The organism is Halorientalis marina, assembly GCF_023028345.1.
GTDB lineage: Archaea > Halobacteriota > Halobacteria > Halobacteriales > Haloarculaceae > Halorientalis > Halorientalis marina.
Genome location: NZ_CP095487.1, coordinates 438656 through 492276, shown reverse-complemented (window position 1 = coordinate 492276; position 53621 = coordinate 438656). Strand labels below are relative to the sequence as shown.

At 67.9% G+C, this 53621-nt stretch carries 62 protein-coding genes, 1 tRNA gene, 1 other RNA gene and 1 pseudogene (2 of these 65 running past the window's edge); 26 read left to right on the top strand and 39 right to left on the bottom strand.

Annotation, left to right across the window (positions count from 1 at the left end; all coding sequences use genetic code 11):
- From hisE to MUG96_RS24090, 4 genes are all read right to left on the bottom strand, one after another.
- Window positions 1-191, bottom strand: the 5' portion of a protein-coding gene (gene hisE / locus MUG96_RS02650; protein ID WP_246986240.1) for a phosphoribosyl-ATP diphosphatase. 103 nt of this gene lie to the left of the window's left edge; 191 of the gene's 294 nt are visible here — the first part of the coding sequence; it begins with the start codon at window positions 189-191; its stop codon lies off the left edge, out of view.
- A gap of 311 nt (window positions 192-502) precedes the next feature.
- Window positions 503-952, bottom strand: a complete 450-nt coding sequence (locus tag MUG96_RS02645) for a bifunctional nuclease family protein (RefSeq protein ID WP_246986238.1) — start codon at window positions 950-952, stop codon at window positions 503-505.
- Window positions 953-984: 32 nt separating this feature from the next.
- Entirely contained in the window at window positions 985-1569 is a 585-nt protein-coding gene (gene pdxT / locus MUG96_RS02640) for a pyridoxal 5'-phosphate synthase glutaminase subunit PdxT (protein WP_246986236.1), read from the bottom strand.
- Between the two features lie 82 nt (window positions 1570-1651).
- The gene (locus tag MUG96_RS24090; RefSeq protein WP_256465421.1) at window positions 1652-1783 is read right to left on the bottom strand and encodes a hypothetical protein; all 132 of its coding nucleotides are present in this window, start codon (window positions 1781-1783) and stop codon (window positions 1652-1654) included.
- 165 nt (window positions 1784-1948) lie between these two features.
- Here MUG96_RS24090 and MUG96_RS02635 point away from each other — a divergent pair, with 165 nt between their 5' ends.
- Window positions 1949-2971 (top strand): PrsW family intramembrane metalloprotease, encoded by a 1023-nt coding sequence (locus MUG96_RS02635; protein ID WP_246986234.1) that lies wholly within the window; start codon window positions 1949-1951, stop codon window positions 2969-2971.
- Here the strand turns inward: MUG96_RS02635 and MUG96_RS02630 are convergent, their stop codons facing one another.
- Window positions 2972-3640 carry a riboflavin synthase gene (locus MUG96_RS02630; RefSeq protein ID WP_246986232.1) on the bottom strand — a complete coding sequence of 223 codons (669 nt, stop codon included), beginning with the start codon at window positions 3638-3640 and terminating at the stop codon, window positions 2972-2974. It lies immediately after the preceding gene.
- Between the two features lie 42 nt (window positions 3641-3682).
- On the bottom strand, window positions 3683-4036 hold the full coding sequence (locus tag MUG96_RS02625) for a DUF7987 family protein (protein WP_246986230.1): 354 nt from the start codon (window positions 4034-4036) through the stop codon (window positions 3683-3685).
- 87 nt (window positions 4037-4123) lie between these two features.
- Between MUG96_RS02625 and MUG96_RS02620 the strand changes: the two genes are divergently transcribed.
- Window positions 4124-4414 (top strand): DUF7533 family protein, encoded by a 291-nt coding sequence (locus MUG96_RS02620; protein WP_246986228.1) that lies wholly within the window; start codon window positions 4124-4126, stop codon window positions 4412-4414.
- A gap of 25 nt (window positions 4415-4439) precedes the next feature.
- On the opposite strand, the gene MUG96_RS02615 is transcribed toward MUG96_RS02620, so the two are convergent.
- From MUG96_RS02615 to MUG96_RS02605, 3 genes are all read right to left on the bottom strand, one after another.
- A complete protein-coding gene (locus MUG96_RS02615; RefSeq protein WP_246986226.1) occupies window positions 4440-6284 on the bottom strand; it encodes a UvrD-helicase domain-containing protein in 1845 nt (614 codons plus the stop codon).
- 90 nt (window positions 6285-6374) lie between these two features.
- Window positions 6375-6677 carry a DUF7521 family protein gene (locus tag MUG96_RS02610; protein ID WP_246986224.1) on the bottom strand — a complete coding sequence of 101 codons (303 nt, stop codon included), beginning with the start codon at window positions 6675-6677 and terminating at the stop codon, window positions 6375-6377.
- Window positions 6678-6750: 73 nt separating this feature from the next.
- Window positions 6751-7104: an ArsR/SmtB family transcription factor gene (locus tag MUG96_RS02605; protein WP_246986222.1), complete on the bottom strand. Its 354-nt coding sequence runs from the start codon at window positions 7102-7104 to the stop codon at window positions 6751-6753.
- A 235-nt stretch (window positions 7105-7339) separates the two neighbouring features.
- Here MUG96_RS02605 and MUG96_RS02600 point away from each other — a divergent pair, with 235 nt between their 5' ends.
- Window positions 7340-7813, top strand: coding sequence for a helix-turn-helix domain-containing protein (locus MUG96_RS02600; RefSeq protein WP_246986220.1), 474 nt, complete (start codon window positions 7340-7342; stop codon window positions 7811-7813).
- Window positions 7814-7977: 164 nt separating this feature from the next.
- Here the strand turns inward: MUG96_RS02600 and MUG96_RS02595 are convergent, their stop codons facing one another.
- On the bottom strand, window positions 7978-8157 hold the full coding sequence (locus MUG96_RS02595; RefSeq protein WP_246986218.1) for an HVO_0416 family zinc finger protein: 180 nt from the start codon (window positions 8155-8157) through the stop codon (window positions 7978-7980).
- A gap of 139 nt (window positions 8158-8296) precedes the next feature.
- On the opposite strand from MUG96_RS02595, the gene MUG96_RS02590 reads away from it, so the two are divergent.
- The gene (locus MUG96_RS02590; protein WP_246986217.1) at window positions 8297-8614 is read left to right on the top strand and encodes a rhodanese-like domain-containing protein; all 318 of its coding nucleotides are present in this window, start codon (window positions 8297-8299) and stop codon (window positions 8612-8614) included.
- On the opposite strand, the gene MUG96_RS02585 is transcribed toward MUG96_RS02590, so the two are convergent.
- From MUG96_RS02585 to MUG96_RS02555, 7 genes are all read right to left on the bottom strand, one after another.
- On the bottom strand, window positions 8615-8920 hold the full coding sequence (locus tag MUG96_RS02585; protein WP_246986216.1) for a hypothetical protein: 306 nt from the start codon (window positions 8918-8920) through the stop codon (window positions 8615-8617).
- A 45-nt stretch (window positions 8921-8965) separates the two neighbouring features.
- Window positions 8966-9274, bottom strand: coding sequence for a hypothetical protein (locus MUG96_RS02580; protein WP_246986215.1), 309 nt, complete (start codon window positions 9272-9274; stop codon window positions 8966-8968).
- A complete protein-coding gene (locus MUG96_RS02575) occupies window positions 9267-9602 on the bottom strand; it encodes a hypothetical protein (protein ID WP_246986214.1) in 336 nt (111 codons plus the stop codon). Before MUG96_RS02575 ends, MUG96_RS02580 begins: the two co-directional genes overlap by 8 nt.
- Before the next feature lie 201 nt (window positions 9603-9803).
- Complete coding sequence (locus tag MUG96_RS02570) at window positions 9804-11651, bottom strand: hypothetical protein (RefSeq protein ID WP_246986212.1); 1848 nt, start codon at window positions 11649-11651, stop codon at window positions 9804-9806.
- Window positions 11652-11701: 50 nt separating this feature from the next.
- A complete protein-coding gene (locus MUG96_RS02565) occupies window positions 11702-12595 on the bottom strand; it encodes a DUF4352 domain-containing protein (RefSeq protein WP_246986211.1) in 894 nt (297 codons plus the stop codon).
- A gap of 257 nt (window positions 12596-12852) precedes the next feature.
- Window positions 12853-13758: an alpha/beta fold hydrolase gene (locus tag MUG96_RS02560; RefSeq protein WP_246986209.1), complete on the bottom strand. Its 906-nt coding sequence runs from the start codon at window positions 13756-13758 to the stop codon at window positions 12853-12855.
- Between the two features lie 58 nt (window positions 13759-13816).
- Window positions 13817-13966, bottom strand: coding sequence for a hypothetical protein (locus MUG96_RS02555; protein WP_246986207.1), 150 nt, complete (start codon window positions 13964-13966; stop codon window positions 13817-13819).
- 162 nt (window positions 13967-14128) lie between these two features.
- Here MUG96_RS02555 and MUG96_RS02550 point away from each other — a divergent pair, with 162 nt between their 5' ends.
- The gene (locus MUG96_RS02550) at window positions 14129-14530 is read left to right on the top strand and encodes a DUF2267 domain-containing protein (protein WP_246986205.1); all 402 of its coding nucleotides are present in this window, start codon (window positions 14129-14131) and stop codon (window positions 14528-14530) included.
- A gap of 85 nt (window positions 14531-14615) precedes the next feature.
- On the top strand, window positions 14616-16487 hold the full coding sequence (locus MUG96_RS02545) for a cation:proton antiporter domain-containing protein (protein WP_246986203.1): 1872 nt from the start codon (window positions 14616-14618) through the stop codon (window positions 16485-16487).
- A 28-nt stretch (window positions 16488-16515) separates the two neighbouring features.
- On the opposite strand, the gene MUG96_RS02540 is transcribed toward MUG96_RS02545, so the two are convergent.
- Complete coding sequence (locus MUG96_RS02540; protein ID WP_246986201.1) at window positions 16516-17859, bottom strand: RNase J family beta-CASP ribonuclease; 1344 nt, start codon at window positions 17857-17859, stop codon at window positions 16516-16518.
- Window positions 17860-18430: 571 nt separating this feature from the next.
- On the opposite strand from MUG96_RS02540, the gene MUG96_RS02535 reads away from it, so the two are divergent.
- Window positions 18431-18934, top strand: a complete 504-nt coding sequence (locus MUG96_RS02535) for a macro domain-containing protein (RefSeq protein WP_246986199.1) — start codon at window positions 18431-18433, stop codon at window positions 18932-18934.
- Here MUG96_RS02535 and MUG96_RS02530 read toward each other — a convergent pair whose 3' ends face one another.
- Together MUG96_RS02530 and MUG96_RS02525 are read right to left on the bottom strand one after the other, a co-directional pair.
- Window positions 18935-20848: a beta-CASP ribonuclease aCPSF1 gene (locus tag MUG96_RS02530; protein ID WP_246986197.1), complete on the bottom strand. Its 1914-nt coding sequence runs from the start codon at window positions 20846-20848 to the stop codon at window positions 18935-18937. It lies immediately after the preceding gene.
- Between the two features lie 461 nt (window positions 20849-21309).
- On the bottom strand, window positions 21310-22200 hold the full coding sequence (locus MUG96_RS02525; protein WP_246986195.1) for a mechanosensitive ion channel family protein: 891 nt from the start codon (window positions 22198-22200) through the stop codon (window positions 21310-21312).
- Window positions 22201-22429: 229 nt separating this feature from the next.
- Between MUG96_RS02525 and MUG96_RS02520 the strand changes: the two genes are divergently transcribed.
- Complete coding sequence (locus MUG96_RS02520) at window positions 22430-22849, top strand: universal stress protein (protein WP_246986192.1); 420 nt, start codon at window positions 22430-22432, stop codon at window positions 22847-22849.
- 247 nt (window positions 22850-23096) lie between these two features.
- Window positions 23097-24428, top strand: coding sequence for a hemolysin family protein (locus tag MUG96_RS02515; protein WP_246986190.1), 1332 nt, complete (start codon window positions 23097-23099; stop codon window positions 24426-24428).
- Between the two features lie 388 nt (window positions 24429-24816).
- Here the strand turns inward: MUG96_RS02515 and MUG96_RS02510 are convergent.
- Window positions 24817-25704, bottom strand: a pseudogene (locus tag MUG96_RS02510) (DUF8172 family protein).
- Window positions 25705-26055: 351 nt separating this feature from the next.
- Here MUG96_RS02510 and MUG96_RS02505 point away from each other — a divergent pair.
- A complete protein-coding gene (locus tag MUG96_RS02505; protein ID WP_246986186.1) occupies window positions 26056-26430 on the top strand; it encodes a MarR family transcriptional regulator in 375 nt (124 codons plus the stop codon).
- On the top strand, window positions 26427-26777 hold the full coding sequence (locus tag MUG96_RS02500) for a type II toxin-antitoxin system PemK/MazF family toxin (protein ID WP_246986184.1): 351 nt from the start codon (window positions 26427-26429) through the stop codon (window positions 26775-26777). The genes MUG96_RS02505 and MUG96_RS02500 overlap by 4 nt, the downstream gene beginning before the upstream one ends.
- A 223-nt stretch (window positions 26778-27000) precedes the next feature.
- Here the strand turns inward: MUG96_RS02500 and MUG96_RS02495 are convergent.
- The 3 genes from MUG96_RS02495 to MUG96_RS02485 all read right to left on the bottom strand — a co-directional run bounded on the left by MUG96_RS02495 (window position 27001) and on the right by MUG96_RS02485 (window position 28717).
- Window positions 27001-27073: transfer RNA gene (locus MUG96_RS02495), tRNA-Arg, on the bottom strand.
- Between the two features lie 51 nt (window positions 27074-27124).
- Window positions 27125-27709, bottom strand: a complete 585-nt coding sequence (locus MUG96_RS02490) for a 2Fe-2S iron-sulfur cluster-binding protein (RefSeq protein WP_246986183.1) — start codon at window positions 27707-27709, stop codon at window positions 27125-27127.
- Window positions 27710-27805: 96 nt separating this feature from the next.
- Window positions 27806-28717 (bottom strand): decarboxylating 6-phosphogluconate dehydrogenase, encoded by a 912-nt coding sequence (locus MUG96_RS02485; protein ID WP_246986181.1) that lies wholly within the window; start codon window positions 28715-28717, stop codon window positions 27806-27808.
- A gap of 137 nt (window positions 28718-28854) precedes the next feature.
- On the opposite strand from MUG96_RS02485, the gene MUG96_RS02480 reads away from it, so the two are divergent.
- The 6 genes from MUG96_RS02480 to MUG96_RS02455 all read left to right on the top strand — a co-directional run bounded on the left by MUG96_RS02480 (window position 28855) and on the right by MUG96_RS02455 (window position 34723).
- Window positions 28855-29289: an OB-like fold-containing membrane protein gene (locus tag MUG96_RS02480; protein ID WP_246986178.1), complete on the top strand. Its 435-nt coding sequence runs from the start codon at window positions 28855-28857 to the stop codon at window positions 29287-29289.
- Window positions 29289-29780: a hypothetical protein gene (locus MUG96_RS02475; protein ID WP_246986177.1), complete on the top strand. Its 492-nt coding sequence runs from the start codon at window positions 29289-29291 to the stop codon at window positions 29778-29780. Before MUG96_RS02480 ends, MUG96_RS02475 begins: the two co-directional genes overlap by 1 nt.
- A 135-nt stretch (window positions 29781-29915) precedes the next feature.
- A complete protein-coding gene (locus MUG96_RS02470; RefSeq protein ID WP_246986176.1) occupies window positions 29916-32552 on the top strand; it encodes a valine--tRNA ligase in 2637 nt (878 codons plus the stop codon).
- Between the two features lie 36 nt (window positions 32553-32588).
- Complete coding sequence (locus MUG96_RS02465; protein WP_246986175.1) at window positions 32589-33110, top strand: GNAT family N-acetyltransferase; 522 nt, start codon at window positions 32589-32591, stop codon at window positions 33108-33110.
- Between the two features lie 37 nt (window positions 33111-33147).
- On the top strand, window positions 33148-34242 hold the full coding sequence (locus MUG96_RS02460; protein ID WP_246986174.1) for an aminopeptidase: 1095 nt from the start codon (window positions 33148-33150) through the stop codon (window positions 34240-34242).
- A 43-nt stretch (window positions 34243-34285) separates the two neighbouring features.
- Complete coding sequence (locus MUG96_RS02455) at window positions 34286-34723, top strand: dCTP deaminase/dUTPase family protein (RefSeq protein WP_246986172.1); 438 nt, start codon at window positions 34286-34288, stop codon at window positions 34721-34723.
- A 36-nt stretch (window positions 34724-34759) separates the two neighbouring features.
- Here MUG96_RS02455 and MUG96_RS02450 read toward each other — a convergent pair whose 3' ends face one another.
- From MUG96_RS02450 to rnpB, 3 genes are all read right to left on the bottom strand, one after another.
- Window positions 34760-35326: a DoxX family protein gene (locus MUG96_RS02450; protein WP_246986170.1), complete on the bottom strand. Its 567-nt coding sequence runs from the start codon at window positions 35324-35326 to the stop codon at window positions 34760-34762.
- A 136-nt stretch (window positions 35327-35462) separates the two neighbouring features.
- Window positions 35463-36446, bottom strand: coding sequence for a zinc metalloprotease (locus MUG96_RS02445; RefSeq protein ID WP_246986168.1), 984 nt, complete (start codon window positions 36444-36446; stop codon window positions 35463-35465).
- Window positions 36447-36500: 54 nt separating this feature from the next.
- Window positions 36501-36933: RNase P RNA component (gene rnpB, locus MUG96_RS02440), an RNA gene on the bottom strand.
- A gap of 117 nt (window positions 36934-37050) precedes the next feature.
- Here rnpB and MUG96_RS02435 point away from each other — a divergent pair.
- On the top strand, window positions 37051-37653 hold the full coding sequence (locus tag MUG96_RS02435; protein ID WP_246986167.1) for a TIGR00296 family protein: 603 nt from the start codon (window positions 37051-37053) through the stop codon (window positions 37651-37653).
- A gap of 151 nt (window positions 37654-37804) precedes the next feature.
- Here the strand turns inward: MUG96_RS02435 and MUG96_RS02430 are convergent, their stop codons facing one another.
- The 4 genes from MUG96_RS02430 to MUG96_RS02415 form a co-directional block, all read right to left on the bottom strand.
- A complete protein-coding gene (locus MUG96_RS02430) occupies window positions 37805-38383 on the bottom strand; it encodes a hypothetical protein (protein WP_246986164.1) in 579 nt (192 codons plus the stop codon).
- 253 nt (window positions 38384-38636) lie between these two features.
- Window positions 38637-39785: a nicotinate phosphoribosyltransferase gene (locus MUG96_RS02425; RefSeq protein ID WP_246986162.1), complete on the bottom strand. Its 1149-nt coding sequence runs from the start codon at window positions 39783-39785 to the stop codon at window positions 38637-38639.
- Between the two features lie 98 nt (window positions 39786-39883).
- Window positions 39884-41191 (bottom strand): Hvo_1808 family surface protein, encoded by a 1308-nt coding sequence (locus MUG96_RS02420; RefSeq protein WP_246986160.1) that lies wholly within the window; start codon window positions 41189-41191, stop codon window positions 39884-39886.
- 6 nt (window positions 41192-41197) lie between these two features.
- Window positions 41198-42877, bottom strand: coding sequence for an Hvo_1808 family surface protein (locus MUG96_RS02415; protein WP_246986159.1), 1680 nt, complete (start codon window positions 42875-42877; stop codon window positions 41198-41200).
- Window positions 42878-42982: 105 nt separating this feature from the next.
- On the opposite strand from MUG96_RS02415, the gene MUG96_RS02410 reads away from it, so the two are divergent.
- Window positions 42983-43552: a cysteine hydrolase family protein gene (locus MUG96_RS02410; RefSeq protein WP_246986158.1), complete on the top strand. Its 570-nt coding sequence runs from the start codon at window positions 42983-42985 to the stop codon at window positions 43550-43552.
- On the opposite strand, the gene MUG96_RS02405 is transcribed toward MUG96_RS02410, so the two are convergent.
- Entirely contained in the window at window positions 43549-43995 is a 447-nt protein-coding gene (locus MUG96_RS02405) for a PaaI family thioesterase (RefSeq protein WP_246986157.1), read from the bottom strand. The two genes, MUG96_RS02410 and MUG96_RS02405, sit on opposite strands and share 4 nt — an antisense overlap.
- Before the next feature lie 151 nt (window positions 43996-44146).
- Here MUG96_RS02405 and MUG96_RS02400 point away from each other — a divergent pair, with 151 nt between their 5' ends.
- Window positions 44147-44719 (top strand): protein-tyrosine phosphatase family protein, encoded by a 573-nt coding sequence (locus tag MUG96_RS02400; RefSeq protein ID WP_246986156.1) that lies wholly within the window; start codon window positions 44147-44149, stop codon window positions 44717-44719.
- Window positions 44720-44738: 19 nt separating this feature from the next.
- Here the strand turns inward: MUG96_RS02400 and MUG96_RS02395 are convergent, their stop codons facing one another.
- Entirely contained in the window at window positions 44739-45668 is a 930-nt protein-coding gene (locus MUG96_RS02395; RefSeq protein ID WP_246986155.1) for a DUF8155 domain-containing protein, read from the bottom strand.
- A gap of 66 nt (window positions 45669-45734) precedes the next feature.
- Between MUG96_RS02395 and MUG96_RS02390 the strand changes: the two genes are divergently transcribed.
- On the top strand, window positions 45735-46418 hold the full coding sequence (locus MUG96_RS02390) for a lipoyl protein ligase domain-containing protein (RefSeq protein ID WP_246988599.1): 684 nt from the start codon (window positions 45735-45737) through the stop codon (window positions 46416-46418).
- Window positions 46419-46481: 63 nt separating this feature from the next.
- Window positions 46482-47912 carry a dihydroorotase gene (locus MUG96_RS02385; protein WP_246986154.1) on the top strand — a complete coding sequence of 477 codons (1431 nt, stop codon included), beginning with the start codon at window positions 46482-46484 and terminating at the stop codon, window positions 47910-47912.
- A 1-nt stretch (window position 47913) separates the two neighbouring features.
- Here the strand turns inward: MUG96_RS02385 and MUG96_RS02380 are convergent, their stop codons facing one another.
- Both MUG96_RS02380 and MUG96_RS02375 read right to left on the bottom strand, forming a co-directional pair.
- Window positions 47914-48306 (bottom strand): hypothetical protein, encoded by a 393-nt coding sequence (locus MUG96_RS02380; protein ID WP_246986152.1) that lies wholly within the window; start codon window positions 48304-48306, stop codon window positions 47914-47916.
- Window positions 48307-48598: 292 nt separating this feature from the next.
- On the bottom strand, window positions 48599-49324 hold the full coding sequence (locus MUG96_RS02375; RefSeq protein WP_246986151.1) for a DUF5806 family protein: 726 nt from the start codon (window positions 49322-49324) through the stop codon (window positions 48599-48601).
- Window positions 49325-49486: 162 nt separating this feature from the next.
- Here MUG96_RS02375 and MUG96_RS02370 point away from each other — a divergent pair, with 162 nt between their 5' ends.
- Window positions 49487-49855, top strand: a complete 369-nt coding sequence (locus tag MUG96_RS02370) for a universal stress protein (RefSeq protein WP_246986150.1) — start codon at window positions 49487-49489, stop codon at window positions 49853-49855.
- Window positions 49852-50373: a GNAT family N-acetyltransferase gene (locus MUG96_RS02365; protein WP_246986149.1), complete on the top strand. Its 522-nt coding sequence runs from the start codon at window positions 49852-49854 to the stop codon at window positions 50371-50373. Before MUG96_RS02370 ends, MUG96_RS02365 begins: the two co-directional genes overlap by 4 nt.
- Before the next feature lie 6 nt (window positions 50374-50379).
- Here MUG96_RS02365 and MUG96_RS02360 read toward each other — a convergent pair whose 3' ends face one another.
- Window positions 50380-50829: a universal stress protein gene (locus MUG96_RS02360; protein WP_246986148.1), complete on the bottom strand. Its 450-nt coding sequence runs from the start codon at window positions 50827-50829 to the stop codon at window positions 50380-50382.
- 81 nt (window positions 50830-50910) lie between these two features.
- Between MUG96_RS02360 and MUG96_RS02355 the strand changes: the two genes are divergently transcribed.
- Window positions 50911-51363: a universal stress protein gene (locus MUG96_RS02355; protein ID WP_246986147.1), complete on the top strand. Its 453-nt coding sequence runs from the start codon at window positions 50911-50913 to the stop codon at window positions 51361-51363.
- An 85-nt stretch (window positions 51364-51448) separates the two neighbouring features.
- The gene (locus MUG96_RS02350; protein WP_246986146.1) at window positions 51449-52558 is read left to right on the top strand and encodes a DHH family phosphoesterase; all 1110 of its coding nucleotides are present in this window, start codon (window positions 51449-51451) and stop codon (window positions 52556-52558) included.
- 132 nt (window positions 52559-52690) lie between these two features.
- On the opposite strand, the gene MUG96_RS02345 is transcribed toward MUG96_RS02350, so the two are convergent.
- The 3 genes from MUG96_RS02345 to arlJ form a co-directional block, all read right to left on the bottom strand.
- Complete coding sequence (locus MUG96_RS02345; protein WP_246986145.1) at window positions 52691-52891, bottom strand: hypothetical protein; 201 nt, start codon at window positions 52889-52891, stop codon at window positions 52691-52693.
- Between the two features lie 41 nt (window positions 52892-52932).
- Entirely contained in the window at window positions 52933-53367 is a 435-nt protein-coding gene (locus MUG96_RS02340; protein ID WP_246986143.1) for a DUF5807 family protein, read from the bottom strand.
- A gap of 101 nt (window positions 53368-53468) precedes the next feature.
- Window positions 53469-53621, bottom strand: partial view of an archaellar assembly protein ArlJ/FlaJ gene (gene arlJ, locus MUG96_RS02335; protein WP_246986141.1) — the final stretch only. 1605 nt of this gene lie beyond the right edge of the window; only the last 153 of its 1758 coding nucleotides appear in the window; its start codon lies beyond the right edge, outside the window; it ends in the stop codon at window positions 53469-53471.

Below are 53621 nucleotides of genomic sequence, written 5' to 3'. Positions count from 1 at the left end.
ATCTCCTCGCGGTCGTCGTCTTTGGCGGCCAGGAGCAGTTCGGTCGTCTCCTCGCCGAGTTTCTCCAGCACCGCGTTCTCGCCTTTCTCGTGGGTGAACAGGGAAGCAGTGTAGGAGTCCTCCGGGAGGTTCGCTTTCCGGTCTTCGATGACGGCAAAGAGGTCGTCGAGAATCTCGTCGGTGTCGTCCATGGTCGCCCTCCTCGCCACACGGCCATGATTCCTTCGGGGTGCGGTGGCGGTGCGAGGCGAGGTTGTGGGGAAGCGGTGGCGGTGCGAGGCGGTGGCGGTGTGGGGGCAGTGGCGGTGGCGGTTGCGGTTGCGGTGTGGGGGCAGTGGCGGTGCGAGGCGGTGGCGGTGTGGGGGCAGTGGCGGTGGCGGTTGCGGTTGCGGTCTGGCACTCGGTCGTCGTACCGGCCGCGAGGCGGAGCCGAGCGGCCGGCCTTTTTCCCCAAGTTTTTGCGGAGGGGGGTCACCCAGCGACCCCCCTCCGTAAAAAGTGGTTAGACCACATCCATCACGTCGCGGATGTCGTCGAGGTCGTCGAACTCGTCGGGGTCGCGGCGGCCGTCCTCGAAGACGGCCTCGGCGACTTCGATGAGGGCGTTGGTGCGGGCCGCGAGCGCGAGCGAGTCGCTGGGGCGGGCGTCGACGACGACGGACTCCCGCGGGGTCGCGACGTGGAGGTCGGCGATGTAGGTGCCGTCCTCGACGTCGCTGACGACGACACGCTCGACACGGCCGCCGAGTTCCTCCACGATGTCGAGCGTGAGGTCGTGGGTCAGCGGCCGGCCGACGTCGCTTGCGTCGAGGCCGCGGGCGATGCTGGCGGCCTCGTCGAAGCCGATGAAGATGGGCAGGAAGTCCTGCTCGCCGTCGGGCGCGAGCAACACGACCGGGACGGGGCCGGTCGGTGTGCCGGCGACCCGGACCCCCTGGATGGTGGCGTCCATACCGCCTCGTGGGGGCCCGGACTCAAAACGCTTCAGGCCGGAAAGAAGGCGAGGTCGTGGAGCCGGGAGTCGGCGGTCAGTTCCGGGTGAAAGGAGGTGCCGACGACCGGGCCCTGCCGGACCGCGACCGGGCGGTCGTCCCACGACGCCAGCACCTCGACGCCGTCGCCGACAGAGTCGATGACCGGCGCGCGGATGAACACGGCGTGGAAGGGGTCGTCGAGGCCAGTCACGTCCAACGGCGCCTCGAAACTGTCCTTCTGTCGGCCGAAGGCGTTGCGTTCGACGGAGACGTCGACGAGGTCGAGCGCCTCGACGCGGTCGTCGTTGGCGTCCGTCGACGCGACGATCAGGCCCGCACACGTCGCCAGCACGGGCTTGCCGGCCTCGACGTGGGCCCTGATTTCGGGAGCGATGCCCTCGCTGTGGACCAGCCGCGAGATGGTCGTCGACTCGCCACCGGGCATGAGCAGGAGGTCACAGTCGGGGACTGTCCCCGACGTGCGTATCTCGTGGACCGTGGCGGTCTCGTCGTGGGTGCGAGCGGCCGTCCTGATGGCGTCGGCGTGCTCGCTCACGTCGCCCTGGACGGCGACGACCCCAGCCGTCACTGTCATTACCAGCCGTAGGACGTACAGCCGAAAAACCGCATCGCTTCACGCAGGGAGGAACGCGTCGTCCGAACCGTTCGAGCGCGTCTCAGTCGTCCGCGGCCGCCGGCTCCGCGTCGGCCTCGGCGGACGCATCCGTCTCGATGTCCGCCGTCCGGTCGCTCTCGGGCCCCGGCGGCGCCGAGTACATCATTCCGCGGCTCGCGCTGTGTCGTGTCATTACCCCCACTCTCCGACGCGCACGGAAAAGCCTGCACCTAAAGGAGGATTATCCTGTTTAATGATGAATGCCACGACCCGATGCACAACGGTAATCACGAGAGAGGTGAGGGCGGGCTGGCCGGCGTGCCAAAGGGTTAGGTGGCGGCCAGTCGATGTGCCGGGTATGACTGACCGCCGTGACCCGGTCGAAGCGAAAAGCGACGGGTCGGTCGACCTCTACGAGATTTCGGACTGGGAGGTTCGGTCGGGGCTGGACCGGTTCGCGGTGTGGCTCTACGGCGGGCTGGTTTCGACCCTGCGCTGGACGGTGGTCGGAGCGGCGGTCCTGATCGTGCTCGCGGAGTTCGCGCTCGGCGGCCTCGGGCTGGTGACCGACCCCGTGGTGGGAACGTTCGTCGTCCTGTCGGTCGTGCCCGCGCTGGGGCTGGCGGCCTACCTCTGGTACGCGGACGTGACGACACAGGAGCCGCTCGGGCTGTTGATCGCGACGTTCGTGCTCGGGGTCTTGCTCGCGAGTTTCGCTGGGGTGTTGAACCCGATCCTCGGCGGCTACGCGTCGGCCATCGGCTCCGGTTTCGGCCTCGTCCCGGTCTTCGGGACGCTCGCGTTCTTCTTTTTCGTCGTCGGTCCCATCGAGGAGACGGTGAAAATCCTCGCCGTCAGGCTCCACGCCTACCGCGACGACCGCTTCGACGCCGTCATCGACGGCGCCGTCTACGGCGCGGTCGCCGGCCTCGGGTTCGCGACCATCGAGAACGCCCTCTACATCACCCAGACGCTCGGGACCGCCCCGGAGGCGGCCAACCTGATCGGCGAGGGGTCGGGCATCGCCACCGTCCGGGCGTTGGCCGGGCCGGGCCACGTCATCTACTCCGCGTTCGCCGGCTACTACCTCGGCCTGGCCAAGTTCAACCGCGACCGGGCCGGCCCCATCGTCCTCAAGGGACTGATCATCGCGACGCTCATCCACGGGACCTACAACACCACCGTTACGATCCTCGTGCCCGCGGTCGCGAGTACCACGGCCCTCTCCGGGTTCGTCGCCTTCTTCGGGTTCGTGATCCTCTACGACGGCCTGTTCGGGCTCCTGTTGATCCGGAAGCTCTCGAAGTACAACAGCGCGTTCCGGACCGTCTCCCAAGGCGACGGCCCCGCGTCCCGTTCGGAGCCGCCGGAGTTCGAGTAGCTACTCGAACCGCTCGGCGTAGGGCGACTGGCTGTCGCCGCCGCCGGCGAGCATCGACTCGACGTACTTCGCCATCACGTCCACCTCGATGTGGACGGGGTCGCCGACCGCCTTCTCCGAGAGGGTCGTCACGTCGTAGGTCTCCGGGATGATCGCCACGCCGAAATCGTCGGCTCGCGGTTCGCCCCCCTCACCGCTCGCTCGTTCGTCGTCGCTGCGCGACGACAGGCTGGCTACGGTCAGACTGATCCCGTCGACCGTCACCGACCCCTTCTCGACGACGTATCGTTCCAGTCCCTCGGGAATCGAGAAGCGGAACTCCCAGTCATCCCCGATCCGCGCGATCCCCGTCACCTCGGCGGTCGCGTCCACGTGGCCCTGGACGACGTGGCCGTCGAGGCGGCCGTCGGCCGGCAGCGCGCGCTCGACGTTGACGAGGTCGCCCTCGCCGAGGTCGCCGAGGTACGTTCGCTCGACGGTCTCCTGTGAGAGAAAGAGGTCGAACCACCCCGTATCGTGGTCCTCGACGGTGAGGCAGGCGCCGCTGATCGCGATGCTCTGGCCCCGGTGGAGGTCGGCCAGGTCGGCCCGTACGCGGACGCGGCGGCCGTCGGCGTCGGCCTCGGTCGCGACGATCTCGCCGGTCGTCTCGACGATACCCGTGAACATACCCGGCCTAGGGGCCGCGGTCCTAAGTGATTCCTGATTCGCTCACCCCGCGAGCGAGTCGCGGTAGCCGGCGACGGCCTCGCGGACGAGAAGGGCAACGAGCAGTGCCAGCCCCGTCGTCGCCAGGACACGCCGCTCGAAAGCGGGCGCGCCGTTCGCGATGGCGAACGCGAACAGCGCGGCCAGGAACGCGCCGACACGGACCCGCCGGCCGGGGTCGACCCCCTCGTCGGTCCGGGCGAGGTACAGTTGCGGGAGCAGGATTCCGGCGCCGACGACGACGAGGAAGACGACGACGGCGCTGTCGTCACCCAGTCCGGTGAGTCTCGCCGCGACGGCCAGCAGGGCAACGAGGGCCAGCGAGGCGAGGATGACGCGGTTCTCCCGGGAGCCCATGGTGGTGACAGGCGTCGCCGACAGTTAAACCACTGGCGGGTGACGTGCCGTACGGCTTTTGCCCGCTGACCGCGAAGGGCCGGCAGGATGGGCAGCATCATCGACCAGCTCCAGTTGCTCGGGACGCTCGTGTTCGCGATCCCACTGGCGATGTTCGGAGTCGACAAACTGCTCGCCGGGGGCACCGACATCGGGCTGGCCGCCGTCGGCATCGCGGTCCTGATGGTCGGCCTCGAAGAGTACGTGATCAAGCCGACGGACGTGGCCGCCGACGCCGCGAAGTCGGCCGCCGGGACGGTCGTCGAAGACCCGGAGGAATCGTCGACCGACGGGGTCGAGACCGTCGAGAGCGAGGTCGTCGACGACGCCGAAAAGTGAGGCTGCGCGACCGACGGAGCGTCTATTACTTCGCGACGACGGCCTCTTTGGCCTCGGCGATGAGGTCCTCGATGGACTGCTCGCTGGGCTCGTTCTCGAGCAACACGTCGACGGGAAGCGTGGGTGCGCCGTCGACGAGTCCTTCGAGGATGACCAGTCGTTCGCGCGCACGCGACATTCCGACGTAGAAGACACGACGCTCGTTGTCGGTCAGCGTGGGGACGGGGTCGGTGTGTTTCGTGAACTCCTCGATGCCGGGAACCTCCCGGCCCTCCTGTTCGACGGTCGCGGCCATCTGCTCGACGACCTTCTCGGTGAGGTCGGTAGCGACGAACACGTGGTCGGCCTCGCGGCCCTTCGCGGAGTGGATGGTGCCGACGCGGACCCGGTCCGTCTCCATTCCCTCGTAGTCGCCAGCGAAGTAGGCGTCCACCGAGCGCTCCTGGAAGTTCGTGACTTTTCGGAGCATATCGGCGGCGCTCCGCGGGTCGGGCGCGAACGGGACGTACTCCCGGACGAAGTCGGGTTCGACGGAGATTTCGGCGAGGTCGTCGGTGTCGGCCTCCTCCTGGCGCTCGTCGATGGCGTCGAAGAAGTCGTCACGCTCGCCGGTTCCGAACGCCGAGTCGGCGAGCATATCGGCGAGCCGGCGGGCCTCCAGGGCGGTGAGGGGTTCGTCCTCGGCCATAGCCTCGACGCCGCGGACGTACTGGGTGAGGCGGTCGGTCCACATCCGCTGGTCGGTCAGACACTGGAAGGGGATGCCGTCACCGATGAACTCGTCCATGAACTGGAACATCTGGTAGCGCGCCCGAAAGAGGAGCATCGAGGTTCCGTCCTCGTCCTCCTCGATGGTGGCTTTCACGTTCCGGACGAGGTCGAGCATCGACGGGCCGCGGACGGCCTCGACCGACCCGCCCTCCTTGCGGGGTTCGAGGTCTTTCTCCTGTCGTTTCTCGATGTGGCTGATCTCGCGGTTGACGACGTTCAGGATGGAGGAGGGGAGCCGGTAGGAGTTCGGGAGGACCTCGTCGACGTCGACGTCCTCGTCGAGCAGGAGGTCGGGGTCAGCGCCCTGCCAGGCGTAGACGACCTGGTCGTCGTCGCCGGCGATGAGGATCCTCTTCATGTGGGGCTTCCACTCGTCGTAGACCGCGTACTGGAGGGTCGTGATGTCTTGGAACTCGTCGATGACGAGGTAGTCGACGTTCGGGAGCAGGGAGCGTTGTTCGACGCGTTCGAGCATATCGGCGAAGCCGACGAGGCCGTGCTCGCCCTTGTAGCCACGCCAGGCGCGGATGACTTCGGGCACGTCGATCCGGTCGTCGTCGGACGGCCAGGTCGGGGTGTACTTGTTCCCCGTCTGGGAGTTGGGGTCCTCCTCGGGCGGGAGCCGCACTTCCTCGACGTTCCACTTGAAGGGGACGTCGTACCAGTCGGCCACGTCGCGGCGGGTGCGCTGGAGCCACTGGCTGGTGGCGATGATCTTGTTGCCGATGGTGGTCGAGCGGGCCGACCGCCGGCGGGCACCCTTGTTCTCGTCCTCGTACTCGATGCCGTACTCCTCGCAGAACTCCTCCTTGTCGGACTCGCCGACCACGTCACCACGCGAGAGGTCGAGCAGTTCGTAGGCCTTCGCGTGCATCGTACAGACGTTGCCACGGAGGGCTCGGGGCGTCGTGTCGAGTCGGTCGGCGAGGCGTTCGCGGATCTCGGCGGCCGCGGCGCGGGTGTAGGAGACGACGAGGATGTCACGTACGTCGACGTCCTCGTCCTGCTGGAGTTTCTCGACGCGGTCGAGGAGCGCGGTCGTCTTCCCGCTCCCCGGACCACCGAACAGGCGGACCACTTCGGGCGTCGTGTCGGTCATTGAACCACTAGTGGACCTGCTCACTCATAAGCGACGTGGCTTCGGTCCGTGCCGGCGACGGGGTCGAAGCGGGGGGCCAGTGGTGCCCGCTCAGCGGTACAGTGAGAGGTACAGCATCGCGAAGCCGATGATGAAGGGGATGGTCTCGGTCATCTGGAGGAACACGAACTGCAGGGAGGAGGCCGAGCCGTCGGCGCCGAGCTGGGTGATGACGTTGCTGACGGCGACTCCCATGCTGATGAACGCGAACCCGATGAAGGCGCTCTGGAGCTTCTGTGACTCCTTTTTCCGGTAGGCCTGGAAGCTGATGAGCGTGATCCCGAGCGTGAGCCCGAACGTGATCAGGCGCATGAGAATCAGCAGTCCGCGCGCGACCGCCACCATCTCGACCATGAGAGGCACTCCTCACCGGTCCGATATAAAGCTGTATTCCCGACACGCGGACGGCCACGGTTCCCGTCGCGTCTCACTCCGGATTGAGTTCGTCCCAGAGCTGGCTGAACCGATCCGGAAGGTTCTCTTCCCGGTAGATGCGCACCTTGTACTCCCCCTCTTCCTCGAGGGAGATGACGGTGCTGTCGAAGTTCGACTCGTAGATCTTGTAGTGGTTGCCGTCCTCGGCGACGAGGGTGCGGTCCTTGACGAGGTCGTGCTCGTCGAGGATCTCGATGCGGCGATACACGGTCGGGAGCGAGAGATCACACTCCTCGGCGAGCTCCTTGGCCGAGCGCGGCTCGATGCTGATTGCCGCCAGGATTTCGCGGGCGTTCTCGTCCCCGATCGTATCGAGCACCTGCTCGATACTCCGTTCCTCGGACACTGTAGGTACCTACTGGACACCCCCGTAAAAAGATATTGCGTACGATATCACCCCTGAGAAAGACCTGGCACGCCGCCGACCGTCCGGTATAACGGGCCGGGTAGTTTCAGCGCGTGAAAACACCTATATAAGGCCGTTTTCAGAACGCGTAATCACGGGGGTTGGTTTATGTATTCGAGGCGGACAGGGATGGATGTGGATCGAGTCCACGTGATGTACAATGCCCGGAGATGATGTGAGCACGAGTCCGCTGGTGAACACGCTGATTCAAGAACTGTCGGCTGGAGACGAACTGGGAGCGGCGTCGCCCGATGCGCCGAGTACCGAGCAGGAGACCGACCCAGAGCAGGTACTATCTTCGGTCATGGAACGGCTGGCCGTCGAGGAGTCGTTCGCGTTCGACGACGAGATCGTCAAACAGAACCTGGACGAGATCCTCATCGCGCTGATTTCGCTGCGTGACGGGACACACGGGAAGGCGCTGATCGACGACCTGTCGCGGCTGTTCGACGCCGAGCTGAGTCCCGGAACCGTCTACCCGCGGCTGCACGACATCGAGAACGACGGCACGCTGGCGATGCACGAGCTGGTGCGGACGAAGGAGTACTCGGTCGACGACGACGACGACGCGAAGTCGCGGATCGAGCGCGCAATGTACCACCACCTCGCGCTCGGACTCTTCTTGCACGACTCGCTGGACGAACTCTGACGCGTTCCCCCCGACACCACCCCCACCCCCGACGATACCCCCGGACACCCCCCTGTCGTACCGACGTGCGCGGCACGGCCGCGCAGAAACTCCGGGCTTTTCGCTTCCGACGTGCTACGCGAACAGGCGTATCGCCGCGATGGAACGCCCGAAAGAGCGGACCGCTACCGCCCGGGTACCCACCCGCACACCGAGCACTCTGTCGCCGACGCGTCGTGGAGACCGCCACACTCCGGGCACTGTTTTTTGTTGTAGCTTTGGTCCCAGCCGACCGGCTCCGTCTCGTGGCCGCGCTCCGACAGGAACTGATCGAACATTTCGTCGTCGCTCGGTGCTGACGCCATACATGCTATGTTATACCACACCACTATATAGCTCTACTGGTCGACTCCGCCGGCCGATCACTATTCCTTAAGGTGATAAGAGTTGTCATACCACGGTCGCAGCGACGGGCTTTAGCGGGCGACGACTCAACGGGGGGGTATGGTCGAGCAGTTGACGGCCGAGGAGCTCCACGAGAAGCTCGGCGCCGGTGGGGACGTCCAGATCGTCGACACGCGGTCGCCGACGGCTTACGAGGGCGGCCACATCCCCGGGGCGGAGAACCTCCCCTACGGCGAACTGGCGGACCGGATCGACGAGATCGACTGGCGTGACGAAGTCGTCCTGGTCTGTGAGATCGGGCAGAGTTCACAGCAGGCAGCGCGCATCCTCGAATCCTACGAGGGCGTCGACGACGACGCGCTGATCGCGAGCCTGAAAGAGGGGTACGAGGGCTGGGAGTACGACCTCGAGTCCTGATCAGGGGCCGGCCGGTCCCTCGTCCTCGACGACCTGCAACTGCAGTTCGAGGTCCGCGAGCACGTCCTCGGAGACGACGAGGTCCACCTCCATCCGCTCGCCGACGTGCTCGCTCGCGCGGTCGGTGAACTCACGGGCACGGTCCGGCGGCATCGACAGCGGGAGCCGGACGCTTCCGCGGATACCAGCCAAGTGTGCGGTCAGCAGGCCGGCCACGGCGTCGCTGTCGACGCCGGCCGCGTCGGCGGCGGCGAGCAACTCGGCGAGTTCGGTACGGAAGTCCTCGGCGTCGTCGATGTCGGGCACGGGCGAAACTGGCGTCGGCACCGCGAAAACGCTGGCGGACGACGGCTACTCCCCGCCGATGACGAACCCACCGGCGAAGAGGAAGGCGGTAATGGCGACGAGGCCGACGACGAGGCGACCCCCGGGCAGGCTGTGGAACAGGAACTCGTAGAGGACGCCCAGCGCCACGCCGACGGTACCGAACAGGCCGAGTGCTGTCGCCGGATGCGAGGGCGGGAGGGCTGCCAGCCGTCCCGACAGGAACCGTGGCATCGGCTTCTCGCGGACGTCCGCGGCGACTTCGGTAATCGATGCGATGACGAGCGAAACCAGCGACAGGTCGATCAGAACGCGTCCGACCAGCGATTCAACCACGGGTGCCTCCCTCGTCGCGGTCGCCGCCGCCGATGATGAACCCACCGGCGAAGAGGAAAGCGGTGACCGCGACGAGGCCGACGACGAGGCGCCCGCCCGGGAGACCGTGGAACAGGAACTCGTAGAGAATACCGAGCATGAATCCGCCGAGGCCGAACAGCCCCAGCACCGTCGCCGGGTCCGAGGTGGGGAACCCGGCGAGCGTCCCGGAGAGGAACCGCGGCATCGGCCCGTCGCGGACGTCCGCGGCGACCTCGACGATGGACGCTAGCACGAGCGCGAGCAGGGCAGCGTCGATCAGGACGCGCCCGATCAGCGACTCAACCATGCGTTTCCTCCCGACACATCGCGTTCGTTCCCGCGTCGAGCCCCCTCCGACCGCGACGGTGTCTCGTGACACGACATCGAATATTCCCCCATCTGATAGAAAGTGAGCGCCGTAGGCAGATATGAATGTTGTGATGTGACACGGGTCCCGAACCGGCGGCAGTGTCACCGCGAATCGCACGAACGGCCCACGGAGTGCCGTTCAGACCCGGACGATGGCGAGGGTCCCGGAGTACACGTCGTGGGTCACCGGCACGTTGTCGTTGAAGGTGGTCGCCACCTTCCGAAGCTTCTGTGCGCCGTCCTCGGTGACGAGACCGCAGTTTGGTGGCTGGATTCTCGATACCTCCTCGTCGTACGGGCCGAGATTCGCGTGTTCGGCGTCCGGGTCGCCGTAGAAGTCCGGATCGAACGTCCAGGTAGTCCCCTGTAGCATCCGCTCGGCGAAGCGGTCCGCAAAGTCCTGCGAGACCCAGGACACGACGCGGCAGTCGAAGGTCGTGGCGGGCTCGTGGGTCCAGACCTCGTAGGCCTCGTAGGCGTCGACCGGGTATCCACCCACCCCGACCGTCTCGGCCTCCAGTTCCGCGTAGCTGTCGTCGGGATACCACTCGCGAACGAGGTCCTTGGCTCGCTCGGCGGTGAGGGCCGTCATCGGGACGCTCGCCGCTGTGTGGGCCGACGGGTCAAGCGGGGTGTGTCCGTACCGTCCCTCGAACGCCCGGAGCACGGCTAACGGATGGGAGGCCATGCCGCCGCCCTCCGGACGAGTCCCGGTCTCGATCTGTTCGAGTAGCGTATCGACAGGGTCCAGGTACGTGTTCTTGTCGATATAGCCGCCGGCGACGAGGCCGCCGGCGCGGGAGAGCGCGTACACCTTGAGATCGGTTTCGAGGACGACCCACTCGTTGGGGTACCCGTCGAGGCTGGTGCGCGAGCGGACGGTCGCCTCCGTGGTTGACCCCGAGTCGTACAGCGCCACCGTCTCCCCCGGCCCGACGGCGAGTCTGCGACGCGCGCCTGCCGCGGTCTGGTACTCCTCGTAATAGGCGGGCGGGTCGTAGTCCGAGCAGACGCTGACGGCGTCGAGCGCGAGCGCACGCTGTGGGGCGTCGTCCGGGGTCGCGACGGACAGCGACAGCGCCGTGTCCTCCGAGAGTACGTCTTCGACGTAGTACGCCCAGTTGAGCGTCACGCGGGGAACGCCCTCGGCAGTGAGCGATGCCGTGTCGTCGCTCCCCGCCTCGCGTTCGTCGTCCGAAGGTGCCGGTCGCTCGGCCTGGCCTTTCCCGTAGGGGCCGGCCGTGATCCGGTCGAGGTAGAACGGGGACTGGGCGGTCTGTTCGCCGTAAGCCTGGATGACGTACTCGCCCGTGAAGCCGGCTCCGATTGCCAGTCGGTCGGTCCGTTCCCGGTTGCCGTAGTCGTCCGCCACCGAGAACGTCACCTCGTTTGCCGACGGGTACACGGTGAAACCGAGCCGTATCCACTGCCCCGGGCCGAAGTCGATGCCGACGGTCGTCTCGGTGGTACTGATCCCCTCGCTACGCGTGTGTCCGACGGCGGTTCCGTCCGAGTAGTGCAGGAACGGAGCGCCGGTCACGACCGCCCCGTCTGCCCCGTCGAAGGCGCTCCGGAGGCCGAACCGGACCGTCGGGGACGACGTGGGCGCGTACACCCAGGCGAAGAACTCGTCGCCGTCCCGGAGCGGCGCCCTCGGCTCCGCGGACGTGATGCCGAGTACCTGGTAATCGACACTGTCGAGGCGGCCTTGCAGCGAATAGCTTCCCGCGAACGACTGGTTGGGCGTGAGTTCGAGGTCCGACCCCGGCCCGCCGATGATATCCCAGTACTCCGGCATGTTGCCCGCGGGAAAGGTCGTAACGACGTTGCGCCGCCCGATAGACTCCACGGTCGTCTCGGATTCGATGTCCGGGGGCGTCACCTGCCCGGCCTGCTCCAGTGCCCTGTTACAGCCGGCCAGCGCCAGCGAGCCGAGGAGCCCGCTCGTACGGAGGAAGCGCCGCCGCGTCGGTCGGTCGTCCGTCATGGTCGATACCACCCGTGTCGTGAGAACGTCGATAGTGTCCCGGTCATGATCTACTCGGAGTCGTCTGCCGAAACGCGTCCCAGTCGGACGTAGTGGCGGTCCTCGTAGGCGTTCTGCCCGCTCGGGAGGATGGTGAACAGGTACGTCCGCCCGGCCGGCACGTCGAAGATGAGAGTCCGGTTGACGGTCTCGCCGGGCGGGACGTGGATCGCCTGGTCTCCGGAGACGAAACCGGGGGCGGGGTACCGCCTGTCGCCCTCGATCTCTCCGGTTCTCGGACTCGGGTTGTAGCTCGCGTTCCCGCCGTCCGCGACGACGGCGAGGTCCAACCCGTTGAGCGTGGCGGGGTCCTCGTCGACGTTCGTGACCCGGGTGGTGACGACGAGATATCGCCCCCGATCCGCCGGTTCCTGTCGGCTGCTGTTGATCCAGAGATAGCGTGTCGTCGCGACATCGGTGACGGTCATCTCGACTTCGCTGCCTTCGGTCGTCACGACGAACCGTTCGGTCACGTCGTGCGTCACCGCCGTCTGGTCGAACAGTTCGTCCTGCTGGAGCGCGAACACGCTCACGGCACTGACGGCGGCGAGCAGGACCACGCCCGCGACGACGGCACGCCCCGGGTCGACGTCCAACTGCTCCGTGAGCCGTCGCCGCAACGGCGGAATCGCGACGGCGGCGCCGAGCAACGCCAGCAGACCGCCGACCGGCACCCGGACCATCGCCAGACCGCCGATGACGAGTAACAGGAGGCCGGTCGCCCAGGCCGCGAGCCAGCCGACCGGTATCTCGATGGTGACACGGCGCCGGACCGGCGGCAGCAGGAACAACCCCCCGAGCAGGATCGGGATGCCCAGCGGGGGCGCGATGAGCAGCACGAGCCCCAGCAGCGTCATCAGGACGCCCAGCGCCCACTCGATGACCGTCTTGACGTTCACAGACACGCCCTCATGCCGCCCCTCCGTAGTAAAAATCTTTGATTGAAATGCGCATTACTGCTAGAATAATCAAATTAATAACCGATATCGCCCGTAATATTGACCGATATTCCGGTCGTGGATGGACGTGTGCGAGTAGCCGCCCATCGTCGGACATCACGTTACCGATTCAGCAACACCGGACAGTGCCGCCGTCGACGTTGGTCCGAGCGGTCGCGTCGCGCGCGATAGCTGGGAGTGCCGCCATGTCCGCCGCCCGTCAGTCAATCGCGCTCGGCGCGGTCGTGGAAGTCCGCGACGGTCTCGACGAGGGTGTGCCGCGGTGCCTCCAGCTGAGCGAAGTGCGTGCCGCCGGCGAGTTCGGTGTAGGTCCGGTCGTCGGCCCCGAGCGCGTCGAACAGCCCGAGCGCGTCGGCCCGTGTCGAGGCCGTGTCGAGCGAACCACGGACCACGAGCGTCGGGGTGTCGATGGCGGCCGCATCGTACGGGGCCTCGTCGATGGCGGCGGTCAGGTCGGCGAGCGTCCCGTTGGGCGCCCTGATCTCGTCGTCGCCGACGCGCTGGCCCGAGGAGACGACCGCCTCCCAGAACGCGTCGAAGGCGTCGTCGGGAACCCCCTCGTCGGAGCGCTGGGCCGCCCACCGCTCGCGGGCCTCGGCGCGCGTGACCGTCCGGTAGGCCCGCGGCGGGTCGCCGGGCCCGAACCGCTCGCGGTGTGACTCCGGCGGCCGGTAGACCGGCGCGTACTGGACCAGCGAGTCGACCGTCGCGTCGCCGTCGGTCAGCAGGTGGCCGGCGACGATGGTTCCCCACGAGTAGCCGACGAGGTGGACGCGGTCGTAGTCCGGGAGGTCGGCGAGCGCCGCGGCGGCGTCCTCGGCGGCCGTCGCCGCACGGGCGACCGGGTCGTGCTCGTCGGCGGGCGCGTCGAGTTCGGCCGGCGCCGCCGAGTCGCCGTAGCCACGGAGGTCGACGGCGTAGGCCGCCCGGCCCGAGGCGGCGACGGCGTCCAGCCACGAGTAGCCGCCGGCGTCGAACGCGCCCCGGCCGGCGTAGGTCGCGCCGTGGACGAACAGCACTGCCGTCGTCGCGTCGGCCGGGCGGCGCTCCCACCGCCGGATTCGCGTCCCGTCCGGTGCAGTCAAGTCCGCGTGGTCGAGGTCGGACATAGCTGCTCGTGGACGGGCGCGTTGAAAAAGACCGTCGCTGGTAGCGGAACCGGTGCGTTCAGGAGAGGTCCGGGACGAGGGGCGAGTCGCCTACGAGCGCTTCCGCGGAGTGTTCGCGCTGGCCGCCGTCCGCGCGGATGGCGGGCTGGGTGGCAGTGGACTCGCTCGAAACTTCGGGCACGGTCGGTGCGGTCACCTCGTCTCGCATCGTACTTCGGACGTTGGCGGCCACCCACATAAACCTCATGATCTATCACCACATTACCGGCAACGTTTGCTGACGGTCGGGTCGGCCACCGAACTGGTGGCAGGCTTCGGGTCCCCGAAACGGCCCGAATCTTCAAGCACGCGAGGGGAGAGTGGACGAGCGATGCGTACGGACTACGACACGCTCGTCGACGACATCGCGGCCAGGGCGGACATCGGGAACCTGGCGAGCGCCGAGCGGGCGGCCATCGAGACGCTGGTCACGCTGGGCGAGTGCGTTTCGACCGACGAAGCCGCCGCCCTCGGGGTGTGTCTGCCCGGCGCGCTCGGCGACGCGGTCACGGAACGGCCCGACTCGCGGGACGGAATCACCGCCGAGGGGTTCGTCGAACTGGTCGCCGAGCGGGAGGGGATCGGCGTCGACGAGGCCGACGCAGTCCGGCACGTCCGAGCCGTCGTGGCGTCGGTCGCCGCCCACGGCGGCCACGACGAACTGCAACGGGCCCGCCGGGAGCTACCGGAGGGGTTCGCGCCGCTTTTCGAGACCGCCGAGTTCGCCAACTGAGGCGGTCGGGAAAACGCCACACTGCGTCGCCTGATGGAGGGTAACACAGTTATACCTGGCACCGGAACCCTCGCCTAGACCACCAGTGAGCGCGGCGACAGACATCATCGTTCTGGTCGTCACCATCCTCGGCCTCGGCGTCATCGCGCAGGTGCTCGCGGACAAGCTCTCCGTGCCGAGCGTCCTGTTTCTCATCCTCGCGGGCGTCGCCGTCGGCCCGGAGGGGGTCGGCGTCATCGACCCGGCGCTGTTCGGCGACGCCCTCCCCGCTATCGTCGGCCTCAGCGTCGCGATCATCGTCTTCGAGGGGGCCTTCCACCTCCACGTCGACCGGCTCCGGGAGGCCCCCTCGGAAGCGCTCCGGCTCGTGACCGCCGGGGCGGCGATCTCGCTTCTCGGGACGGCCGTCGTCGTCCGGTACGCCCTCGCGACGAGCTGGGGGCTGGCCTTCCTGGTCGGCGCCCTGCTCGTCGCGACGGGCCCGACGGTCATCACGCCGATCATGAGCGTGGTCCCGGTCCGGGAGCGGGTCGCGGCCGCGCTCGAAACCGAGGGCGTCGGCAACGACGTGACCGCCGCCATCCTCGCCATCGTCACCTTCGAGTACGTCGTACTGGAGAACAGGGGGCTCGCCACCCTCGCCGCCGAGTTCGCGCTCCGATTCGGCATCGGTATCGGCGTCGGCATCGCCGTGGCCGGCGTCGTCTGGTACGTGCTGCGTCGCGTCGACCTGTCGGCGGAGAACGCGCCACAGAACGCGCGGCTCGTCGTCCTCCTCGCGGCGCTGGTCGCCTACGGCGTGGCGGAAGTCATCGGGGCCCGGGTCGACGCCGCCGAGGCCGGCATCGCCGCGGCCGCGACCGCCGGTTTCGCCCTCGGCAACGCCGAAATCCCGTACCGCGAGGAGATAGAGCGGTTCGGGGGCGACATCACCCTGCTCGTGCTCGCGTTCGTCTTCATCACGCTCGCCGCGCTGCTGTCGATCCGCGACCTCCTCGCGCTCGGATTCGGCGGCCTGCTCGTCGTCGTCGTCGTCGCCGGCGTCGTGCGCCCGCTTCTCGTGCTGGTATGTACGGCCGGCGAGCGGTTCACGTTCCGTGAACGGCTGTTCATCGGCGCCATCGGGCCACGGGGAATCATCCCCGCGAGCGTGGCGACGCTGTTCGCCCTCGAACTCCAGGCCACGGACCCGCGGGCCGCCTCGGTGCTGGCCGGGACGGTGTTCCTCGTCATCCTCGTGACCGTCGTCGTCCAGGGCGGATTCGCACGACATATTGCGGAGGCACTGGACGTGATACCCATGCGCGTCATCGTCATCGGCGGCGGCCGTGTCGGGCGATCCCTCGCCGAGCGCCTCGAAGACCGCGGGGAGGAGGTCGTCCTCGTCGAGCACGACAGCCGGACGGTCGAGGAGGCCCGACAGGAGGGGTTCACGGTCAAACACGGGGACGGGACCGACGTGGACGTGCTCAAGGCCGCGGGCGCGGCCAACGCGAAGGTCATCGCCGCCGCCACCGCCGACGACGACGTGAACCTGCTGGTCGCCCAGCTGGCGAAGAACCGCTTCGACGTCGAGACGGTCATCTCCCGCGTGGACGAGCGGGCCAACATCGACGCCTTCGAGGACCTGAACGTCGAGGTCGTCCCGACCGGGATGTCCGTCGCCTGGTCGATGGACAACTTCATCGAGCGCCCGGGAATCTCCCACTGGATGACCGAGCGCGACCGGCTCGGCGACGTCCAGGAGGTCGAACTGACCGCCGAGAGCGTCGTCGGGATGTCCGTCGCCGAGCTCGGCGACGAACTCGCGGACGGCTGTTACATCGCGCTCATCAGCCGCGACGGCGAGAACCGCGTCCCCCGCGCCGCCGACGTGTTCGAGAAGGGCGACCACATCACCTTCATCGGCCGGACGGAAGCCGTCCGGGACGCCATCGCCCGCTGTCGGCCGGAGTGAGCGCAGCGGAACGCGGACGGCCGCCCCTTCACACCAGCTGGATCGTGTTCCCGTTCCGGGTGATGTGCAGGTCCCGGCCCACCTTGTATCCCTGGTTGCTCGCGAGGTCCACGTATCCCGAAAAGCCGCTCATGTCCTGATGAGCGGGGATGACGTGCTGGGGCTGGAGGGCGTCGAGCATCTCGTAGTGGCCCTCCTGACGGAGGTGGCCCGAGACGTGGATGTCGTCGTAGATGCGGGCGCCCTGCATCCCGAGCAGTTTCTCGCTCTGGTAGCGCTGGCCCTCGTTGGTCGGCTCCGGGATGACCCGTGCCGAGAACATGACCTTGTCGCCGTCTTCCAGTTCGTAGGGCGTCTCGCCCCGGCCCATCCGCGTGAGCATCGCCCGCGGTTCGCCCTGGTGGCCCGTGACGACCGGGAGGAACTTCTCTTTGCCCTCGTTCATGATGCGCTCGAAGGCGCGGTCGACCGACTTCCGGTGACCGTACATCCCGAGGTCGTCGGGGAACGAGGCGGCGCCGATCCGGTCGGCGGTGCCGGAGTACTTCTCCATCGACCGGCCGAGCAGGACCGGTTCGCGGCCGATGTCCTCCGCGAACTCGACGAGGCTCTTGACGCGGGCGATGTGTGAGGAGAACGTGGTGGCGACGATGCCGCCGTCGTAGTCCTCGACGCTGTGCATCACGTCCTTGAGGTGGCGGCGAGCGACCGATTCCGAGGGCGTCCGGCCCTTCTTGTTCGCGTTCGTACAGTCCTCGATGTAACAGAGGACACCGTTGTCCTCGCGACCGATCTCGCGGAACCGTTTCATGTCGATGGGGTCACCGATGACCGGCGTGTGGTCCATCCGCTTGTCCAGTCCGTAGACGACGGCGCCTTCCGGCGTGTGCAGGACGGGGTTGATCGCGTCGATGATGGAGTGGGTGACGTTCACGAACTCCAGTTCCGTGCGCTCGCCGATGCTCATCGTCGACCCCGCCTCCATCTCCTGGAGGTCGTTGTCCACGTCGAACTTGCTCTCGTCCTGGACTTCCTCCTTGACGAGTTCGATGGTGAACGGGGACGCGACGATGGGTGCGTCGTATCGGTGGGCGAGCTTGCCGATGGCGCCGATGTGGTCGAGGTGGCCGTGGGTCGGCACGATGGCCTTCACGTCACCTTCGAGGTCGCTCATCACCCGGTCGTCGGGGATGGCGCCCATGTCGATCAGGTCGAGGCTGTGCATCTGTTCGGTGCGGACGTCGTCGTGGATGAGGACCTTCGAGAGGTTCAGCCCCATGTCGAAGACGACGATGTCCTCACCGGCGCGCACTGCGGTCATCTGGCGGCCGACTTCCTCGTAGCCGCCGATAGTTGCGATTTCGATTTCCATAGTTGGTCCGATCAGCAGAGTCCCAGAACTCGTCAGAGTCCGCCGGAGAGTGGAGAGGCGAACGGCAGGGGTTCGGTCGCAGGCGAGCGATTCGCAGCGAGCGAAACCCGGATTCGCGACCGCCCCGGGGACGACGCGTGTTTCGGTTACCGGAGAGTCGGTGCCACGACGTAAATACCCCGGGAATGTGAGGACGGGGCCGCTCGGCACCGCCGCCCGGCTACCAGCGGGCGAGCGCTCGCGGTCTACCGGACGAAGCCGATACCGAAGAGGGGACAGACGCCGGTCAGCGCCGTCAGGCCGCCGACGGCGAACACCCAGTCCACCCCCGCGGCGTCCATCAGGTGACATCCTCCGCGCCGTGAACGGCGCGATTCTCTCGCTGAATCAAGATAGCCGCCGAGCCCGACGAGGGACCTCGGCCGTACCGGGCGGACAGCCTGCCCGACATGCGATGTGACGATCAGAGCGGGCAATCAAGCCGCTCGTTTCCGGGCGGGCCGTCGGGTCGGGCGGCGTGTGTCCCGGGACCGCGGCCGGATTTTTGTGTGAAGAAATGTGAGTGGCACACATGGAGTTCAGTGTCGTCCAGGGCGACATCGCGGCACAGAGCGCGGACGCGCTGGTGAACGCCGCGGGCACGAGCCTCCGGATGGGGAGCGGCGTGGCCGGGTCACTGCGCCGGAACGCCGGCGGCCCGATCAACGAGGACGCGATGGAGGAGGGGCCGGTCGACCTCGGTGAGGTGGCGGTCACCGACGCCTACGAACTGAACGCCGAGTACGTGATCCACGCGGCGGCGATGCCCCACTACGGCGACGGCCGCGCGACCGAGGAGAGTATCGGGGACGCGACGCGTAACGCCCTCGAACGGGCCGAAGAACTGGGCTGTGCGTCGCTCGTGATCCCCGTCCTCGGGACCGGTGCGGCGGGGTTTTCCTTCACCGCCGGCGCGCGGGCCGTCTGTGAGGAGATCGCCGCCTACGACGCCGACACGCTCCGCGACGTTCGCGTGATCGCCTACTCGGAGCGGGAGGCAGGAGAACTCGAACGGATCGCCGACGGGGTGCGGTGACTAGTCGAGCCGGAAGGTCTCGGTGTTGCGCGGCGCGTGGGTGCGGACGTTGAACTCCTGGTACAGCGCCGAGGAGAACTGGTCAGTCGCGGTCTCGTCGCCGTGGACACAGAGGACCTTCTCGGGTCGGGGGTTCATCGTCCCGACGAAGTCCTCCAGCCCGTTGCGGTCCGCGTGCCCGGAGAAGCCGCTGACGGACTCGATGCGGAACTGGAGGTTCAGGCGGTCGGTGCCGCCGCGGCCGTCGTCGAGCGTGATCTCCCGCCGGCCGTTCTGGATCTTGTTCCCGAGCGTCCCCTCGGCCTGGTAGCCGACGAACACCAGCGCGTTCTCCGGGTCGTGCGCCAGCAGTTCGAGCCACGAGAGGATGGGGCCGCCGTTGACCATCCCCGCCGTCGAGAGGATGATACAGGGTTCGTCGTCGGCGATGTCCTGGCGCATCTCCTCGCCGCCGTCGACCTGCTGGAACTGCTCGGCGAGGAAGGGGTTCTGGTCCTCGTAGAGGATGCGCTGTTCGAGGCCGTCCCGGAGGAACTCGGGATAGGCGGTGTGGATGGCCGTCGCCTCGCGGATCATCCCGTCGAGGTAGATCGGCATCGTCGGCAGGTCCCCCTCGCGCATCGCCTCCTCCAGGACGAGCATCATTTCCTGTGAGCGGCCAACGGCGAACGCGGGGATGACGACTTTCCCGCCGTCCTCGTAGGTCTCGGAGATGATCCTCCTGAGGTTGCGCTCGCTGTCGGCCTGGTCGGTCTGGTAGTCCCCGTTGCGCCCGTAGGTCGACTCCATCACCAGCGTCTCGACGCGCGGGAAGTCGTTCTCGGCCCCGTTGAACAGCCGCGTGTCCGTGTAGTGAACGTCGCCGGAGAAGACGACGTTGTGGAAGCCACTGCCGATGTGGAAGTGCGAGACCGCGCTCCCGAGGATGTGGCCGGCGTTGTGCATGGTCAGTTTGACGTCGGGCGCGATGTCGGTCACGTCGCCGTAGTCCACGGGGATGGTGTGTTTGAGCGTCTCCCGGACCATCTCCGAGTCGTAGGGCGGCGTCCGGCCCTGTTTGGCGGCCACGTCGAGGTAGTCGAGCTGGAGCAGGCCCATCAGGTCCCGGGTCGGCGCGGTCGTGTAGATCGGGCCGTCGTAGCCGTACTTGAACAGGAGGGGGACGAGCGCCGAGTGGTCGAGGTGCGCGTGGGTCAACACGACCGCGTCGAGGTCGGCGATGGGGTTGGCCTCCGGCAACTGGAGGTAGGGCACTTCGCCCTCCGCGCCGGGTTTGTCGCCACAGTCGATCAGCACCCGCGTGTTCGGCGTCGCGAGGATGAAGCTCGCGCGGCCGACCTCGCGACAGCACCCGAGGGTCGTGATGCGGACCCACTCCGGTTCGTCGACGTCGGTCCGGTAGATGTCCTCGCCGACCCGTTCGAGGAAGTCCCGGCGGTCGGCCCGTTCCTGGACGAGGAAGTTCCGGATGTTCGTGACCGTCGAGGACTCGATGGGCGGCGTCCGGAGCACCTCCGGCGTCCACCCCGTCCGTTCGGTGATCTCGTCGAGTTTGCTCGCCCGCCGGCCGATGACGAGGCCGGGCTTTTCCGCCTCGATGAGGACTTCGCCGGTCTCGGGGTAGAACTCCAGGTTCGTGACGCCGGCGTCGTCGGAGACGAGGTCGGTGAGGCGGTCACGAGCCTCGTTCCGGTCCAGCCGGCTCTCGCTGGTCGGTCGCACGGTGATACGTTTGCGGAGCGTACTCGCCAGCCGGCCGATGAGGCCATCGGCCTCGGCGAACTTCCGGGGCGTGTCCGTGTAGATGATGAGCCGGGGGCCCTCGTAGGTGACCCGCGCGACGGAGAAGTCGTCGGGCAGTTCGTCGGTGATCCGGTCGTGAAGGTCCGCGTAGTCTGATTCGTTCGTTGTCATAACATATCGTGGGTTACCGCTCGTCGCCGATGGACTCGACACGCCGTCGCGCCGTCCCGCACTTCCGGGCGGCCGTCGAGCGAGGGTCGCTGGTGGTGTCGGTCGTGCGTGGAGTCATCGTCTCGGGACCGCGTCTCCTGCTTCGGGAACCGCCATCGCCGGGAGAAGCGAAGCGTGATAACGCGAGCGCAGGCCAGGTCCGAACCGCCGCGCGGCGTCCGCTGCCGCGCTCTCCGTGTCGTACTGGACCGCTTGCCTCCCGTTCGGCCAGCCGTCGGCTTAAGTATTGGGTTCCGGCGCACCGGCACGAACGGTTCGACCAGAACTGCGGAGTGCAAGCGCCGTTCGGACGGCGTGCCCTCGCCGACGAGGGCGGCGAGGGGCAAAGCCAGAGGGACCCGCTGATCGCGTCGGCGCCGCCTGCAGCGTGTCCCCGGCCATCGGAGGTGCTACGTTCGTGTTCATTCGCTGCCCGAGACGGAGGGGTCGGTCGCACGCTCCGTCACGGTCACTTCCCCCGAGAGCGACTGTGCGGACGGGGGAGCCAGCGTAATGCCGTCCTCGTCGAACCGTCGTTTCACCAGTCGGCGGAAGTCGGAGTGGATCGTCGGTATCTCTCTGTTTCTCGGGTCGTCGGTCCAAAACTCCGCCTGTATCGTGATCGCGTTCTCCCCGAGATCGACGATACGTGTACTCGGCGCTGGCTCACCGAGGACCTGTTCGAGGCTCGTGGCGATCTGTTGTAGTTTCAGCAGGGCTCGCTCGGTGTCCTCGTCGTAGGCGACGTACACCTGTTCCGTCATTCGATACCTGTCCCGGCCGTAGGGCCGGGTGATCGCGTTCGTCGTGAGTTCCGTGTTGGGGACCGAGATCGTTTCGTGGTTCGGAGTCCGGATGCGGGTGACGCGGAAGTCGACTGCCTCGATGGTCCCCTCGCCACCAGGCCACTCGATCCAGTCGCCGACGTTGAAGTCCGGATCGGCGACGAGAAACATCCCGCTGATGAGCGAGCCGAACACCTGCTGCCCGGCGATCCCGAACGCGAACGTGATAGCCGCGATGATGACCGCCGATCCGGAGAATATCCCGCCGTAGCCGGCGGCGATGATGCCCGTGAGGATCGCGAACCCGATCAGAACGACCCGAAGGTACGTCTCCGTCGCCGTCTCGATCGTGGGATTGTTGCGATTGCGCGATCTGACGACACGGGTCGCAAGCGGAACGAGAACGACGCGGCTGACGAGATAGACGATCCCGAATCCCACGGTGAACCACAGCAGTTCCGACAGCACCTGGTCGTAGGCCGAGAGGACGTCTGGTAGCCATTGTGGAGGGGAGACCTGGCCGATCATACGTCCGGTTGGAACACGTACCGTCAAAAATCCCGACTCTCGACCGGCCGGCTCCGCCCGCTCTCACTCTCTCCCACCCGAAACGACCGCCGGAGAGCGCGGTCTCGGCGACGGGACTCCCTGTCAGAAACAGCGTGGCAGCGACAGAACGCGTCCACAGCAGTTGGTGGTCGGAGGTCCTGGGACGAGCGGCCCCCTAGTTTATTCGCTCTCCCGGTGTATCTGGTCCATGCTCTCGCGCATTCTCGTCCCGGTAGACGACTCGGAGATGGCACGGCGAGCGCTCGAGTATGCCCTCGAGAACCACCCCGATGCGGAGATCACGGTCATGCACGTCGTCGGTGAGCCGTCACCGTGGGGGGCAGCAGCCACGTCGATCGCCCTCGAGGACGATATCGAAGAAGCCGCCGAGGAGCGCGCCGCGGAGGTCTTCGCTGATGCCCAGGAACTCGCTGCCGAGTACGACGTCGAGATTTCCACCGAGGTTCGACTGGGCGATCCATCCCGAGCGATTCTGAACAGAACCGACGACTTCGATGCCGTCGTCATCGGGAGTCACGGCGGTTCGCTGGCCGATCGGCTGGTCGTCGGGAACGTCGCACAGAAGGTGTTCCGACGGTCGCCCGTTCCGGTAATCGTCGCTCGGTGAGTGGCGGCCGGCCGCTCGGCGACGGACCGGGGACTCGTCTTCCGCCGCGCGAACAGTGGCCGAGCCTTCGAACCCGCCGAGACCGCACGACCCTCGATTACAGGACCGTGAGTACGGCACGCCCCCGGCCGAGTGGTCACAGCAATCAGTTCGCTTCGGGCCTTCATTAAATGGTTTTAGTAGGTGGAGCGAGACGTAGGGGCATGAACACACGACAATCGAGTAGCCGTGGCCTCCAGCCCCGCCGATGGTAAACGTCGCGCTCTCGCTGGCTCAGGTCGTCGTTGCGCTGGTCCTCGTGGTGCTCAACGGCTTTTTCGTCGCTGCGGAGTTCGCCTTCGTACGGATACGGGGGACGTCGGTCGAACAACTCGTCGAGGAGGGGCGCCCCGGCGCGGGGACGCTCCAGGAGGTGATGGTCAATCTCGACGACTATCTCGCGACGACGCAACTGGGTATCACCATCGCCTCGCTCGGATTGGGATGGGTCGGCGAACCCGCAGTGGCGGCGCTCATCGAACCCGTACTGGAGTCGGTTCTCCCAGCGAGTCTCATCCACCTCGTCGCCTTCGCGATCGGCTTCACTATCATCACGTTCCTCCACGTCGTCTTCGGTGAACTCGCGCCGAAGACGCTCGCGATCGCCCAGACCGAGCGACTCTCCCTGTTTCTCGCCCCGCCGATGAAGATCTTCTATTACCTCCTCTACCCGGGAATCGTCGTCTTCAACGGGGCCGCCAACGGGTTCACGCGAGCACTCGGCGTGCCACCCGCTTCCGAAACGGACGAGACGCTCGGCGAGCGGGAGCTCCTTCGCGTACTGACTCGCTCCGGCGAGGAAGGGGACATCGACGTCGCGGAGGTGACGATGATCGAGCGGGTCTTCGACCTCGACGATATCGTGGTGCGGGAGGTCATGGTTCCACGGCCGGACGTGACGAGCGTCCCGGCCGATACCTCGCTCTCCGACCTCCAGTCGATCGTCCTCGAAACCGGTCATACGCGCTATCCGGTGCTCGATGCCGACGACGGCGACCAGGTGGTCGGCTTCGTCGACGTCAAGGACGTGCTCCGGGCCGAGGTAGCGGACGGGGGTGCCGAGTCGGTCGGTGACATCGCCCGCGATGTCGTCATCGTCCCCGAGACGATGGCACTGAGCGATCTCCTGCGACAGTTCCGGGAAGATCAACTGCAGATGGCCGCAGTCATCGACGAGTGGGGGGCGTTCGAGGGGATCGCGACGGTCGAAGACGTCGTCGAGGCGCTCGTCGGCGACCTCCGAGACGAATTCGATGTGGACGAGCGAGAACCCTCGATTCGCCGGCGTGACGACGACGGGTACGACATCGACGGCGGCGTCCCGCTGTCGAAGATCAACGACACGATCGCGGGAGAGTTCACGAGTGACGAGGTCGAAACGATCGGTGGGCTGGTGCTCGAACGACTCAACCGTGCACCGGAACGCGGCGATCGCGTCGAGGTCGCCGGGTACGCCGTCGAGGTGACGAGCGTCGATGGGACCCGGATTTCGACGGTCCGGGTCCACGAACGCGAGACGGATGACTCAGCAATGGACTGAGTGAGGGCGCGGAGTTTCCCGGGAGGGTTCGCTCGAGTTCCTGCCGCTGTCGGACCGGTGGTTCCGTATCGGTCCGCCTCGACCGCGCTTCTAAAGTCCGAATAGCGCAGGAGTGGCGTCGACGGGCGGCGAGGGCGTGCGTTCAGTGACCGAGCGAATCCCATTGGAGCGCGTCTCGCAGCTGATTACGGACGTTTCAATCTCGTCCGGGTAACTGCGGTTCAGGCACGAGGACACCCTCACTAACAGCAGGCTTATACCGCTCGACGGACTTCGTTTCGGTATGAGCCTCGAAGAGACAGTCGATTATCTCGCCGAGGAACTCGACCTGGAACGGAGCGAGCACGTTCGCGAGGTCGGCCAGTCGGTCGCGGAGCTTCGCGACTGATCAAAACAGTTCTCTGAAGTCCCGTTCGACGAGTCCGGTTTCTAGATAGTCAACGAATTCCCGTTTCGTCGGTCCCGAGCGCTCGACGAGTTCCGGTCGATCCGTCTGTTCGAGCACTGAGCGAGCGAACGCTGTGCAGTGTTCCTCGTGACGACTGGCGTACGTCGACAGCGCCTCCTGCCAGTGCATATCCAGCTCGAAGTCAGTGAGGCGGATCCGAATCCCGTCCTTCCGTTCGACGAGATCGACACCGAGGTCTTCGAGTCGTTGGAACCGGACGTTGTTCCGGCGAACGGTGATGAGACGCTTTGAGTCGACGATGTACGGATCGACCCACTCCTTCCATGTGTCGTCATCCAGGTGGGTCCGCGGCATCTCGAAATCCGCCACGACGCTCTCGATGCAGAACTGGAGCATCGCAATCGCAGTCCGGTGGTTCGCGTTCGGGAGCGAGTGCCGGAGGATGAGGTTCGACATGAGATCGCCAGCGACCTCCGGCAGCGGAGTGCCCCACGAGACGTGATCGAGTGCCTGCCTGATTTTCTCCGGCTCGAAGTCCTTGTAGAGACGGAATTCGTCGTCGTCACGGACGTCCACGGCCGCTTCGAGTAACTCCACTAACCGGAAGGCGACGACTTGCCCGGCACGCGGCAGTTCGGTGATTCGATCGCGGAGCCAGTCTCTATCGTACTCCACGTCACTCGCGTTCTGAATTTCCGTCTCACTCTCGTAGAGAACGTAGACCGGCGTCTCGAACGGTTAGCCGATGAGCTTCGTCGCGTCGTCCGCCTCGTTACGACGAGCCAGAATCTCGCTGGCGGATGCGGAGCTATACGTGAGCGAGAAATTTTCTGCGTAGGGATAGTGGTAGTGGACGACGCGCTCCATCACGACACGGATACGACTCGTGTCGGTAAATACCTCGGCAGTATCGGGTCGAGTGTGACACGTCGCGAGACGAGACACTGGATAAACGGAATCGTTCGACAATCGAACGAAAGGAAGACGATAGGTGAGTTCAGAATATCCACAAACAGACCCTGAATCACTTAGTTTCCGGCGAAAACCCGTCGACGGGCGGCGAGGGCGTGCGTTCACCTGCTGAACGAATCCCATTTGAGCGCGTCTCTGGGCCGATTACGGCTACTTCAGCACGGACAGTTCCGGTGCCGAGCGAAGAACCAGTGATACGGAGGATCAGTGCGAACGGTTATAACATTACTTTCACTACTTACACGCATGTCGATCGACCGGGACACGTTCGAGAGCGCATCCGAGGAGGAACTGGCCGACCTCTCGGCGACGGACCAGGTGCTCGGCTTCCTCGGCGCGAACAGCGACCGGGCGTTCAAGGCCGCCGAAATCGCACGCCAGACCGACCTCGACAGCGGGACCGTGAGCACGGCCCTCTCCCGGTTGAAGGCCCGTGATCTCGTGGAACACAAGGCCGCCTACTGGGCGATCACCGAGAACGAGGAGCGGTTGCAGTCCTACGACGGGTACAGTCGTGCGACAGCGCTGTTCAACGAACAACTCGGCGCGGAGGACGGCGACGAGTGGGCGACACACGCGCCCGAGGAACCCCATCCGAGTCAGCAGGGGAACGAGCAGTGAGCGAGGACGAACCGATCTTCGAGCCCGGTGACGTCGTCTTCGGCGCTGACCCGTTCAAAGGCACGACCGCCGCGCGGCCGTGGCTAGTCGTCTCGAACCACGAGGGTCGGCCGTTCCACGGCGAGCAGTACATCGCGCTGACGCTCACGACGAAATCCTGGCACGACGGCCTCATCGAGATCGACCCCGACGACTGGGTTCAAGGTGGAACACCGGACGATAGCAGAATCGTGCCGTGGGGCGTCCAGTCGATCACTCACGACGACATCGACCGCTGGCAGGGACGGCTTCGACGAGAGCGGGTAGCGGAAGCCGTCGATGCCCTGCAAGAAGAATTCGATGTTTGACGGACTCTGGGAATCGTTCGATTGCTGAACGAAAGGGAATGAGAAATGAGAACGGTGAATCTACCGTATCGCCACTCAATGCCCCCATTTTCCGGCGAAAATCCGTCGACGGGCGGCGAGGGATTTGAACCCGATTGCGAGACTCACTGCGTTCGTCTCGCGTGGTTCAAATCCTCGCTGCCGGTTCACTGCACCGCTTCGCTACGCTCAGCGGTTTGTTGCACGGGCGGCGAGGGATTTGAACCCCCGACCATCTGGTCCGGAACCAGGCGTTCTGTCCGCTGAACTAGCCGCCCTCGAAAAGCAGTACAGGAGACGCGCGTATAATCGTTGTGAACCGGGACGACTCAGGGCTGTTCGCCGGTTTCGAGCGTGAAGGAGTCGGTCGGGTACGCCGTGCAGGTCAGGCAGTAGCCGTTGTCCATCTCCTCCTCGTTCAGCGTGTCGTTGTTGCTGTGTTTGATGTAGTCCTGTGCGGGGCCCTCCTCGATGTGGCCGGCACAGGAGAGACACGACCCCTCGCGGCAGGCGTAGGGCATGTCCCAACCCTTGTCCTCGCCGACGTCGAGGATGTTCTCGTTGTTCGCGATTTCGATGGTTTCGCCCTCCTTTGCGAACTCGATCTCGTAGACCTCGACCTCGTCATCGGCGATTGCGTCGGGGTCGAAGCCCTCGTCTTCGTCGCTCTCGCCGCCCTCTGCGAGTTCACCTTCGGCACCGCCGGCGACGGCGCCCGCGGGGGCGCCACCGCCGCCGATGGACCGGTTCATCGGCTCGGGGAAGTCCGTCTCCGGGAGGCTCTCCGCGCGTTTCTCGAGGACCTCCTGGGAGATGTCGTCGTTGGGCTCCCAGCCGGTGCCCGACGAGTAGTGCAGGACAACGGCGGTGAGCGTCAGCACCGCCCCGAGCGCGACACCCAGTGGATCGACCATATTCGCAGGTACGGAATACGGCGTTAATTAAGCTGTTGTTCTCCCCAGGAGCCGCGGGCGAACGCGTTCGGCAGAGCGAGGGTCGGCGACCACGGGTCACTCCTCGCGGCGTTTCACTTCGTGCCGCCCGAAGCCGTAGCGCAGGCGGTTAGCCAGCCGCCGGGAGAACCGCCCCTCGCCGTCACCCGTCCCACGGGAGTTGAATCGCTCGGCCAGCGCCGCGTAGATCAGCGGCAGCGGGACCTCCTGCTCCAGTGCCTCCTGGACGGTCCAGGTGCCCGTCGAGCCGCCGGCGACGTGGTCGGCCACGTCCCCGAGGTCGGTTCCCTCCTCGCGGAAGGCCTCCTCGCAGAGTTCCAGCAGCCACGACCGGATGACCGCGCCGTTGTTCCACGTGCGCGCGACGGCCTCGAGGTCGAGGTCGTAGCGGCCCTCGTGGAGCAGCTCGAATCCCTCGCCGTAGGCCTGCATCAGGGCGTACTCGACGCCGTTGTGGACCATCTTGACGTAGTGGCCCGACCCCGCCGGCCCCATCCGGTCGTGGCCGTCCGGCCCGGTGGCGACGGCGTCGAAGACCGGCCGCAGTTCATCGTAGGCCCACTCGGGGCCGCCGACCATCAGCGAGAAGCCCAGTTCCGCGCCGGCGGGACCGCCGGAGGTGCCACAGTCGAGATAGGCGGCGTCGGTGGATTCGGCGCGGCGGACGGAGTCCTCGAAGTGGGAGTTCCCGCCGTCGACGATCACGTCGTCCTCGTCCACCAGCCCGTCGAGTTCGTCCAGTGCGGCGTCGATGGCGTCGCCGGCGGGGACCATCAGCCAGATGCGCTTCTCCGCGCCGATGTCGTCCGCGAGGTCGGGGATGGAGTCGGCGGGAGTCGCGCCGGCGTCGGCGGCGTCCGCGACCGCGTCGTCGTCGATGTCGAACGCGGACACGTCGTGGCCCGCATCGAGGACGCGGTCGACGACGATCCGCCCCATCCGCCCGAGTCCGATTACGCCGAGGTGCATATCCGAGCCTCAGCAGGCCGGCAGGTAGGGGTTGTGGTTTCCGACGAAATCCAAACGTATCTATACCTGACAGTCGGTGCTTCCGGTACCACGAAGCAATGCGCCTCGGCCTGCGACTCCTCGGAATGGTGGTGTGTGTGCTCCTCGTCGTCGGGATGGGCGTCCACTTCGACGCCGTCGAGGACGACCACTGGCCCTACGCCAACGCGACGGCACTGGACGCGAACTACGGGGACCACGTCGGCGAGCAAACCTTCCTGTTCGGGACGGTCCAGGAGACCGACCGGGCGAACGAAACGGTCGAGATGCTCGTCGAGACGGAACGGGGCCAGCTCCCGCTGACGGTAAGCGGCGTCGACCGGGCGGTCGCGCCCGGCGGCACGCTCCAGGTGTACGGGACGATTCGGCCCGACAGGCGACTCACGGCGGAGAACGTCATCGTGGTCAACCCGGCCGGGAGCTCGACGCTCTTCAAGTACGCCGTCTCCCTGGTCGGAGTGGTGCTCGTCGCCGTCCTGTTTTTCAGACACTGGCGAATCGATCTCGACGGACTCGGGTTCGAGGCGAAATAATGGCGGAGCTACTGACACACGTCCTGGCGGCGTACGTCCTGTTGACGGTCGCGAGCTGGGGGCTCGACGGGCTGACGGCGCGCTGGATTCCCGTCGGGATGGCCGGCGCGGTCATCCCCGACCTCGTCAAGATCGACCTCGTCGTTGACGCCGAGGTGATCGAGGGGCTGCTCGGCGTGCCGTTCTCTTACACTCCGGTCAGTTCGCTCGCGGGCGTCCTCGTGATCGCGGCCGGAATCACGCTCGCGTTCACCGAAGCCCGACGGCGCGCCTTCGCCCTGCTCGTCGCCGGCGGCGCGAGTTCGCTCGCCCTGGACGGCCTGCGGATGTTCGCGGACGGGCAGGCAAGCTTCTGGCTGTATCCGATCTGGTGGCGCCCGCCGACCCCGAACCTCTACGTTACCTCCGACCCGCGCGTGACGGTCGCCGCGGTCGCCGTGAGCGCGGGCGTGTTCCTGCTGGACAGGTACGTGGTGGGGCCGGCCGGGTGAGGTGCCGGGAAGCGAAACATTATACACGCGACCGAGCAAAGCCACGGGTATGGGCCTGATGTCGTCGGTAGTACGGTAGCGCGACGACCAGTCGCACGTTTCTCGGCCGACCGAGCCATCAGCGCGATCTAAATCATGAGTGACCTACCGGACAATTACGAGCCAGACGAGATCGAGGGGAAGTGGCGCGAACAGTGGCAGGCAATGGATGTCTACCAGTACGAGGATTCGGGGAGTCCCGACTACGTTATCGACACACCCCCGCCGTACCCGACCGGGAACCTCCACATCGGGAACGCGCTGGGGTGGTGTTACATGGACTTCGCCGCCCGGTACAAGCGCCTGCAGGGGTTCGACGTGGACTTCCCCCAGGGGTGGGACTGCCACGGCCTCCCGACCGAGGTGAAAGTCGAGGAGAACCGGGACATCCACCGGACGGACGTGCCCCGCGACGAGTTCCGCGAGATGTGCATCGAGCACACCGAGGAACAGATCGACGCGATGAAAGAGACGATGCACGCGCTGGGGTTCTCCCAGGACTGGGACCACGAGTTCAAGACGATGGACCCCGACTACTGGGGCGAGACCCAGCGGTCGTTCGTCCGGATGGCCGACTCCGACTACGTCTATCAGGACGAACACCCCGTCAACTGGTGTCCGCGGTGTGAGACCGCCATCGCCGACGCCGAGGTCGAAACCGAGGAGGGCGTCGACGGCACTCTCTACTACGTCACCTTCCCCGGTGCCGACGACGAAACGGACGACGTCGAGATCGCCACCACGCGTCCGGAACTGCTCGCCGCGTGTGTCTCGATGGCCGTCCACCCCGACGACGAGCGCTACGAGGACCGCATCGGTGACACGTTCGAGGTCCCCATCTTCGGCCAGGAGGTCGAACTCATCGCCGACGAGGACGCCGACGCCGAGTTCGGGACCGGCGCGGTCATGATCTGTACCTTCGGGGACAAACAGGACGTGGACTGGTGGGCCGAACACGACCTGGACCTCCGGGCGGTCGTCACCGAGGACGGCAAACTGAACGAGGACGCCGGCGAGTACGCCGGCATGACGATCGACGAGGCCAAGGAGGCCGTCGCCGACGACCTCCACGAGGCGGGCTATCTCAACGAGAGCGAACCCACGGAGCAGAACGTCGGGCAGTGCTGGCGGTGTGACACGCCCATCGAAATCCTCTCGAAAGAGCAGTGGTTCGTCGAGGTCCGCCAGGACGAAATCCTGGAACACGCCCGCGACGTCGAGTGGGTGCCCGAGCACATGTACGACCGCCTGGAGGACTGGACCGAGGGGATGGAGTGGGACTGGGTGATCTCCCGCCAGCGCGTGTTCGCCACGCCCATCCCCGCGTGGTTCTGTGAGGACTGCGGCCACACCCACGTCGCCGAAGAGGACGAACTCCCGGTCGAACCGACCGACGAGGATCCCGCAATCGGTGAGTGTCCCGAGTGTGGCGCCGAATCCTGGACCGGCGAGACCGACGTGATGGACACGTGGATGGACTCCTCGATCTCCGCGATGTACGTCAACGGCTGGCCCGGCGAGGCGTTCGAGCCGGTCCAACTGCGCGAGCAGGGCCACGACATCATCCGGACGTGGGCGTTCTACACCATCCTCCGGACCGCCGCCCTCGAAGACGAGATCCCGTGGGACGAGGCCCTGATCAACGGGATGGTCTTCGGCGAGGACGGCAACAAGATGTCCAAGTCCCGCGGGAACTTCGTCCAGCCCGAGGAGGCCGTCGAGGAGTACTCCGCCGACGCCTTCCGGCAGGCGATGGCCCTCGGTGGACAGCCCGGAAGCGACATCCAGTTCCAGTGGAAGGAGGTCAAGTCCGCGAGCCGCTTCGGGACGAAGGTCTGGAACATCACGAAGTTCGCGGCGGGCCACCTCGAGTCGGGCGGGCCGACGATGGAGAGCCCGGCCTACCGCGACGCCGACGAGTGGATTCTCTCGCGGACCTCGCAGGTCGCCGACACGGTCGCCGAGCACATGGACGCCTACCGGTTCGACGCCGCGCTCCGAGAGCTCCGGGAGTTCGTCTGGCACGACCTCGCCGACGACTACCTCGAACTCATCAAGGGCCGGCTCTACGAGGGGCGTCCCGGGGAGGCAAACGCCGCCAAGGACGCGCTCGAAACGGCGCTGTCGGCCTCGCTGCGGATGCTCGCGCCCTTCGCCCCCTTCCTGACCGAGGAGGCCTGGCAGGGCCTGCCCGCGACCGAGGGGAGCGTCCACGCCGCCGACTGGCCCGAAGTCGACATGGTCGACGAGGAGGCCGAGACCGTCGGCGAACTCATCGCGGACGTGGCCTCGACGGTCCGGGGCTGGAAGTCCGACCAGGGGATGGCGCTGAACGCCGAACTCGGGAAGATCGAAGTCTACGCCGAGGAGACCCCCGAACGCGCGGTCGACACCTACGACCTCTCGGAGGCGGTCAACGCCCCGGTCCACATCCGGAAGGGCGAGCCGGCGGTCGAACTCGTCCCCGTCGAGGTCGAACCCGACCACTCGGTCATCGGCCCCGAGTTCCGCGATCAGGCCGGCGCCGTCGTCGGCGCGCTGGAGGACGCCGACCCCGAGGACGTCAAACAGCAGAAACGCCTGGACGGCGAGGTGGAGGTCGACCTCGGTGAGGAGGTCGCCGTCGTCCCTGGCGACGCCGTCGCGGTGCACGAGGAACACCGCGCCGAGTCCGGCGAGGAGGTCGTCGTCGTCGAGAGCGACCTCGCGACGATCCTGATCTACCCCGACTGATCCGGTTTTTTCCATCGCTGGTCCGAACGCCAGCCCATGCCCGGGCCGACGTTCCTCGCCGGCGACCGACTCGACCTGCGGACGGTGACGCCCGACGACTACGACTTCCTGCTCGAACACGGGAACGACCCGGCGGTCCGTCGGGGCGCGCCCGCACCGACACCGGTCGGGCGGGACGACCTCGCGGCCTTCGTCGAGGACGACGAGGCGTCCGTCCAGTTTCTCCCCTGTCGCGACGGGACGCCGGTCGGCTTCGTCTTCCTGTTCGGGATCGAGCAGCAGCGCGACCACGCCGAACTCGGCTGCTGGATCGCCCCCGACGAGCAGGGCGAGGGGTACGCCACCGAGGCCACCGCGCTCTGTCTCGACCACGCGTTCGACGACCGCGGCCTGCACAAGGTCGTCGCGCGCGTGTTCGAGGGCAACGACGCCTCCCGGACGGTGATCGAGAAACTCGGCTTCCAGCAGGAGGGCCGGCTCCGCGAACAGGACTACGTCCGCGGCGAGCGCCACGACACGCTCCTCTACGGCTTGCTCGCCCGGGAGTGGCGGGACTGACCACCGGCGTTTAGTCGACCCCGGCCGAGAGGCGGGTATGGACGAGCGCGTACACGACCACGCAGAGGTGCTGGTCGACTGGAGCGCACGCATCGAGGCGGGCGACGACGTGGTCCTCCGGGTGGCGGAGGGTGCCCACGACCTCGCGGTCGCCGTCGCCGAGAAACTGGGCGAGCGGGGCGCGAACCTCCTGTCGGTGTACGACTCGGCGGAGGTCGCGCGGGCCTACACCCGCGCCCACGACGGCAAGTTCGACCCTGACCCGGAGTACCAGCTGGCGCTGTACGAGCAGGCCGACAGCGTCCTCTCGCTGGGCGGGGGCCGCAACACGACCGCCGGCGCGGACGTGCCAAGCGACCGCCGGCGGGCACTCGCGAACGCCCGCGAAGGGATTCGGGAAGCCCGACTCGCCACCGACTGGGTGTCGACGGTCCACCCGACGCGGTCGCTCGCCCAGCAGGCCGGGATGTCCTACGCGGCCTACCGCGAGTTCGTCTACGACGCCGTCCTCCGGGACTGGGACGCGCTCGCCGGGGAGATGGGGCGGCTCAAGCGCCGGCTGGACGACGGCAGCGAGGTCCGGATCGTCGGCGAGGGGACGGACCTCACGATGTCCGTCGAGAACCGGGTGGCGGTCAACAGCGCGGCCTCGGTCGCCTACGACTCCCACAACCTCCCCAGCGGCGAGGTGTTCACCGCCCCCGCCGAGACCGAGGGGACGGTCACCTTCGACGTGCCCATGACCATCAACGACCGCCGGGTCCGGGACGTGCGCCTGGAGTTCGCGGACGGCGAGGTGGTCGACTTCGCGGCCGAACAGGGAGCGGACGTGATCGCGGACGTACTGGACACGGACGCGGGCGCGAAGCGGCTGGGCGAACTCGGGGTCGGCATGAACCGCGGCATCGACCGCGTCACCGACAACATCCTCTTCGACGAGAAGATGGGCGGCACCGTCCACCTGGCGCTCGGGCGGGCCTACGCGTCGAACTTCCCCGCGGGCCACGAGGACGAACGAACGGAGAGCGCCGTGCACGTCGACCTCATCAGGTGGATGAACGAGGGGTCGCGGCTCGAAATCGACGGCGAAGTCGTCCAGGAGGACGGCCGGTTCGTCTGGGAGGACGACTGACCACGGCCGGGGGTTTTTCACTCCGTCCGGCGAGTGTGACCATATGCCACGGACGGACCTCACGGCGTTCGTCGACGGCATCGTCCACGAACCGACCCAGACCGAGGGCCGCGGGCTGGACCTGACGGCCGCCGCGGTCCACGAGGTCACCGAACCGGGCCGAGTCGACTTCGGCGGCGGCGAACTGGAACCGGCCGAGACCGAACCCCACCCGTCGGCGAAGCGCAACGAGGACGACGACTACGAGTGGTGGACGCTCGATGCGGGGCAGTACCTGCTTGAGTACAACGAGACGGTCGCGGCGCCGGACGACGTGGCCCTCCGGGTCCAGACCCGCGACGAACTGCTGGCGCGGGGCGCGTTCCACCCGACGCTGACGGTGCGGAACCTCGACGGCGTGCCCCTCTCGGTCGGCGGTGCAGGGCTGAAGCTCAAGGAGAACGCCCGGGTGTCGACGGTCGTCGGCGTCGAGCGGCCCTGACCGGTTCGGGGGGTGGAGCGACGGCGGGGCCGGCTCTCACCCGAGGAAGTACCGGAGCCAGCGGTTGTTCTGGACCACGTCCGTCTCTTCGAGGTACGCGTCGACGCCGAGGATGCGCCCGCTCCCGAACGCGCCGAGACCGAACAGGAGCGCGGCGTAGACCAGGTGGTCGTCGACGACCCAGCCGTGGGCGAGGGGGAGCCCGGCCATGAGGCCGCCCTGGAGCGCCGCCAGCCAGTAGAACAGCATCATGACGGCCCCCCAGAACGCGACCCAGCGGACGAACGCGCCGGCGATCAGGAACAGGCCCGTCAGCGTGAGGCCCCACGCGTTCAGCGGGTCGATGATCGCGATGTAGTCGGTCGCGAGCATCGACCAGAACCCCATCAGCGGGTTCCCCTCCGGAATCGCGTTGAGCAGGAATCCGCTCGCGCTCCAGCTGGGGTCGAGCACCTTCACGATGCCACCCTGGAACAGCACCCAGCCCATCACGACCCGGAGGATCAAAAGCGAGTAACCGAGCCAGTGTTCCGAGTACTCGAACGACACCGACCGGCCGAACAGTTCCGTGTCCATCGGCTTTGTAGTGGTATCTGTTGACATGGCACAGCCGACGGTTCGATAACATACTATTTATAATTTTGTCAGCGTGCCTGGCTCCGCGGAGCCCTGAGAGGCCCCTGTCGATTTCTGGATTATATCCGGAGAATGAACAGCGGTTACGCGTCGGTTTCGGCGATCAGTCCCACCACTCGCCGCGGCGCTCCTCGTAGGTGGCGTCCCGGAGCGGGGGTGGGAGGTCGGCTTCCTCGTCGTGGCCGAAGCCGGTCCCGAGCCAGCGGGCGACGTGCCAGCCGACGGCCTCGTCGTCGACGGTTCCGACCGAAATCACGAGCCGGGAGTACCGCTCGCGGGCACCGTCGCGGTCCGGGTCGGGGCCGAACAGCTGACTGCACGAGCCGGCCGCGTCGCCACAGGCACGGTCGGGAAACAGGATTCGGACGTCGGCGGCCGAGCGGTCGTCGACGCGGACGAACGAGACGTTGGCGGGGACGGTGCCGTCGGCGCCGTCGGCGTAGTAGTCGAGCGCGTGGCCGATCTGGTCGCGGACGGTCGCGCGCTCGTCGGCCGAGAGATTGCGGTCGTCGACGTACACCGACAGCGTCGAGCGGTTCCAGGGGAGCGCGCGCTCGGTCGCGTCGGGCCGGGGCTGGCTCGCGAGGACTGCGCGCTCACCCATGATTTCGCCGGGGGCGTCGTCGTGGCCCAGGCCGAGGACGTGGCCGAACTCGTGTTTCATGACCAGCCGGGTCGAGGCGCGGTCGAAGCCGCCCCGGATCCGCACGGAGAGGGGGCGGTCGTGGACGTGGAGGTCCTCGACGTAGGGCGCACAGCCGGCGGTGTGATCCTCGCGGCCACAGCCCGTCACGGTCTCGACGACGCTGACGCGCACGTCGGGGTCCGAGGCGTTCGGTTCGAGCCGGAACTCGATGGGGTGGCCCGCGTACCGCTCGGCGTTTGCCCCCCAGTAGTCGAGCGTCGTGCGGAGCGCCCGCTGGTGACTGGCGTACGAGTCGTCGGTCTCGACCGAGAGGGCGACGACCAGTTCCGTCTCGTCCCACGCGGGCGTTTCGGGGCCGGAGACTGCCTCGGAGAGGTCCGCCGGGACCGAACAGCCGGCGAGGACGACGGCGACCGCGACCGCGACGACACGCGTCTCCATCACCCGTTCCTTGTCGCGGACGAGCAAATCCGTTGTGGCTACTGGACGAGTCGTGGCTGAGGGGAGTAAGCCCCCTTCTGTTTGCCCGGCATTCGGCTGAGCGTCCGCGTGGTGCCCACGTGGGCAGTGTCGGGCTACCAGCGCACGCGGACTTGCACCGGTGAGGATTCGCCGTTCCATCCGTTCTCCGCGGGCGGCGTTCACGGGCGAGGCCCGTTCAAGCAGTCGGCGGCGACTACGTCGCCACCCGGTTCACGGGCGAGGCCCGCTCGCCATCGGGGTCCCGAAGGACCCCGCTTCGCTCGGCGGGTTAACTCCCCCTCCCTTGCGGTCGGGGTTCGCGCGCCTCATCGCTCCCACGGAGTGGTGTCGTTTCTGTTCCAGAGCCAGCGGTCTCCCGCTCCGGGCTTGCGCCCGGTCACCTGCCCGACGGTGGGGGGACTTTCCTCATGCGCTCTGGGCGCACGGGAGCCAGGCTCCCTCTGCCGGGCGAAGCTACTCGACGGCGCGGATTAAGCCGTTCGGTCGGCCGTGTGCCACGGTACCGTCTACCAGCCAGCTCGGAAGGGACACGTTCAAACGTTCCCCGGCCTATGAATGGGTAATGACAGCCACAGCGGGGAGCCTCTCGGCGACCGACGGCGTCCGTGCCGTCGAACTCGCCCGGAACGCCGTCGAGACGTTCGTAGAAAACGACAAGCGCGAGCAGCTCGGGAGTATGCGCGACGCCTTCTACGCTCGGACGGGCGCGTTCGTCCGACTGGAGAGTACCCGCGGACGCGGCCGACTCCGGGGCTGTGCCGGCACCTACGACGACAGCGAACACCTCGGCCGAGCCATCGTCGACGCCGCCATCGCGGCCGCCGGCGAGGACTCCTGTGGCTCGAGTGTCGACGCCGCAGAACTCGGTAACCTTCGTGTCTCGCTGTGTATCGTCGACAGCGTCGTCCTGACCGACGACCCGCTCGCCGATCTGGAGATCGGCCGCCACGGCGTCGCCGTCGAGAAGGGCGACCGGGGTGGCTGGCTCTACCCGACCGTCCCCGTCGAGAACGACTGGTCGGCCGCCGAGTGTCTCGACCGCGTCTGCCGGACCGCCGACCTCCCCGCCGGCGCCTGGGAGGACGACGCCATGGTCACGCTGTTCGAGGGCCGCGTCTTCCGCGAGCGCGAACCCAACGGCTCCGTCGCCGAACTCGACCTCTAGTCCCGTCGTCACGCGTTCGACGTCTCGCTCGCCACTCCGCCGCTCAGAATGAGAACTCCCCGAGCACCTGTACCGACCAGCGCCGCCGCTTTCCGGTGAGGTCAGGGAAAAGAACCGCGTCGTGTCGTGCGTCAGCAGGGGGGCGGGGTCGTTACGCGTCGGCGGCAGCGTCGTCAGCCGACTCCTCGGCGTCCTCGTCGGCCTGTTCGTCCTCGGTCATCTCCTCGTCGTCGACGGACTCCTCGTCAGCGGATTCGTCATCGGTGGCGTCCTCGTCGGCTTCCTCGGTGTCAGCGTCGTCCGCGTCCTCGTCAGCGGACTCCTCACTGTCGGCGCCCTCGGCGTCCGCGTCCTCGCTGTCAGCGTCGTCGTCCGGCGTCACGTCGCTGATAGCGGCACCGAGCGAGCCCTCGAGGTCACCGTCGAGGAACTGATTGATCGTCTCGTGGATCTCGTGGACGTGGTCGGGCACCTGCTCGGGCAGGTCCGCGGGCGGGCCACGGCGTTCGTCGGCGTTCTCGGCGGCGGCAGGCTTCTTCTCGCTCGCGTCCGCGGCGTCGCTCGCGTTCCCGTCCGCGGCGTCACGCTCCTCGGCGGCCTCGGCAGCGTCGGCCTGTTCGTTCGCGTTCGATGCACCCGCGTCCGCGGCCTGGCCCGGCAGGGCCGCCACGGTACCCGCGCTCAACAGCAGTGCGGCCAGTGCGGCCACGACGAGTTTGCTTGCGTTCATTGTCTGACTCCACTCGGTCCTGGGCACTCCGGGGTCATGAAGGGGGGAAGCCGTGAACCCGAATTTCCGGAGCGTCAGCCCGAATTAAGCCGTTTTAACTGGATTTAACTCGGTTCAATCCGGGCTCGACGGCGAGCGAGTGGCGTGGCAGGCATCCGGCGGGACCCGCGGGCCGGGGCGCGCGGTTCGGGGAGAAGTAGACCCGGTGACCGATCCGGGCCGGTCCGCTCATTCGACCGGAAACCCGGTCCGCTCACTCGCTCCCGAATCCGGTCCGTTCGGCGTCGGCCAGCGCCCGGTCGGCGGCCGCGTCGAGGTCGAACTCGCGGACGATCTCGCCGTCCTCGATCAGCGGTTCCAGCAGGGGCTCGCCGTCGGCCGGACCGTCGGCGTCGGCCAGGGCCACGTGGTGGCCGCCGTCGAGCGTCCGGTAGGCCTGCTTCGTCCCGGAGAGTTTCCCTCGCTTCGCGGCCGGTTCCCCCTCGACCTCGACGATATCCAGCGCGAAGTCGATGGGGTCGGCGTTGCTGACGAAACCGCCGACGCCGAACCCCTCGACCACGTCCCGCAGGTCCCGGATTTCGGCGGGGCCGAGACCGCCGGAGGCGAAGATGCCCACGTCCTCGAAGCCCTTCGCGTCGAGTTCCCAGCGGGTCTCGCGAATGATGTGCCGGAAGTCGCCCCGCCGGGAGCCGGTGGTGTCGAGGCGGACGCTGTCCAGTGCCTCGACGGCTTCGGCGGCCCGGACCGACTCGTCTTTCTCGTCGGAGTAGGTGTCACAGAGCGCGACCCGGGGCACGTCCGCGGCGACCGCCTCGTCGAACGCCTGCCAGGCGTCCTCCTGGTTGCCCCGGCCGAAGCAGATTACGAGCGCGTGTGGCATCGTGCCGCTCGCTTCCACGCCGATCACCTCGCCGGCCGCGACGTTGGAGATACCGTCGAGCCCGCCGACCATCGCGCCACGCTCGACGACCGCCGCGATGGCGGGATGGGTGTGCCGGGAGCCGAAACTGATCACGAGCGAGTCCGGCGCGGCCCGGCGGGCCGCCAGCGCGTTTGTCGCGATGCCGGAGGCGTGCGAGAGGAAGCCCAGCAACGCGGTCTCGTAGACCGCGAACTCCAGATAGCGGCCCTCGATGCGGAGGACGGGACCGCCGTCGAACAGCCGCCCCTCCCGGAGCGCGTAGACGTCGATATCGAGGCCTTCGAGGAGGCGGGCGGTGTCGTTCAGGCCCGCGAGCACCTCGAACTCGCCGTCGGGAAACTGGTCCGCGGTCACCTCGGCGACGACGTGGGGGTTGCGGTCGGCGTGCTCCAGTGCCTCGACCGTCCGGTCGAAGTAGGCGTCCGTCGCGCGACCCTCTCGGATGGCCTCGGACGAAACGATGTCGAACTCGGTCATGACCGTCGCTACCGCCCCACCGACGAAAAAACTACCCGTCGGTGCCGTCGCTCGCTTCGGCGTCGGCGACCGTCACGCTCGGCGGCCGACAGTCCCACTCAGCCGTGAATCCCGTCGAGGGATTCGACGGACGGCCCGTTGACGATCCGGACGCGCGTGCCCGTCCGGGTCACCCGGAAGGCGTCGCCGAACGGGTCGGACTCGGGCAGGACGTAGGTGTCCGTCCCCGGCTGGCGGCTCGCCCGCTCGTCGAGGACCGCCCGGTAAGCCCGCTCGAAGTCCCGCGCGTCCCGACGGGAGTCCCACTCGATGGCCCAGACGTAGCCGAAGCGGTCGCCGTCCCGGTAAGGGACGATGCGGTCGCCGCCCCACCCCGAGGAGAGGGGATGCTCGTACTCGTAGGGGGCGCCGTCGTCGGCCTGGCCGGTCGCCCGGAGCATGGCGTAGATGGAGGCCTCACCGACCACGTCGTGGGCCGGCCGCTGGAGGTCGAACCGCTCCCACTGCCCGTTCGAGCGGTCCGGGATCGACACGTCGACCGGGGCCTCGTCGGGATACTTCTCGGGGTGGATGAGCTGTTCCGTGCTGTTGGGGTATCGCTCGTAGAGGCGGTCCACGGCGTCCCAGCCCTCGGCCTGCTGACGCTCGGCGACGAACCGCGGCCCGGCGGCGTAGGGGGCATAGAGGGCGACGAACACGCCACGGTCGAAGTCGCTGTCCGTCCCGGCGGTCGTCCGATCCGGGCGGTCGAGACAGCGCCAGCGGTCGCCACAGCGGCGTTCGTACAGTTTCTGGACGTAGGTCGCGTCGCCCTCCGTGACGCCCCGGTGGGCGAGCTGGGTGTCCTGGAACTCGGGGTTGCCGCCGAGGCCGTAGTGCTGGTCCTGGAGCGCGTGGACGAGTTCGTGTGCCAGCGTCGTTCGGTCGATGGTCGGCGTCTCGGCGTCACTGACGATCACGATCTCGTCCTTGCTCGGCGAGTAGTAGCCCTGGACGGACGACCCGAGCGTCGAGTCGAACGCCGCGGAGACGTTCCGGTCCTCGCCGACGAGGAAGAGGGCCTCCCAGACCTGGTTGTTCCACTCGCCGTAGGCGCCGCCGTTCCCCGAGTCGGAGTTGTTCCGGCGGTACTCGGCCCGGGAGATGACCGTCACCGGCACCGGTTCCTCGAACTCCAGGCCGCGGATCTCCTCGACGCGTGCCATCGTCCGCGCGACGACGGCCGCGCGCTCGCTCGCGTTCAGCCCGTCCTCGGTCGTCACCTGGAGGGGGTCGTCGTGCCAGGTCCCGTTCTCCCAGCCCAGCTGGTCGCTCGCCGGGTCGGGTCGCTCCCCGCCGAGGAAGGCGTTACAGCCGGCGAGCAGGCAGACCGCCGCGAGCGCGAGGAGGGCGAGGCGTCGTCGCACGGCCGGTCACCCACTCGCCGAGGCGGCGGGGGCCGCCACGGTGTCGGACACGTCGGGGAGGTCCCCGACCGTCGGCGCGTTGACGAGCGTGACGGTCGTCCCCGACTGCCGGACGGCGTAAGCGTCGGTGAACGGACTGGTCTCGTCGTCGATCCGCCAGACGCCGTCGCGGTCCGGGACCCGCTCGCCGCCCCAGTACTGGAGGAGCGACCCGTACCCCTCGACGAACTCCGTCGCCTCGCTCCGTGACTCCCACTCGATACGCCAGACGTAGGCCGTCTCGGGCGCGTCGTCGGGAGCCGTCTCGTCGTCCGCGGTCGTCGCTCCCGCACTCGTCCCGTTCGTGTCGTTCACGCCCGTCCGCGCGTAGACGTGGAGCGTGTCGCCGTCCCAGCCGTCGCTGTAGGGGATGTCGTAGTCGAAGAGGTCGCCCTGGGTGTCGACCTGCCCGTTCTCGATGTGGAGGAAGTCCTCGCGCGAGACGACGCCGACGCCGCGGCGCCGGTAGTCGGCGTCGAACCAGGTGTAAGCGAACATCGTCGTGATGACCGACTGCCCGAGCGTTTCCCGTGCCGGCCGCTCGTCGGGACGGACCCGCTCCCAGTCCGCGCTCGTCGCGTCACGCAGCGTCACGTTCGTCGGCCGCTCGTCGGGATAGGCCTCGGGGTAGATGATCTGCTCGGCCGAAACCGGCGGGTCCTCGTACATCGCGTCGATCCGGTCCCAGCCGCCCCGGTCGTAGTGGTACTCGATGAACGTCGGGCCGTCGCTGTACGGGAAATAGCGCATCATGTTGATGCCTATGTGGACGTCGCCGGCCCCGCCGCCGCCCCCGAGGGCGTCACTGTCGTCCGGTTGGGGGATACACTCCCACTCGTCGCCACACCGCTCCATGTACCGCTCGTCGATGAGGTTCCCGTCGCCCTCGACGAGGCCGTTCTGTCCGTTGAGCGCGTCGCGCGTCTCGACGGACCGGCGCATCGCCGTGACGTTGAACCGCGTGTCCTGGAGGGCGTGGCCGACCTCCTGAGCGAGCGTCTCCTCGCCGTCGAACTGCGGTTTCCCGGTGTCGGAGATCAGCACGATGGAGTCGTTCCGCAGGTCGTAGTAGCCGCCGGTCGTCGCGGCACGGTTCGTCCGCTGGGTCGCCAGCGCGTCCTCGTCCTCGCCGACGAGGAACGGAGCCTCGAACTTGCCGTTCTCGAAGGTTCTGACGGCCGTGCTGTGGTTCGTCGCCCCGTCGAACGTCCGGTTACGGAACTCGGCACGGGAGCGCACCGAGATCGGGATCGTTCCGTCGACCTCGAACTCCAGTTGCCGGACGTACTCGACGCGGGCCATCGCCCGGGCGACTGCCGCCCGGCGCTCGCTCGCGTTCATCCCGTCACTGTTGTCGACGGCGATGGACTCGTTGTGCCAGTAGCCCGCCTCCCAGCCGAGTCGGTCCGTCGGCGGGTCGGGCGGTCCCTCGCCGAGCCCGCCGGCCGCCGGCTCACCGCTCGCGGCCGTCGTCGTCGCGTCCGTTCCGTCGGTGACGGCCGTCTCGCTCGCTCCGTCGCTCGCTGTCGTCGCGTTCGTACCGTCGAGAGGCGTGTCCGTCGCGTTCCCGGCGTCGGGTGCGGAGAGGCCGCTACAGCCGGCTAACACGACGACCGCGAGGAGGGCTGCGGCGAGGACCGTACGCATACCCCGTCCCAGGGACCGCGCGGCCAAAAGTGACGCGGGTGCGGGCGCCCGAGGGGCACGTCCCCGCGGGGAACGGTTTTTTTCCGCGCGTCCGAAGACACGGACATGGAGTTCGACAGCGGCTCGACGGCACTGGTCGTGGTCGATATGCAAAACGGCTTCTGTCACCCCGACGGGTCACTCTACGCGCCGCCGAGCGAGGCGGCCATCGAACCCGTCGCCGACCTCGTCGACCGGGCCCGCGACGCCGGGGTCCAGGTCGTCTACACCCGGGACGTCCACCCACCGGAGCAGTTCGAGGACACCCACTACTACGACGAGTTCGACCGCTGGGGCGAGCACGTCCTCGAGGACTCCTGGGAGGCCGAGATCGTCGAGGAACTGGCCGTGCGCGAGGAGGATCTCGTCGTCGAGAAACACACGTACGACGCGTTCCACGAGACGGAACTCGACGGCTGGCTCTCGGCGCGGAACGTTCGGGACCTGGCTATCTGTGGGACGCTGGCGAACGTCTGTGTCCTCCACACGGCGTCGAGCGCCGGCCTCCGGGACTACCGTCCGGTCGTAATCGAGGACGCGGTCGGGTATATCGAGGACGACGACCGTGAGTACGCGCTGGAACACGCCGAGTGGCTGTTCGGCGAACTCGCGGGCCGCGAGGAGATCACCTTCTAGCTCTCGCTGCGATAGACGCCCTGGCCGGTGGCGATGGTGCTCATGTTGCCGTTGGGTGTCCGGCTCTCGACGGTGATGGTCGCGACGGCGGAGCCGTCACCGCGCTCGACGACCTCCGCCGACGCGGTGAGGTCGTGGGCCGCCTCGTTGAGGAAGTTACAGTCGAGACTCAGCGGCTCGACCCGGTCGTTGACGGGATCGGGCATCGTCGTCCGGATGGCGATCTCGCCGGCCTGTTCCATCAGCGTCGACACGATCCCGTTGTGGACGGTCGGCGGTTCGTTCTCCCTGTCGGTGAGTTTGGTGTCGAAGGGAATCGTCAGCGTCGTCGCCCCGTGCTCGATGTTCTGCATCTGCATCCCGAGCCAGGAGAGATAGCCACTCTCCCGCTCGACGGACATCCGGAGCATCACCGGTGCTCCTTCCGGCAGGTCTTTGGCCATGGTGTGTGTTACATATTCGACAGCACCCTTATTTCAATTGGTTCTTTCGCGCCCGCGAGCCGTGGAAGCGAATCAGCCGTACCGGCGGCCGACCCGTCGCTTCCCGCCTATCGCCCGCGTTTAAGTGCCTGCGAGCCGAAGATGGGACGGTATGTCGAACGCGCCGGTGTGTCGGCGGCTCGGCTCGCGGCCGCTGTACATCGGGGACCGCCGTGCGGCGAACCCCGAGACGTATGCCGAGGAGCCGGCCGATTTCGCGACCGTCGTAACCCTCTCGCGGCGCCGCGAGCCGCTGACGACACACCACCACCCGCTGGACGACGGCGCGAACAACCGCCCCGCGGAGTTCGACGCCGCCGTCGACACGACGCGGGCGCTCGTCCGCGCCGACGGCGGTTTGCTCGTCCACTGTGCCGCCGGTATCTCCCGGAGTGCAACGGTGCTTTCGACGGCCATCGCCGCCGAGGAAGCCCGGGCGTTCGCCGAGGGGCTGACCGTCGTCCAGCGCCACCGCGAACGGGCCTGTCCACATCCCGCGCTCCGCGAGCAGGCCCGGCGGTATCTCGACGACAGCCCCCGGGAGCCCGTCGCGACGGACCCCGGCCGCCGCCGCGACCGCGACATCGAACAACGCATCGGTGACGACCCCGCCGGAGACGAGAAATCGACGGTCGAGCGCAGGGGCCGCGCCGAAGCGATACTCGACCGCTTTTTCGGGCGGTGACGGGACCGCCCACCTCGGGTCAGCCCAGGCGTATCGGCTCGTCAGTCGGGGCGATTTCGACGGCCAGTTCGTCGCCGACGGCGAAGCCGTGGTCCGGGCAGACGAGTTTCGCGCCGGCGGTCTTCCGACCGAGGAACAGCGAGAGACCGGTAATCGGCTCGTCGTTCGCCCGGAGCGCCACGTCCGCCCAGTCGACGGTGCCGTCCGCGGCGGTCCCGACCCGCTGGCCGAGCAGGGAGAGTGGGCCCGTTGCGGGGGTCACGCCCCGGTCGGCACCGGTCCCGTCGGCACCGGCCCCGACGGCGGCCGCATCGACCGAGAAAGCGCCGCCGCCCGCGTAGTGGACGAGGCCGCCGTCGAGTACGGTTCCGTCGTCGGCGGCGAGGCCGGCGAAGCACTCGCCCGGCGCGGGGTGGGCGGGCGAATCGAGGACGACGTAGGTGTCGCCGGTCTCGACGACGGTGCCGGTTCCGTCCCACTCGGCCGGGCGCACGTCGAGGTCGGCGGGGAGGGCGAGCGGGAGCGACCCGGAGGCGCGGACGGGGTCGTCGTCGGCCCCGCGGAAGCCGAGGTGGACGTGGTTGGTGACCCACGGAGCGAAAAAGCCCGAACGGACGAGTTCGCCGAGCGAATCGCCGACGGCGACGTGGTCGCCGGGGGAGACGTCGGGGTCGACGTGGAGGATCCGCGCTGCGTCAGCGTCGGCGGCCCCCGGCGAGTCCGGGGCGAGGTCGACGACAATCAGGTGGTCGTGGGCGGCGGCGTAGGGTTTCGAGGGCGCGTCGACGGTACGAGTGTCGACGACCTCGCCGGCGACGGGCGAGGGGGCATCCACGGAGTCGGGGTAGAGGTCGACGGCACAGCCGCGGTCGTGGGCGGTGTACGGGGAGTTGAACAGGGACAGGCGGGGGTAGCGACGGCACACGGCGGCGGGGAGCGTGACGGCCATCGCCGTCGGATAGTCTTCGAGAGCGTTTAGTCCCGTCGGGACGCAGGGGGTGGTATGGGAACGGAGGTGCGGGTGGTCCGCGGCCGCGCGGCGTCCGTCGAGGCCGACAGGGAGTTCACCGCGGACCTGCTGGCTGGCGCGAAGACCGGCCAGCCCGCGCTCCGGGTGTGGCGACCCCACCGACAGGTCGCGTTCGGCCCCCGAGACGTCCACAGCGACGGCTACGACCGCGCCCGCGAGATCGCGGACGAACGGGGCTACGCCGTCTGCGAGCGGTCCGTCGGCGGGCGGGCGGTCGCCTACACCGGGACGACCGTCGCCTTCGCCCGCATCGAACCCGTCGACGATATGCGCGAGGGGGTCCAGCAACGGTACGCGACCGCCCGCGTCGACCTGCGGGCGGCGCTCGGCGACCTCGGCGTCGACGCGCGCCGCGGCGAACCCGAGGGCTCGTTCTGTCCCGGCAGCCAGTCGCTCCAGGCCGGGCGGTCGGGCAAACTCGTGGGCATCGCCCAGCGCGTCCAGCAGGACGCGGCGATGGTCGCCGGCGTCGTCATCGTCGACGACCACACCGAAATCGCGGAGACGCTCGCGCCGATCTACGACGCGCTCGACCTCGATTTCGACCCGCGCTCGGTCGGCAGCATCGCGAAGGCCGGCGGGGAGCCGGACCCGGTCGGCGCCATCCTGCGCATCGAGGACGAACTCCTCGGGGACCGGCTGGCCTCCGTGGAGTGGCTCGGGGAGTAGGGGACCCACCCCGTGGCCGCACCCGTCCGCGAGTTTTACCACACCGGGGGCCGCAGAGTGGGTATGCTCATCCGGAACGCGACCCTCCCGGACGGCCGGACCCGTGACGTCCTGATCGAGGGCGAGCGGATCGCGGCCGTCGGCGACGACCTCCCGATGCCAGACCGGGCCGACGCCCGCTTCATCGACGCCACGGGGAAACGCCTCATGCCGGGCATGATCGACGTGCACGTCCACTTCCGCCAGCCGGGCTTCGAACACAAGGAGACCTGGGCGACCGGGAGCCGGTCGGCCGCGGCCGGCGGCGTCACGACCGTCGTCGACCAGCCCAACACCGACCCGCCGACGACCGACGGCGCCTCCTTCGACGAGAAAGCCGAGTTCGCCGGGGACTCGCTCGTGGACTACGGCATCAACGGCGGCGTCACCGACCAGTGGGTGCCCAGCGCGCTCTTCCAGCGCCCCCTGTTCGCGCTGGGCGAGGTCTTCCTCGCGGACTCGACCGGCGACATGGGCATCGACGTGGACCTGTTCGCCAGCGCCGTCAAGACCGCCTCCCGCCAGGACGTGACCGTCACCGTCCACGCCGAGGACGCGAGCGAGTTCGAGCCCGGCGCGAAGGAGCGCGACGACGCCGACGCCTGGAGCGCCTTCCGCACCGCCCGCGCGGAGGCCTCGGCCGTCCGAGCCGCCTGCGACGTCGCCGACCGCCTCCAGGCCGACGTCCACATCGCCCACACCTCCACGCCCGACGGCATCGACATCGCCGACGACCGCGGCGTCACCTGCGAAGTGACGCCCCACCACATGCTGCTCTCCCGCCGGGACCTGAACGACCTCGACACCCACGGGCGAATGAACCCCCCGCTGCGCCGTGAACGCCTCCGGCAGAAGGTGTACGACCGCGTCGTCGACGGGACGGTCGACATGATCGCCACCGACCACGCGCCCCACACGCGAGCCGAAAAGGATGCCTCCATCTGGGACGCCCCCTCCGGCGTCCCCGGCGTCGAGACCGCGCTCCCCCTCCTGCTCGCCGAGGCCCGCGAGGGCGACCTCTCCTACGAGCGCGTCCGCGACCTCACCGCCGCGAACCCGGCCGAGGTGTTCGGCCTCCCGACCAAGGGCCGTATCGCGGAGGGGATGGACGCCGACCTCGTCCTCGTCGACCCCGGCAACACCCGCGAGATTCGGGGCGAGGACCTCCACTCCAAGTGCGAGTGGACGCCGTTCGAGGGGAAACGGGGGGTGTTCCCGGAGCTCACGCTCGTCCGGGGGAACGTCGCCTACGAGTCGTTCGGTCCGGATACGGCCATCGAGCAGGCCGAGAGCGGCGAGACGCGGAGCGAGCGGTTCGGCGACGCCGTCGGCCGGAACGTCCGCACCATCGACCGCGATCCGGCGACCGAAGCCGAGGACGAGCGAGGGGCCGACGACACCACGACGGCTGACGACGAGCCGAGCGCGGCCGAGGGACAGGCGGACGACGAGTGAGTCAGACCACCCGCTCGCCCGCCCGTTCCAGCCGTTTCTCCGGAACCGGCCGGAGGACGCCGAAAACGAACCGGTAGCCGAGGAATCCGGTTCCGGTACCCGCGAAGGCAACGAACGCGATCGGCGGGCCGAGCGGCGAACCCACGAGGACGAGCGCGGCCGCGACGGCCAGCGGGAGGACGATGCCGGCGAGACCGAAGAGAGCCTCGTGGACAGTGCTCTCGAATCCGACGTGTTCGGCGTAGTGCTGGACGGCCGCGGTCGTGAACGCGACGAGCGCGCCCGGGATCGGGGCCCACCAGACCAGCGCGGACCCGAAATACAGGAGGCCGGGCAGGACGACGCTCAAACCGACCGCACCGTCCCCAAGGAGGACCTTCCGTTCGGGCGTCATCGACGGTTCTTAGCGGTCGGCGCACTTGAGGGTGTTCGAAGGGAAACGAAGGGGTGTGGCGGGAGGAGGGTCGCGGTGTGGTGGCGGCGCGGTGAAGTTGCGGAGCGGCGCGGTGGCGGCGCAGTGCGGTCACGGACGAGCATCCGCGCGCCGGCGGCGTGCGGTTCACTTCACGCGAGGCTCGGAGAGCCGAGCGTGAAGCGTCGTTTTCCCCACGTTTTTGCGACGGAGCGGTGCCCGCAGGGCCGCGAAGCGGCCCGAGGACACCCGAGGGAGTAAAAAGTGGGTGCCGTTAGTCGTCAGCTTCCGCGGTGTGCTGGTCGTGGTCACCCTCGGTCGAGTCGAGGTCGGAGCCACAGTGGGGACACTCGTCGTGGCGGAGGGCGGCGGAGTGCTCCCGGACCTCGCGCATGACCTCGGAGATGCGGTCCTCGGCTTCGAGCTCTTCCTCGACGGAGAGTTCGACGCCCTCGACCTCCAGCAGGAACTTCGCGACCTCGGTGGCCTCGTACATCACGTCGTCGAGTTCCTCGGCGGTGAAGAAATCACACATCGCGCCGTAGAGGAAGGTCGCGCCGGCCTTGCGGACCTTCTCCTCGAAGGAGGCCCGGGCCTGGTTGACGGCCTGGGGGGTGTAGGTGTCGGTCATGAAGGGGACCAGTTCGGGGAGGTTCTGGCCGATCTTGGTCATCTCGACGCCGGTCTCGGTGCGGAAGTCGGCACAGAGGCGGGCGATGGCCCACTCGCGAGCGGTGACGTAGGTGCGCTCGCGGAGGAAGTCGTTGGCGCGGTCGTAGGTGCCGCCCTCGATCTTCTTGAACCGGTCGTACTTGGCGACGTCGGGAGGGAGCGCCTCCTGCGAAGCCGAATCGGTCTCGGCCGATTCGTCGACGTCGGAGGGCACGTCCCGGGTGGAGTCGGACGCCGTGTCCGCCGCGGACCCGTCGACCGCGGGATCGGCGTCGTCCTCGGACGCGACGGCCGCACGCTCCGGTTTCGGCACGGGGTCGTCGGACATACCGGTCCTGGGAGACGTGGCGGAAAAAGCGTATCGGCGGCGTCGGTCGGGCGTCAGACGGGGCCAGCGGGTGACACGACCGGCGACGCTTCGTAGCGGGCCCTGTTCAGTGTGGCCGACCCGCGCGCGAGTTTTTTAGGGAGGGGGCACGACGCGGTAGGTATGAACGTCCTGCTGGGTATCGACGGGACCGACCCGTCGTTCGACGCGCTCGACGAGGCGATCCGCCGTACCCGCGAGGCCGGCGACGACCTCACGGTCGCCATCGTCGACCGCGACGCCGTCGAGTTGACCCCCGAGGAGATCGAGGGCCGCGTCAGCACCCGCCTCGACGAGTCGTCGCTCGCACCCGAGATCGTCCGGCTGGAGGGGCACGCCGGGAGTCGACTGGTCGAGACGGCCGATAGCGAGGAGTTCGACCGGTTGGTCATCGGCGGCGGCCAACGGAGCGCACTCGGCAAAATACAGCTCGACGAGACGATCGAGTTCGTCCTCCTCAACTCCGAAACGACGGTGACACTGGTCAGATGAGCCGAGAGTACCCCGACGAACCGGCGGACGAGTTCCCCCGGCCGCCGGCGACGGTCACCGACAGCCAGGACCGCGAGGTCGAGATCCGTACCGCCGACGAGGACGACCTCGAATCGCTGGTGGCGATGTACGACGCCTTCGATCCGGAGGACCGCGCGCAGGGCATCCCACCGATCCGGGAGGAGCAGATCCGGACCTGGCTCGACACGCTGCTCGCCGACGACTGTCTGAACATCGCCGCGTCCCACGACGGCGACGACATCGGCCACGCGACGCTCGTCCCCGACGAGAGCGAGAGCTACGAACTCGCCATCTTCGTCCTCGGGGCGTACCAGGGCGCGGGAATCGGCACCCACCTGCTGAAGCACCTGCTCGGCCACGCCCAGACCGAAGACATCGAGAAAGTGTGGCTGACCGTCGAGCGCTGGAACGACCCGGCGATCAACCTCTACAAGAAGGTCGGGTTCGAGCTGTGCAACACCGAGAGCTTCGAGATCGAGATGACGATCCGGCTGTGACCGACGTCAGACCGAGAGGACGGGCTGGCTCGCGTACATGAGGACGTACTCGGCGGCTTTCCCGAGGACCTCCTCGGGGTCGCCCGAGACCGGTTCCCGGGGCACGACGAGGAAGTCGGCGGCGACTTCGTCGGCGGCGTCGAGGATGACACTGCCGGGGTGGTGGGAGAGCCGGTCGGGCAGGAAGCCGTAGGCCTCGGAGTACGAGAACGGTACGTCGTGGTCCCCGGCGAGGTCGCGAACGGCGGTCATGAACTCCTCGGTGTTCTCCGCGACAGCGGTTTCGTCGGCGTCGCCGGCGCGGATGTCGCGCGCGACAGACTCGGCGAGGACGTGCAGGGCGTGCAGGTCGGCGTCGTAGCGGTCGGCGATTGCCAGCGCGTACTCGGCCGCCGTCAGTGACTCCTCGCTCCCGTCAAGCGGGGCGAGGACGCGGTCGATCTCGACGGGAGGCATATCCGCCCCTCGCGCGGGCAACGCCAAAAAGCCACCGAGGCCCGGCGGACTTTTAATCCAGGGCGTGGTACCGGTCGATAGATGTTCGACACCGTCGTCGTCTCGACGGACGGCTCCGAGAGCGTCAAGCGGGCCATCACGGTCGCGCTCGACCTCGCAGAGCGATTCGACGCCGAGGTCCACGCCCTCTACGTGGTCGATTCCAGCGACGTCGAGGGCAGTCCCGAACAGGTCCGCAACGAGTTACAGACGGCGCTCGAAGACGCCGCCGAGGACGCGCTCCGGGCGGTCGTCGACGCCACCGACCGCGAAATCGTCACCGCCGTCCGCGAGGGCCGGCCCGCGGCCGAGATCATCGGCTACGTCCAGGACTTCGACGCCGACATGGTCGCGATGGGGACCCGTGGCCGCCACGGTGAACACTCGTTCCTGCTCGGGAGCGTCGCCGAGGCCGTCGTCCGGCGCTGTCCCGTCCCCGTCCTGACCGTCCGCCAGCTCGACGGCGACGAAGAGCGGCCGGACGTGCGGCCCTGAGAGCGCGGACGCGGCAGGCCGGGCAGGAGCGGGCGCCGAGGCGGTGAGCCGGAGGGTTCATTGAGTCGCGGGCGCTCTCGGCGGTATGGACGACTGGCTCATCGACGACGACCGGCTCTCCATCGACCGGAAGTCGGTCCTGCCCGGGGAGGGCTTTTTCCACCCCGACTCCTTCGCCGAAGCCGAGAAAGAGCGCGAACACCGCGAGGCGCTCGCCGGTGCGCCGGCGGTCGTGATCGCTGACCCCGACGCCGACGGGCTGGCCTGCGTGGCGCTCGTCCGCGAACTCGTCGACGAGGCGGCCGCGCTCGTGCCCGCCGGCCCCCGCGACATCGAGACGGCGCTCGACCACGTCGCGGCCTACGCCGAACCGGACGTGACCGTCTTCGTCTGTGACCTCTGTCCGGACAGCGAGAGCGACATCGAACCGCTCGCGGCCGCCGCCGAGCGTGCGAGCGAAATCCACTGGTTCGACCACCACCAGTGGGACGAGGCCCTCGGCGAGGCCGTCGACGAACACGTCACCCGGCGGGTCGTCGGGGAGTCCGACGAGGAGTGTACGGCCGACGTGGTCGCCCGGTCGCTCGACGCGGACGTGCCCGAGTACCTCCGCGAACTGGCCGCAGTGACCAGGGACCACGACCTCTGGCTCCAGGAAGACCCACGGAGCGACGACCTCGCCGACTACGCCTACTGGGTCGAACCCGACGAGTACGTCGACGTGGTCCGGGAACACGGCGCCGACCTGCCGCCGGAGGTCGAGGAGTTCCTCGTCGACCAGCGGGTCGAGAAGGAGGCCCTGATCGAGAAGGCAATCGAACGCGCCGAGATCCGCGAGATCGGCGACTGGACGGTCGGCGTCACCTACGGCCGCTGTTCGCAGAACGAGGTCGCCGAGGCGCTCCGCGAACAGGGGACCGACGCCGCGGTGATCGTCAAACCCGCCGGCAGCGCCTCGATCCGTGGCACCGACGCGTTCGAGCGCGCCCACGAGGTCGCCGGGAAGGTCAACGGCGGCGGCCACCCGAAGGCCGCGGGCTGCAAGCCGGACATCTACGACGACATGCTCGATTACGCCCACCACTGGACGACCCGCGGCGCGGTGGCGAAGCAGGTCATCGTCGAGGCGTTCCACGACGTGAAACGAGAAGCGCGAGCGGAGGACGCGGACGAGGGCGTCGATACCGAGCGGTAGAAGGGCCGCGAGCGGAGCGAGCGGCCGGTTTTTTATCCAAGTTTTTGCCGCGAGTGGTACCCGCAGCGGCGCATCGCGCCGCGAGGACACCCGAGCGGTAAAAAGGTGGAAGGTGCCGATACCGAGCAGTAGTCAGTCGTTGGACTCGCCATCGTCGGCCGGTTCGAGCGTCGTCCCACACTCGGGACAGTCGGCGGGGAGGTCGTCGAGGAAGTCCGCGGGGAGGGCGGCATCGCAGGCCGGGCACTGCGGTCCCTTGTTCTCCTCGGCAGCATCGGAGGCGGTCTGCTTGAACTGTTCGACCTCCCGGCCGAGCCGATTGAAGAGTCCCATTGGTGGCGAGGAGGGGAGCGAGCGGCATAAGCGCCGTGGGCCTACGCCGCCTCGGCGACCCACCGCTCGGAGTAGACCGTCCCGCAGGTACAGACCGCGTAGGCGTGGATGACGTCGCCCTCGGCGTAGATGTCGCCCACGTCCTCGTTCTGTGCCTCCGCGAAGGCGAAGAGGAACTTCACGCGGTGGGGGTCGTCCGCGTCGTCGGTGTCGGGGCAGGTCCCGTCGGTGCAGTCGCGGGCGATGCCGTCCTCGACGCGTTCGGCCATGTTCGGCAGCGACATGGGGTCGACGCCGGTCGCCCGCTGGAAGGCGTTCCGGCCCTCGGTGCCGTCGATGACGAGGACGACACCGCTCTCGACGCGCTCGCCGACCTCGGCCAGGCGGTCGAGGCCGTCCACGTCGGCCTCGTTGAAATACAGGAGGACGTCGTCGTGGCGCTCGCCGGCGAGAAACGCCGTGCGGTCGTCGTGCATACCCTCCCTCGCGTGCGGGAACGGAAAAGCGCCGCGACACGGGCCGTCGGCACGGTCGGAGAGCCAGGGCGTTCGTGGCCGGGGCGGAACGGCGACCGGCGTCAGATCGCGAGGAAGCTACTGACCATGCTCTTCGTGAAGACGGAGATGAGCGAGCCGAGCCACAGCAGGATGACGAAGTGCATGTAGGCGTTGAGCTTGTGGCCGCCGTCGGTGGTTCGGATCATCAGCGAGGACAACAGGGCGTTGAACAC

Bases quoted from the DNA above. Each gene is read 5' to 3' on its own strand.
- MUG96_RS02380 (WP_246986152.1), bottom strand. From the start codon at position 48,306: ATGACGCCCGAACGGAAGGTCCTCCTTGGGGACGGTGCGGTCGGTTTG.
- MUG96_RS02385 (WP_246986154.1), top strand. From the start codon at position 46,482: ATGCTCATCCGGAACGCGACCCTCCCGGACGGCCGGACCCGTGACGTC.
- MUG96_RS02550 (WP_246986205.1), top strand. From the start codon at position 14,129: ATGCGTACGGACTACGACACGCTCGTCGACGACATCGCGGCCAGGGCG.
- MUG96_RS02410 (WP_246986158.1), top strand. From the start codon at position 42,983: ATGGAGTTCGACAGCGGCTCGACGGCACTGGTCGTGGTCGATATGCAA.
- MUG96_RS02525 (WP_246986195.1), bottom strand. From the start codon at position 22,200: ATGATCGGCCAGGTCTCCCCTCCACAATGGCTACCAGACGTCCTCTCG.
- MUG96_RS24090 (WP_256465421.1), bottom strand. From the start codon at position 1,783: ATGACACGACACAGCGCGAGCCGCGGAATGATGTACTCGGCGCCGCCG.
- MUG96_RS02425 (WP_246986162.1), bottom strand. From the start codon at position 39,785: ATGACCGAGTTCGACATCGTTTCGTCCGAGGCCATCCGAGAGGGTCGC.
- MUG96_RS02560 (WP_246986209.1), bottom strand. From the start codon at position 13,758: ATGTCCGACCTCGACCACGCGGACTTGACTGCACCGGACGGGACGCGA.
- MUG96_RS02350 (WP_246986146.1), top strand. From the start codon at position 51,449: ATGGACGACTGGCTCATCGACGACGACCGGCTCTCCATCGACCGGAAG.
- MUG96_RS02470 (WP_246986176.1), top strand. From the start codon at position 29,916: ATGAGTGACCTACCGGACAATTACGAGCCAGACGAGATCGAGGGGAAG.
- MUG96_RS02360 (WP_246986148.1), bottom strand. From the start codon at position 50,829: ATGCCTCCCGTCGAGATCGACCGCGTCCTCGCCCCGCTTGACGGGAGC.
- MUG96_RS02415 (WP_246986159.1), bottom strand. From the start codon at position 42,877: ATGCGTACGGTCCTCGCCGCAGCCCTCCTCGCGGTCGTCGTGTTAGCC.
- MUG96_RS02620 (WP_246986228.1), top strand. From the start codon at position 4,124: ATGGGCAGCATCATCGACCAGCTCCAGTTGCTCGGGACGCTCGTGTTC.
- MUG96_RS02375 (WP_246986151.1), bottom strand. From the start codon at position 49,324: ATGTCCGACGACCCCGTGCCGAAACCGGAGCGTGCGGCCGTCGCGTCC.
- MUG96_RS02570 (WP_246986212.1), bottom strand. From the start codon at position 11,651: ATGACGGACGACCGACCGACGCGGCGGCGCTTCCTCCGTACGAGCGGG.
- MUG96_RS02505 (WP_246986186.1), top strand. From the start codon at position 26,056: ATGTCGATCGACCGGGACACGTTCGAGAGCGCATCCGAGGAGGAACTG.
- MUG96_RS02395 (WP_246986155.1), bottom strand. From the start codon at position 45,668: ATGGCCGTCACGCTCCCCGCCGCCGTGTGCCGTCGCTACCCCCGCCTG.
- MUG96_RS02400 (WP_246986156.1), top strand. From the start codon at position 44,147: ATGTCGAACGCGCCGGTGTGTCGGCGGCTCGGCTCGCGGCCGCTGTAC.
- MUG96_RS02445 (WP_246986168.1), bottom strand. From the start codon at position 36,446: ATGGAGACGCGTGTCGTCGCGGTCGCGGTCGCCGTCGTCCTCGCCGGC.
- MUG96_RS02355 (WP_246986147.1), top strand. From the start codon at position 50,911: ATGTTCGACACCGTCGTCGTCTCGACGGACGGCTCCGAGAGCGTCAAG.
- MUG96_RS02610 (WP_246986224.1), bottom strand. From the start codon at position 6,677: ATGGTCGAGATGGTGGCGGTCGCGCGCGGACTGCTGATTCTCATGCGC.
- MUG96_RS02435 (WP_246986167.1), top strand. From the start codon at position 37,051: ATGACAGCCACAGCGGGGAGCCTCTCGGCGACCGACGGCGTCCGTGCC.
- MUG96_RS02530 (WP_246986197.1), bottom strand. From the start codon at position 20,848: ATGACAACGAACGAATCAGACTACGCGGACCTTCACGACCGGATCACC.
- MUG96_RS02370 (WP_246986150.1), top strand. From the start codon at position 49,487: ATGAACGTCCTGCTGGGTATCGACGGGACCGACCCGTCGTTCGACGCG.
- MUG96_RS02345 (WP_246986145.1), bottom strand. From the start codon at position 52,891: ATGGGACTCTTCAATCGGCTCGGCCGGGAGGTCGAACAGTTCAAGCAG.
- MUG96_RS02535 (WP_246986199.1), top strand. From the start codon at position 18,431: ATGGAGTTCAGTGTCGTCCAGGGCGACATCGCGGCACAGAGCGCGGAC.
- MUG96_RS02405 (WP_246986157.1), bottom strand. From the start codon at position 43,995: ATGGCCAAAGACCTGCCGGAAGGAGCACCGGTGATGCTCCGGATGTCC.
- MUG96_RS02365 (WP_246986149.1), top strand. From the start codon at position 49,852: ATGAGCCGAGAGTACCCCGACGAACCGGCGGACGAGTTCCCCCGGCCG.
- MUG96_RS02515 (WP_246986190.1), top strand. From the start codon at position 23,097: ATGGTAAACGTCGCGCTCTCGCTGGCTCAGGTCGTCGTTGCGCTGGTC.
- MUG96_RS02540 (WP_246986201.1), bottom strand. From the start codon at position 17,859: ATGGAAATCGAAATCGCAACTATCGGCGGCTACGAGGAAGTCGGCCGC.
- MUG96_RS02450 (WP_246986170.1), bottom strand. From the start codon at position 35,326: ATGTCAACAGATACCACTACAAAGCCGATGGACACGGAACTGTTCGGC.
- MUG96_RS02475 (WP_246986177.1), top strand. From the start codon at position 29,289: ATGGCGGAGCTACTGACACACGTCCTGGCGGCGTACGTCCTGTTGACG.
- MUG96_RS02485 (WP_246986181.1), bottom strand. From the start codon at position 28,717: ATGCACCTCGGCGTAATCGGACTCGGGCGGATGGGGCGGATCGTCGTC.
- MUG96_RS02490 (WP_246986183.1), bottom strand. From the start codon at position 27,709: ATGGTCGATCCACTGGGTGTCGCGCTCGGGGCGGTGCTGACGCTCACC.
- MUG96_RS02465 (WP_246986175.1), top strand. From the start codon at position 32,589: ATGCCCGGGCCGACGTTCCTCGCCGGCGACCGACTCGACCTGCGGACG.
- MUG96_RS02520 (WP_246986192.1), top strand. From the start codon at position 22,430: ATGCTCTCGCGCATTCTCGTCCCGGTAGACGACTCGGAGATGGCACGG.
- MUG96_RS02615 (WP_246986226.1), bottom strand. From the start codon at position 6,284: ATGACCGACACGACGCCCGAAGTGGTCCGCCTGTTCGGTGGTCCGGGG.
- MUG96_RS02575 (WP_246986214.1), bottom strand. From the start codon at position 9,602: ATGGTTGAGTCGCTGATCGGGCGCGTCCTGATCGACGCTGCCCTGCTC.
- MUG96_RS02590 (WP_246986217.1), top strand. From the start codon at position 8,297: ATGGTCGAGCAGTTGACGGCCGAGGAGCTCCACGAGAAGCTCGGCGCC.
- pdxT (WP_246986236.1), bottom strand. From the start codon at position 1,569: ATGACAGTGACGGCTGGGGTCGTCGCCGTCCAGGGCGACGTGAGCGAG.
- MUG96_RS02340 (WP_246986143.1), bottom strand. From the start codon at position 53,367: ATGCACGACGACCGCACGGCGTTTCTCGCCGGCGAGCGCCACGACGAC.
- MUG96_RS02645 (WP_246986238.1), bottom strand. From the start codon at position 952: ATGGACGCCACCATCCAGGGGGTCCGGGTCGCCGGCACACCGACCGGC.
- MUG96_RS02460 (WP_246986174.1), top strand. From the start codon at position 33,148: ATGGACGAGCGCGTACACGACCACGCAGAGGTGCTGGTCGACTGGAGC.
- MUG96_RS02430 (WP_246986164.1), bottom strand. From the start codon at position 38,383: ATGAACGCAAGCAAACTCGTCGTGGCCGCACTGGCCGCACTGCTGTTG.
- MUG96_RS02625 (WP_246986230.1), bottom strand. From the start codon at position 4,036: ATGGGCTCCCGGGAGAACCGCGTCATCCTCGCCTCGCTGGCCCTCGTT.
- MUG96_RS02630 (WP_246986232.1), bottom strand. From the start codon at position 3,640: ATGTTCACGGGTATCGTCGAGACGACCGGCGAGATCGTCGCGACCGAG.
- MUG96_RS02555 (WP_246986207.1), bottom strand. From the start codon at position 13,966: ATGCGAGACGAGGTGACCGCACCGACCGTGCCCGAAGTTTCGAGCGAG.
- MUG96_RS02595 (WP_246986218.1), bottom strand. From the start codon at position 8,157: ATGGCGTCAGCACCGAGCGACGACGAAATGTTCGATCAGTTCCTGTCG.
- MUG96_RS02455 (WP_246986172.1), top strand. From the start codon at position 34,286: ATGCCACGGACGGACCTCACGGCGTTCGTCGACGGCATCGTCCACGAA.
- MUG96_RS02635 (WP_246986234.1), top strand. From the start codon at position 1,949: ATGACTGACCGCCGTGACCCGGTCGAAGCGAAAAGCGACGGGTCGGTC.